The organism is Paenibacillus sp. JJ1722, assembly GCF_048282685.1.
In the GTDB taxonomy this organism is placed as follows: domain Bacteria; phylum Bacillota; class Bacilli; order Paenibacillales; family Paenibacillaceae; genus Paenibacillus; species Paenibacillus polymyxa_B.
The window spans coordinates 3,146,716-3,204,386 of the sequence record NZ_CP182500.1 but is presented as its reverse complement, the minus strand read 5'-3'; the positions used below and the strand labels follow the sequence as shown (position 1 = coordinate 3,204,386).

General features: G+C 44.7%; 56 protein-coding genes and 1 pseudogene (2 of these 57 only partly in view). 35 read left to right on the top strand and 22 right to left on the bottom strand.

Translation table 11 applies throughout. From position 1 onward, the window contains the following. On the bottom strand, positions 1-1,018 hold the 5' portion of the coding sequence (locus ACM1ND_RS14020) for an MFS transporter (protein WP_069080628.1). It extends 200 nt beyond the left edge of the window; 1,018 of the gene's 1,218 nt are visible here — the first part of the coding sequence; it begins with the start codon at positions 1,016-1,018; its stop codon lies beyond the left edge, outside the window. A gap of 387 nt (positions 1,019-1,405) precedes the next feature. Here ACM1ND_RS14020 and ACM1ND_RS14015 point away from each other — a divergent pair, with 387 nt between their 5' ends. Then, entirely contained in the window at positions 1,406-2,509 is a 1,104-nt protein-coding gene (locus tag ACM1ND_RS14015; protein ID WP_028541652.1) for a DUF3900 domain-containing protein, read from the top strand. Positions 2,510-2,627: 118 nt separating this feature from the next. On the opposite strand, the gene ACM1ND_RS14010 is transcribed toward ACM1ND_RS14015, so the two are convergent. Then, the gene (locus tag ACM1ND_RS14010) at positions 2,628-3,557 is read right to left on the bottom strand and encodes an L-lactate dehydrogenase (RefSeq protein ID WP_013310450.1); all 930 of its coding nucleotides are present in this window, start codon (positions 3,555-3,557) and stop codon (positions 2,628-2,630) included. 232 nt (positions 3,558-3,789) lie between these two features. Between ACM1ND_RS14010 and ACM1ND_RS14005 the strand changes: the two genes are divergently transcribed. From ACM1ND_RS14005 to ACM1ND_RS13955, 11 genes are all read left to right on the top strand, one after another. Further along, the gene (locus ACM1ND_RS14005) at positions 3,790-5,181 is read left to right on the top strand and encodes an amino acid permease (protein ID WP_023988889.1); all 1,392 of its coding nucleotides are present in this window, start codon (positions 3,790-3,792) and stop codon (positions 5,179-5,181) included. A gap of 164 nt (positions 5,182-5,345) precedes the next feature. Then, on the top strand, positions 5,346-6,596 hold the full coding sequence (locus ACM1ND_RS14000; RefSeq protein ID WP_418026172.1) for a WD40/YVTN/BNR-like repeat-containing protein: 1,251 nt from the start codon (positions 5,346-5,348) through the stop codon (positions 6,594-6,596). Positions 6,597-6,749: 153 nt separating this feature from the next. After that, on the top strand, positions 6,750-6,932 hold the full coding sequence (locus ACM1ND_RS13995) for a hypothetical protein (protein WP_264453717.1): 183 nt from the start codon (positions 6,750-6,752) through the stop codon (positions 6,930-6,932). 188 nt (positions 6,933-7,120) lie between these two features. Further along, a complete protein-coding gene (locus ACM1ND_RS13990) occupies positions 7,121-7,516 on the top strand; it encodes a DUF2500 domain-containing protein (RefSeq protein ID WP_013371386.1) in 396 nt (131 codons plus the stop codon). A 134-nt stretch (positions 7,517-7,650) separates the two neighbouring features. Further along, entirely contained in the window at positions 7,651-8,400 is a 750-nt protein-coding gene (locus ACM1ND_RS13985; protein WP_023988886.1) for an SDR family NAD(P)-dependent oxidoreductase, read from the top strand. A gap of 120 nt (positions 8,401-8,520) precedes the next feature. Further along, the gene (locus ACM1ND_RS13980; protein ID WP_023988885.1) at positions 8,521-8,943 is read left to right on the top strand and encodes a cell wall hydrolase; all 423 of its coding nucleotides are present in this window, start codon (positions 8,521-8,523) and stop codon (positions 8,941-8,943) included. 56 nt (positions 8,944-8,999) lie between these two features. Next, on the top strand, positions 9,000-9,455 hold the full coding sequence (gene gerQ, locus ACM1ND_RS13975) for a spore coat protein GerQ (RefSeq protein WP_023988884.1): 456 nt from the start codon (positions 9,000-9,002) through the stop codon (positions 9,453-9,455). A 388-nt stretch (positions 9,456-9,843) separates the two neighbouring features. After that, on the top strand, positions 9,844-11,145 hold the full coding sequence (locus ACM1ND_RS13970; RefSeq protein WP_175405309.1) for a hemolysin family protein: 1,302 nt from the start codon (positions 9,844-9,846) through the stop codon (positions 11,143-11,145). A gap of 203 nt (positions 11,146-11,348) precedes the next feature. Next, the gene (bioB, locus tag ACM1ND_RS13965; RefSeq protein ID WP_028541650.1) at positions 11,349-12,356 is read left to right on the top strand and encodes a biotin synthase BioB; all 1,008 of its coding nucleotides are present in this window, start codon (positions 11,349-11,351) and stop codon (positions 12,354-12,356) included. Between the two features lie 36 nt (positions 12,357-12,392). After that, on the top strand, positions 12,393-13,511 hold the full coding sequence (locus ACM1ND_RS13960; RefSeq protein ID WP_418026170.1) for a glycerol dehydrogenase: 1,119 nt from the start codon (positions 12,393-12,395) through the stop codon (positions 13,509-13,511). 154 nt (positions 13,512-13,665) lie between these two features. Then, positions 13,666-14,157: a hypothetical protein gene (locus ACM1ND_RS13955; protein WP_028541648.1), complete on the top strand. Its 492-nt coding sequence runs from the start codon at positions 13,666-13,668 to the stop codon at positions 14,155-14,157. Positions 14,158-14,232: 75 nt separating this feature from the next. Here ACM1ND_RS13955 and ACM1ND_RS13950 read toward each other — a convergent pair whose 3' ends face one another. Beyond that, complete coding sequence (locus ACM1ND_RS13950) at positions 14,233-15,465, bottom strand: aminopeptidase (protein ID WP_025722749.1); 1,233 nt, start codon at positions 15,463-15,465, stop codon at positions 14,233-14,235. Positions 15,466-15,627: 162 nt separating this feature from the next. Here ACM1ND_RS13950 and ACM1ND_RS13945 point away from each other — a divergent pair, with 162 nt between their 5' ends. From ACM1ND_RS13945 to ACM1ND_RS13905, 9 genes are all read left to right on the top strand, one after another. Beyond that, positions 15,628-15,924, top strand: coding sequence for a hypothetical protein (locus ACM1ND_RS13945; protein WP_028541647.1), 297 nt, complete (start codon positions 15,628-15,630; stop codon positions 15,922-15,924). A gap of 126 nt (positions 15,925-16,050) precedes the next feature. Next, complete coding sequence (locus ACM1ND_RS13940; RefSeq protein WP_053325550.1) at positions 16,051-16,854, top strand: MBL fold metallo-hydrolase; 804 nt, start codon at positions 16,051-16,053, stop codon at positions 16,852-16,854. A gap of 137 nt (positions 16,855-16,991) precedes the next feature. Then, positions 16,992-18,011 carry an aldose 1-epimerase gene (locus ACM1ND_RS13935; RefSeq protein ID WP_013310435.1) on the top strand — a complete coding sequence of 340 codons (1,020 nt, stop codon included), beginning with the start codon at positions 16,992-16,994 and terminating at the stop codon, positions 18,009-18,011. 154 nt (positions 18,012-18,165) lie between these two features. Beyond that, positions 18,166-18,867, top strand: coding sequence for a FadR/GntR family transcriptional regulator (locus tag ACM1ND_RS13930; RefSeq protein ID WP_023988876.1), 702 nt, complete (start codon positions 18,166-18,168; stop codon positions 18,865-18,867). A gap of 102 nt (positions 18,868-18,969) precedes the next feature. After that, positions 18,970-20,514, top strand: a complete 1,545-nt coding sequence (locus ACM1ND_RS13925) for a 2-isopropylmalate synthase (protein WP_339200202.1) — start codon at positions 18,970-18,972, stop codon at positions 20,512-20,514. A gap of 165 nt (positions 20,515-20,679) precedes the next feature. After that, on the top strand, positions 20,680-22,068 hold the full coding sequence (fumC, locus tag ACM1ND_RS13920) for a class II fumarate hydratase (protein ID WP_418026169.1): 1,389 nt from the start codon (positions 20,680-20,682) through the stop codon (positions 22,066-22,068). A 199-nt stretch (positions 22,069-22,267) separates the two neighbouring features. Continuing rightward, positions 22,268-23,734 (top strand): potassium/proton antiporter, encoded by a 1,467-nt coding sequence (locus ACM1ND_RS13915; protein WP_023988873.1) that lies wholly within the window; start codon positions 22,268-22,270, stop codon positions 23,732-23,734. Positions 23,735-23,955: 221 nt separating this feature from the next. After that, the gene (locus tag ACM1ND_RS13910; RefSeq protein ID WP_076295096.1) at positions 23,956-25,077 is read left to right on the top strand and encodes a phosphodiester glycosidase family protein; all 1,122 of its coding nucleotides are present in this window, start codon (positions 23,956-23,958) and stop codon (positions 25,075-25,077) included. Positions 25,078-25,270: 193 nt separating this feature from the next. Next, entirely contained in the window at positions 25,271-25,684 is a 414-nt protein-coding gene (locus ACM1ND_RS13905) for a hypothetical protein (protein WP_418026168.1), read from the top strand. A 127-nt stretch (positions 25,685-25,811) separates the two neighbouring features. Here the strand turns inward: ACM1ND_RS13905 and ACM1ND_RS13900 are convergent, their stop codons facing one another. After that, on the bottom strand, positions 25,812-26,351 hold the full coding sequence (locus ACM1ND_RS13900; protein WP_053325544.1) for a helix-turn-helix domain-containing protein: 540 nt from the start codon (positions 26,349-26,351) through the stop codon (positions 25,812-25,814). A 269-nt stretch (positions 26,352-26,620) separates the two neighbouring features. Here ACM1ND_RS13900 and ACM1ND_RS13895 point away from each other — a divergent pair, with 269 nt between their 5' ends. Together ACM1ND_RS13895 and ACM1ND_RS13890 are read left to right on the top strand one after the other, a co-directional pair. Then, positions 26,621-27,034 carry a DoxX family protein gene (locus ACM1ND_RS13895; RefSeq protein WP_028541642.1) on the top strand — a complete coding sequence of 138 codons (414 nt, stop codon included), beginning with the start codon at positions 26,621-26,623 and terminating at the stop codon, positions 27,032-27,034. A 49-nt stretch (positions 27,035-27,083) separates the two neighbouring features. Continuing rightward, a complete protein-coding gene (locus ACM1ND_RS13890; protein ID WP_028541641.1) occupies positions 27,084-27,950 on the top strand; it encodes a VOC family protein in 867 nt (288 codons plus the stop codon). Positions 27,951-28,023: 73 nt separating this feature from the next. Here ACM1ND_RS13890 and glsA read toward each other — a convergent pair whose 3' ends face one another. Continuing rightward, positions 28,024-28,962 (bottom strand): glutaminase A, encoded by a 939-nt coding sequence (gene glsA / locus ACM1ND_RS13885; protein ID WP_254347403.1) that lies wholly within the window; start codon positions 28,960-28,962, stop codon positions 28,024-28,026. A gap of 135 nt (positions 28,963-29,097) precedes the next feature. On the opposite strand from glsA, the gene ACM1ND_RS13880 reads away from it, so the two are divergent. Beyond that, entirely contained in the window at positions 29,098-30,156 is a 1,059-nt protein-coding gene (locus ACM1ND_RS13880; protein WP_254347402.1) for a DUF1835 domain-containing protein, read from the top strand. A gap of 107 nt (positions 30,157-30,263) precedes the next feature. On the opposite strand, the gene ACM1ND_RS13875 is transcribed toward ACM1ND_RS13880, so the two are convergent. Continuing rightward, a complete protein-coding gene (locus ACM1ND_RS13875; protein WP_254347401.1) occupies positions 30,264-30,566 on the bottom strand; it encodes a hypothetical protein in 303 nt (100 codons plus the stop codon). Between the two features lie 292 nt (positions 30,567-30,858). Between ACM1ND_RS13875 and ACM1ND_RS13870 the strand changes: the two genes are divergently transcribed. The 5 genes from ACM1ND_RS13870 (at position 30,859) to katA (ending at position 35,591) form a co-directional block, all read left to right on the top strand. Continuing rightward, a complete protein-coding gene (locus ACM1ND_RS13870; protein ID WP_254347400.1) occupies positions 30,859-31,764 on the top strand; it encodes an NUDIX hydrolase in 906 nt (301 codons plus the stop codon). Between the two features lie 28 nt (positions 31,765-31,792). Beyond that, the gene (locus ACM1ND_RS13865) at positions 31,793-32,275 is read left to right on the top strand and encodes an NADAR family protein (RefSeq protein ID WP_254347399.1); all 483 of its coding nucleotides are present in this window, start codon (positions 31,793-31,795) and stop codon (positions 32,273-32,275) included. Positions 32,276-32,280: 5 nt separating this feature from the next. Further along, entirely contained in the window at positions 32,281-33,180 is a 900-nt protein-coding gene (locus ACM1ND_RS13860; RefSeq protein WP_254347398.1) for a TIGR02452 family protein, read from the top strand. Between the two features lie 60 nt (positions 33,181-33,240). Then, complete coding sequence (gene cysC / locus ACM1ND_RS13855; RefSeq protein ID WP_023988854.1) at positions 33,241-33,843, top strand: adenylyl-sulfate kinase; 603 nt, start codon at positions 33,241-33,243, stop codon at positions 33,841-33,843. Between the two features lie 290 nt (positions 33,844-34,133). Then, positions 34,134-35,591, top strand: a complete 1,458-nt coding sequence (gene katA, locus ACM1ND_RS13850) for a catalase KatA (RefSeq protein WP_418026167.1) — start codon at positions 34,134-34,136, stop codon at positions 35,589-35,591. 119 nt (positions 35,592-35,710) lie between these two features. Here the strand turns inward: katA and ACM1ND_RS13845 are convergent, their stop codons facing one another. The 7 genes and pseudogenes from ACM1ND_RS13845 to ACM1ND_RS13815 form a co-directional block, all read right to left on the bottom strand. After that, positions 35,711-37,021 (bottom strand): MATE family efflux transporter, encoded by a 1,311-nt coding sequence (locus ACM1ND_RS13845; protein ID WP_418026166.1) that lies wholly within the window; start codon positions 37,019-37,021, stop codon positions 35,711-35,713. Further along, positions 36,988-37,830 (bottom strand): ABC transporter ATP-binding protein, encoded by an 843-nt coding sequence (locus ACM1ND_RS13840; protein WP_068938778.1) that lies wholly within the window; start codon positions 37,828-37,830, stop codon positions 36,988-36,990. The genes ACM1ND_RS13845 and ACM1ND_RS13840 overlap by 34 nt, the downstream gene beginning before the upstream one ends. Then, positions 37,823-38,657, bottom strand: a pseudogene (locus ACM1ND_RS13835) (ABC transporter ATP-binding protein). Before ACM1ND_RS13835 ends, ACM1ND_RS13840 begins: the two are co-directional and overlap by 8 nt. Positions 38,658-38,664: 7 nt before the next feature. Further along, positions 38,665-39,519 (bottom strand): nickel transporter permease, encoded by an 855-nt coding sequence (gene nikC / locus ACM1ND_RS13830; protein ID WP_023988850.1) that lies wholly within the window; start codon positions 39,517-39,519, stop codon positions 38,665-38,667. Continuing rightward, on the bottom strand, positions 39,516-40,460 hold the full coding sequence (nikB, locus tag ACM1ND_RS13825; protein WP_418026165.1) for a nickel ABC transporter permease: 945 nt from the start codon (positions 40,458-40,460) through the stop codon (positions 39,516-39,518). Before nikB ends, nikC begins: the two co-directional genes overlap by 4 nt. A gap of 1 nt (position 40,461) precedes the next feature. Beyond that, on the bottom strand, positions 40,462-41,997 hold the full coding sequence (gene nikA / locus ACM1ND_RS13820; RefSeq protein ID WP_418026164.1) for a nickel ABC transporter substrate-binding protein: 1,536 nt from the start codon (positions 41,995-41,997) through the stop codon (positions 40,462-40,464). A 209-nt stretch (positions 41,998-42,206) separates the two neighbouring features. Then, the gene (locus ACM1ND_RS13815) at positions 42,207-43,679 is read right to left on the bottom strand and encodes a DHA2 family efflux MFS transporter permease subunit (protein ID WP_053325537.1); all 1,473 of its coding nucleotides are present in this window, start codon (positions 43,677-43,679) and stop codon (positions 42,207-42,209) included. Positions 43,680-43,806: 127 nt separating this feature from the next. On the opposite strand from ACM1ND_RS13815, the gene ACM1ND_RS13810 reads away from it, so the two are divergent. After that, complete coding sequence (locus tag ACM1ND_RS13810; RefSeq protein WP_023988846.1) at positions 43,807-44,376, top strand: TetR/AcrR family transcriptional regulator; 570 nt, start codon at positions 43,807-43,809, stop codon at positions 44,374-44,376. A 202-nt stretch (positions 44,377-44,578) separates the two neighbouring features. Beyond that, a complete protein-coding gene (locus ACM1ND_RS13805; RefSeq protein ID WP_023988845.1) occupies positions 44,579-44,830 on the top strand; it encodes a YolD-like family protein in 252 nt (83 codons plus the stop codon). A gap of 207 nt (positions 44,831-45,037) precedes the next feature. Here the strand turns inward: ACM1ND_RS13805 and ACM1ND_RS13800 are convergent, their stop codons facing one another. Further along, positions 45,038-45,367 carry a DUF3817 domain-containing protein gene (locus tag ACM1ND_RS13800; RefSeq protein ID WP_023988844.1) on the bottom strand — a complete coding sequence of 110 codons (330 nt, stop codon included), beginning with the start codon at positions 45,365-45,367 and terminating at the stop codon, positions 45,038-45,040. A 626-nt stretch (positions 45,368-45,993) separates the two neighbouring features. Between ACM1ND_RS13800 and ACM1ND_RS13795 the strand changes: the two genes are divergently transcribed. Then, positions 45,994-48,045, top strand: coding sequence for a stalk domain-containing protein (locus tag ACM1ND_RS13795; protein WP_023988843.1), 2,052 nt, complete (start codon positions 45,994-45,996; stop codon positions 48,043-48,045). 87 nt (positions 48,046-48,132) lie between these two features. Here the strand turns inward: ACM1ND_RS13795 and ACM1ND_RS13790 are convergent, their stop codons facing one another. The 7 genes from ACM1ND_RS13790 to ACM1ND_RS13760 all read right to left on the bottom strand — a co-directional run bounded on the left by ACM1ND_RS13790 (position 48,133) and on the right by ACM1ND_RS13760 (position 53,877). Then, positions 48,133-49,095, bottom strand: a complete 963-nt coding sequence (locus ACM1ND_RS13790; RefSeq protein WP_418026163.1) for an aldo/keto reductase — start codon at positions 49,093-49,095, stop codon at positions 48,133-48,135. Between the two features lie 113 nt (positions 49,096-49,208). After that, entirely contained in the window at positions 49,209-49,397 is a 189-nt protein-coding gene (locus ACM1ND_RS13785) for a hypothetical protein (protein WP_418026162.1), read from the bottom strand. 194 nt (positions 49,398-49,591) lie between these two features. Next, complete coding sequence (locus ACM1ND_RS13780; RefSeq protein ID WP_339200188.1) at positions 49,592-50,989, bottom strand: HAMP domain-containing sensor histidine kinase; 1,398 nt, start codon at positions 50,987-50,989, stop codon at positions 49,592-49,594. Beyond that, a complete protein-coding gene (locus ACM1ND_RS13775; RefSeq protein ID WP_068938789.1) occupies positions 50,980-51,639 on the bottom strand; it encodes a response regulator transcription factor in 660 nt (219 codons plus the stop codon). The genes ACM1ND_RS13780 and ACM1ND_RS13775 overlap by 10 nt, the downstream gene beginning before the upstream one ends. Before the next feature lie 37 nt (positions 51,640-51,676). Next, positions 51,677-52,435 carry a lantibiotic immunity ABC transporter MutG family permease subunit gene (locus ACM1ND_RS13770; RefSeq protein ID WP_418026161.1) on the bottom strand — a complete coding sequence of 253 codons (759 nt, stop codon included), beginning with the start codon at positions 52,433-52,435 and terminating at the stop codon, positions 51,677-51,679. Between the two features lies 1 nt (position 52,436). Next, positions 52,437-53,168 carry a lantibiotic immunity ABC transporter MutE/EpiE family permease subunit gene (locus ACM1ND_RS13765; RefSeq protein ID WP_418026160.1) on the bottom strand — a complete coding sequence of 244 codons (732 nt, stop codon included), beginning with the start codon at positions 53,166-53,168 and terminating at the stop codon, positions 52,437-52,439. Position 53,169: 1 nt separating this feature from the next. After that, on the bottom strand, positions 53,170-53,877 hold the full coding sequence (locus tag ACM1ND_RS13760; RefSeq protein ID WP_068938799.1) for a lantibiotic protection ABC transporter ATP-binding protein: 708 nt from the start codon (positions 53,875-53,877) through the stop codon (positions 53,170-53,172). Positions 53,878-54,026: 149 nt separating this feature from the next. Here ACM1ND_RS13760 and ACM1ND_RS13755 point away from each other — a divergent pair, with 149 nt between their 5' ends. Then, positions 54,027-55,154: an NAD(P)/FAD-dependent oxidoreductase gene (locus ACM1ND_RS13755; protein ID WP_418026159.1), complete on the top strand. Its 1,128-nt coding sequence runs from the start codon at positions 54,027-54,029 to the stop codon at positions 55,152-55,154. Positions 55,155-55,232: 78 nt separating this feature from the next. On the opposite strand, the gene ACM1ND_RS13750 is transcribed toward ACM1ND_RS13755, so the two are convergent. After that, positions 55,233-56,099, bottom strand: coding sequence for a MurR/RpiR family transcriptional regulator (locus tag ACM1ND_RS13750; RefSeq protein ID WP_023988835.1), 867 nt, complete (start codon positions 56,097-56,099; stop codon positions 55,233-55,235). 181 nt (positions 56,100-56,280) lie between these two features. Between ACM1ND_RS13750 and ACM1ND_RS13745 the strand changes: the two genes are divergently transcribed. Continuing rightward, complete coding sequence (locus ACM1ND_RS13745; protein WP_279833858.1) at positions 56,281-57,300, top strand: Gfo/Idh/MocA family oxidoreductase; 1,020 nt, start codon at positions 56,281-56,283, stop codon at positions 57,298-57,300. 1 nt (position 57,301) lies between these two features. Then, positions 57,302-57,671, top strand: the 5' end (the start) of a protein-coding gene (locus ACM1ND_RS13740) for a Gfo/Idh/MocA family protein (protein ID WP_418026158.1). 623 nt of this gene lie beyond the right edge of the window; the window shows 370 of its 993 coding nt (coding positions 1-370); its start codon is at positions 57,302-57,304; the stop codon falls past the right edge of the window.

Below are 57,671 nucleotides of genomic sequence, written 5' to 3'. Positions count from 1 at the left end.
CGCGGCCGATAAAAGCAGCTTCGGCGTTTTTCATCATCATTGTGTTGATACCGATATGAATGCAAGGATAAAATAGGCCGCTGAAAACTTGTAGTGCCATTGTCAGCACAATATTGTGTGACCATCCGACACCAAAGGTTGTCAGTGTGCTGACCAAAAGTCCGGCCACCAGCAGCAATTGCGGCTGTGCTTTTTTGGCAACCCCCATAATCAGGCCGCCTCCCACCAGCATAGCCGCTCCGTTCGCCATTAACGGCCATTGCAGGAATTCCTTGTTTTGTCCAAGGTTCTCGATGGCGACAAAAACCATTAATGGTTGAATAAGTCCGACCGCCAGCCCAATTACGGTAAATGTTCCCCCAAGCGTGCGAAGTGTGCGGTTATTCCATACATAACGTATTCCTTCTTTAAGCTCTTGAATGAAATGAGTTGGTTGATCATCTATCTCAAGTGATTGTTCATCTTGTGGAATGCGAGTCAGAACAAGCGCCGAGATGAGAAACAATATTCCGGTTATAGACATTGAAGTGAAAATTCCAAAGTGTTGATAAATAAATGTACCGATAACAGGGCCGATAACCATAAATAATGCCATGAGAGATTGAAAAAGGGCCATCACTCCCTGTAGCTGTTCTGGTGCTACATGCTGCTTAAATATCTTCATCGCAGACGGCTGAGAAAATTGAGATAGAATGGCCGAAAAGAAAGTGGACAGCAAAAGCACCTGCCATGACCCGTACCATAATGCCAACAAGACAATAAAAATAGAGGCCGCGGATAGCAAATCGCAACTAATCATGGTCCGTTTGGGCCGCCAACGGTCCGCGAATGTTCCTCCAATGATAGCGAACAGAAAAATAGGCATGAATTCAGCAACCGAAATGAGCGACACGTATACGGGATCATTATGAGTCAAATCTGTTACATACAACAGTATGGCAAAGTTGCGCACCCAAATGCCCAAATTTAGCAGCGCATTGGAGGCGATAATGGTCCTTATATATGGATTTTTAAACAACAACAAACTCTCCTTTCCTGTTTTCAAGGCGAACCCCTTGGAATATCGTTTTATATAAACAAAATTTATTTTTGTCTATATAATAATAGATAATATAATAAATTAACTATTGTTTAGTCAAATGTTTTTTGAAACCAAGAAGAAAGTAGAGCATGGAAATAAAGAGGCCAATGATCCTTAAGGACGTGAATTAGAATAGTGGTAAAAGTACTCACTTTAAACTTGTGAATTGGGAATGATAACTAAACGAAAAAAAAGATCAACATAATAAGTATTATGTTAACTAAAATGTTTATCTAGTAATAGGGATCTGAATCCGATGTACCTTTTAAAATCATAGTGATATAATTACGCGTACATGCCTGAAAAGGAGCGAATGGAACGTAAATGAACTTTCAAGTAGATTTTTTATCTTTTTTTGTAATTCAGGTAGATGGAAAAGAAGGACAGGGCGGTAAGTCCTATAAGCATTACGCTACAATGGACGACTACGATTATGACGAAAGCGATGTTAAAAAATTTCTGGACGGGGAATTTGCTCGTATTAGCAAGCGTAAGGTTGAAAAAAACCCCAGCACAGAGCAGGCACCGACCAAAATCGGCCGCTTTATCGTCGAACCGGAGCATGAATTGAGCAGTAATCCGAATTTCAATATGTTCGCCCGACTGCGGGCAGCAGAGGATAAGGAAGATTTTAAAAATGCTTGTGACGATCTGGTGCGGATGTATCTGGATACGAGCGCAGTACGCGGCGGAGCGCTAATCATTGTACAGGCTACCTTGAATACACACTCGGATGATCCGTTTATTTTTGTGCTTAAATGTGATTTTGAACCTAAAATTGCCAGAATTACTGAAAGCAGTCTGGTGAGTGAGGTCGAAATGGCTATTTCTGCCCGTAATATGAAATCCATCATGTATCCTTACATGCTTGAGGAAGGGATGAACGATGAGTGGGAGCTTAAAATTCACCAGTCTTCGCATGCCCGGTATTTTGAAGATTTTTTGAAATTCGTGACCTATGAGCAATCCATGCCGGAAATCGTCAATGAGCATGTCATGGGCTTCGTTCAGAACTATGTAGAAACCAAATGGCCGGATGCATCTAATGAGGAAAGACAGCAGGAAGAGCGCGATCTGGAATTGTGGGCGGCTAGCGAAAAACGGGATCTGCAAGGGAAATGGGAACCCCTTCAGGTCGTAGAGGCTGCACAGCATATTGTCGAGCTGAAACCAGAAATTGAAGTTCGTTTCAAACTAGATGATACGGCCGTGCGTGGGCTACTGTCCGACTTTGGCGCCAAACTGCATATCACGAAACTTCATGATAGATATGCACTTATTATTGAAGGTGATGCATTTACGTTTGAAAAGGGATTTTCACCGATTGAGTTACTCCAACCTGAATCGTTTGAAACGGTGGCTGAGCGGCTAAAAGAGAAACGCCAGCATGAAAATGAGGACGTGGATGGCGATACGCCACCTTGGTAATTCGAATGCATAGCAGGACGACAAACTGAACTTTTACATTATAATGACTAAAAAACTGGCCTCTCAACGGATATTACCGCTGTGGAGGCCAGTTTTGTTTAGTATTTATGTTCGCGATCTACATATGAACTTTGCTAATTTGATCCTTCAGCTTGTCCGCAGATTGAAGCAATCTTGCACGTTCCTCGTCATTGAGCGGAAGATCCAAAATTTCACGTACCCCATTGTGATCTACGATACTTGGAACACCTAAATATACGTCAGATACTCCGTTATAATCTTCCAGCAAGGTGGACACATTAAGTACCGACCCCTCGTCCCCGAGAATGGCGGCTACGATTCGGTCGAGAGCCAGCCCGATAGCATAAGAAGTTGCGCCTTTAGCATCTATAATTTCATAGGCAGCATTCTTGGTATTTTCAAAAATTTCATTTTTCGTTTCTTCACCCAGTTCCAGTGGAGTTCCAGCTACGTTGGCTGTGCTCCATACAGGTAACTCGGAGTCACCGTGTTCTCCAATAATATGGGCGTGGATGCTTCGTGGATCGATGCCCTTTTGCTTCCCGATCAAATAACGGAAGCGTGCGCTGTCCAGCAACGTACCTGACCCAATGACTCTGCTTGAAGGCCAACCGCTGCGTTTCCAAGAGATGTAGGAGAGAATGTCCACTGGATTGGTAGCGATCAGCAAAATGCCGTGTGTATTGACCTTAACGATATTATCAATAATACTTTCAAAAATTTCGGCATTACGCTTCAGCAAATCAATGCGCGTTTCTCCCGGCTTTTGTGAAGCACCTGCTGTAACAATAATGATATCTGCATCACGGCAGTCTTCATAATCACCTGCCCACACTTTGACACCACCGAGAAAGGGAAGCCCATGATTCATATCGAGCATTTCCCCCTTCGCCTTTTTGACGTTGACATCAATAAAGACAAGTTCTGACATGCGTTGGCGCAGCAGTAGGGTATAGCCGGTTGTTGTACCAACCGCTCCCATGCCGACAATGGCCACTCTACTTCGTTTGTAAGGTTTTAAGCTCATAAAATCCTCATCTCCTTCTCGGGTTGAATACCTTTTCATTTTGGGGTATTTCTTAAAAATTTATCTTTCCAACTTAGTGTACCGTATATATTTACCCACCGCAAAGAAATATGACATTTTTCCTTGACTTCAAAGACGAGCTCGCTAATAATTAATCGAATGATAAGAACACGCACTAAAGCGTTGCAGCACCGATATTGACGCATGAAATTATGGAAAGAGGATTCGGCATATGGACTTATTTCGAAAAAAAACAGGACTGCTCCCGCATGAGGAAAGCGGATCTACAGGTCACTTAAAGAGAACAATGGGTGCCTTTGATCTCACCATGCTAGGTGTAGGATGTATTATCGGTACTGGGATTTTTGTTATTACTGGCAAGGCAGCAGCAGAAAATGCAGGTCCTGGATTGATGCTCTCCTTTGTTATTGCAGGTATTGCCTGCGTACTAGCAGCCTTGTGTTATGCGGAGCTTTCATCTACAGTTCCCGCAGCTGGGAGCGCTTATGCGTATAGTTATATTGTATTTGGAGAAATTTTGGCCTGGGTACTGGGGTGGGACCTGATTCTGGAATACGGAGTGGCGGCCGCCTCTGTGAGTAGTGGATGGTCTGCTTACTTTCAAGGCTTGCTGGCTGGATTTGATGTACATTTACCGCTGGCTTTAACCGCAGCCTTCGATTCAACTAAGGGAACCATTATTGATCTACCAGCCGTGTGCATCATTATGCTCATTACACTGTTACTGAGTCTCGGAGCCAAGGAGACGGTCCGATTCAATTTAATAATGGTTTGTGTTAAAGTCGGAGTTGTATTGCTATTTATTGGGATCGGTATCTTTTATGTTAAGCCTGACAACTGGACACCATTTTTGCCTTATGGTTTTTCTGGTGTTTTGAGTGCTGCGGCAATCGTATTTTTTGCTTATCTGGGTTTTGATGCCATCTCAACTGCAGCCGAAGAGGTTCGCAATCCGCAGCGGAATATGCCCATCGGCATTATTTCTTCTCTAGCGATCTGCACGGTACTGTATATTGCGGTTTCAGTTGTACTAACTGGAATGGTACCTTATACGCAGTTGGGGGTAAGTGATCCTGTTGCGTTTGCTCTCCGCTTTATTCATCAGGATTTTGTTGCCGGATTGATTTCAGTCGGTGCGATTGCGGGGATGACCACCGTTTTACTGGTGCTGTTGTTTGGTCAAACGCGGTTAATTTTCTCTATGTCACGTGATGGCCTTTTACCCGTTTTTTTATCCAAAATAAATGCCAAAACTCAAACACCGATACGAAGCACTTGGCTGGTGGGCAGCATTATCGCATTGGCTAGTGGATTGTTTCCATTACATGCACTGACCAATTTGACGAGTATTGGAACCCTGTTCGCTTTTGCTGTGGTATCGGTAGGGGTTATCGTGCTGCGCAAGAAACGCCCTGATTTGAAAAGAGGCTTTACCGTGCCGTGGGTGCCGTTGCTCCCGCTTTTAAGTGCTTTGGTTTGCATCGGTCTGATGCTTCAGCTTCATATTAGCACCTGGATTGGATTTATTGTGTGGCTCCTGCTTGGATTGCTGATCTATTTCTTCTATGGATACCACAAAAGTTTGTTGAACCGTAAATCTTAATAAATTCTAGTATAAAAAAAGCCGGCATCCTGCACTTTTGTGAAGGGTCCGGTTTTTTTTGACATTACGCGAAAAGTGTCACATAGAGGCGTTTATGGTATAATTCTGTTTCAGATAAGCTTTTGGCACGTGATTACAGCATGCCATCGAGGGAGGATTTTTATATGAAACTGCGCTGGCGTGCGCTCTTAGGGGGAGTACTGCTACTGACGGGCATTCTACTGACTGCCTGTTCTGCTGAAGCCCCAGAAACGTTAACTAAACCTCCGATTGAGGAACCTGATGACCAGGGTCAGACGATTACTATTAATCCACCAGTGACTCCAAAGGTGGGCGATCCCAACGCCAAATATGTAGTTCAGACGCGAATAGCGGATTTTCATTTAATTGATAACAATAAAGGGTTAGTTTGGGGAGTTACCCATAATGAGCTCCGGCTTTATGATACTCATGATGGCGGAAAGACATGGAATAATATTTCCCCCTCCGAAAATGTCCAATTTCAAGACAAACTTGAATATGGAAAGGACATCAGTTTCACTGATTCTCGTCACGGTTGGGTTGTCCGTCAAAATTTGGACAAAACAGCAACCGTCATTCTGAGAACAGCAGATGGAGGACAGAGCTGGGATGTTTCAGCGCTTCCAAGCGGGGATCATGTGAGCTCGATTCAATATGTAAATCCAACTACTGGCTGGATCATGGCATATGTAAAACTGAATGAGCAGGATCAACAAAAACTGTTGTATCACACCACTGACGGGGGAGCCACGTGGAATAAAGTTGCGCAAAGTTCTGGTACGACATCCAACAAAACAGGCTCAGGTTTACCCGATCGGGGCAGTCTGGCAGGAATGAGCTTTTCTTCCAACAATCAGGGATTTGTAGCGATCAATCTGGATAGCAGTGTTAAGATATACAAGACTTCGAATCAAGGGAAAACCTGGACTCCGGTAGCTAACAGAATACAAGGCTGCCCTCAGGCCAAAGCAGAAGCTCAGCAGTCTCTGAAAGGGAGCAGTTCCTCGTATTGGATTCCGGTTCTTTGCTATGGGGCTAACGGCACAAAATATAATGGACTGTTTACAAATGATACAGGGGCCCAATGGAGCGGTGTGCCTTTGGGTCTGAGTAGCAACATTAATTCTATTATCCCTGGACGTACGTTTCTAAACGAAAAGGAAGGGTGGATCATAACTGAAACCGGAATGAGCCGTACATTGGATGGGGGGAAGACGTGGACAAGTCTCACAGGCAACAAAGTGCTACCTTTGAAGCTAAAAGACTACCCACGATCGGTCAAGCTCCGTTTCGCTTCTTCTTCGGTGGGTTGGCTCCTTTTGGAACGCCTTGATGATAAGAAGTCACTGCTGCTGAAGACGACGGACGGCGGTGCGAACTGGAGAATTTTATAATCGCTATAAAGCTGATTGCCCTGGGGTGTTTTTCCCAGGGCGTTTTATTTTTAAAAAATTTAAATTTTATACGACTATATGTGAAAAAAATCACAAACCAACGAATAAGCCGCTGTTATACTAAACCTGTAAACAACGATAGGAGTGATAATCATGACAGCGAATCAGGATCATATGTTAACCCAATACTACCTTCAATTTTGTTATACTTGCCAGGATGCCTATGGTTGCACGACTGAAGAGGACTGCAAGCAGTGTGCAGAGCGTTACGCTGAAGACGAAGATCATGAAGTTCTGAATGAAACACAACGTTATCTCCAGCTTGTACATGTGTAAATCGATGCATCATTCTGATATCGCCATATCTTGAGCCTCCCGGATTATTCCGTGGGGGCTCTTGGCGTTCTTGAGAGTTGCTATCAAATTTGGGCAGGAACATACATATACTGTTATAGAAAGCTTAGGTCAGGTCAGGATGCCCGGTAGTTTCCCTGTGGAATGCCTGGCGGAGAGGAGTGCGGTGCATGGGATTTGAGTCATTATGGATGTTCGATTGGCTGGGCACGGTACTGCCCGTATTTTTCGTTGTCGTGTTGGGAATTGTCGTGTTGTCTGCAGGCAGGGAAGTCATGGAATGGAGTCGGAATAAAAGACAGCCTGTATTGACGGTCGGTTCCCGAATTACAGCCAGAAGGACACATCTCCAACAGAGGCGGCAGGAGGAACAAGGGACTCGTACCTATACTTTCTATTACGTAACCTTCGAGGTGGAGAGTGGCGACCGGATGGAGTTCAAGGTATCTGGGGAAGAATATGGTCAATGCGCTGAAGGTGATGAGGGACGGCTTACTTTTCAGGGTACAAGGTATATCGGGTTTCAGCGTCTTAATCGCTATAGCTTGGAACAGGTTAAAATGTAGAATTCAGTCTAATGTTCTTGGACTCATTTACAGCCTTCTGCGAGAAATCAGGATAGGGGGCTGTAGATGTTTCTTGTACAGCACATTTTGGTACATATATACTAGAACAGAGTAGTTCAGAGGAGGAATGATTTGTGTCATTTGAGGGACAAGTTGTCATTGTAACAGGAGCGGCGCATGGCATCGGGAAAGAGGTTGCTTTTGCCTACGCTGCTCAGGGTGCCCATGTTGTATTTGCGGACCACAATGAGGAAGAGGGTGCCGCAGCCGCTGCAGCAGCCCGGAACGAAGGCTATCAGGCCATTTTTATTCCTTGTGATGTGCGGAAGGAAGAGGATATTGTAGCGCTAATCCGTGCCACGGAAGAAGAATACGGTACGATTCATACGCTAATTAACAACGCTGGCGTGTCCAAATGGAAATCTCCATATGAGTTAACGATAGCAGAATGGGATGACATTTTGAATACAAACGTACGCAGCTGTTTTATTGCCACTAGGGAAGCGGCTAAGGTAATGAAACGAAACGTAGAAGGTGGCTCTGTGGTCAATATGACCTCTACACGAGCTTTCATGTCAGAGCCGGATACAGAAGCCTACGCGGCATCCAAAGGAGCCATTGCGGCCCTTACACACGCGATGGCTATGTCGCTAGGAAAGGACGGGATTCAGGTCAATTGCATCAGTCCAGGGTGGATTGAAACCGGGGATTATGAGCAACTGCGTGCAGAAGACCATCAACAGCATCCGTCTGGGCGAGTAGGAACCCCTAAAGACATCGCACGGGCCTGTCTGTATTTGACACAACCTGGCAATGATTTTGTAACAGGCACGAATCTGGTAGTAGATGGTGGCATGACGCGCAAAATGATTTATGAGCCATAATAAAAGCCTAAATGAGTAGTCCCAGTCTTGGGGCTATTTTTTTGTTTTTCTGGACTGTCACCCATTGGGCATTTGTACCATACGATAGGGTATGTGATGGAGAAGCGAGGAGGGGACGCGGTGGCTGTAATCAAGACCAACTCAGAGGATGTAAGGACCCTCGCCCGACTGATGCGGGCTGAGGCCGAAGGCGAAGGAGAGCAGGGAATGCTCATGGTCGGTAATGTTGGGGTGAACCGGATTTTATCCAATTGCCTGGATTTCCAGGGCATACGTATGATGAATGACATGGTGTTTCAAAGCCCCGGCGGGTTTGAGGCTACTCAGAAGGGGTATTTTTATCAGAAAGCCCGTGATCGGGACATTCGACTTGCCCAGCGTGTAATCAATGGAGAGAAAATACGTCCGGCATCCAATTCATTATGGTTTTTCAGACCTGCCGGAGACTGCCCAGATACCTGGTATAGCCAGGTCAATACCGGACGTTTTAAAGCCCACTGCTTTTTTAGCCCGACTGTACAGGATTGTCCTAATGTATATTAGACAATTTACAGAATGGCTTGAAGAATTAAATTTAAACCATTTTAGGAGGAATTCACATGATTTCACAGCAAGCTTACCGTCCCGTATCTTATGCTTCCGGCAATGGGTATCCCGAATGGCCAAGAGGGATGACTCCAATCGGAACCATGCAGCCTATGACTGGCTTTCCACCTCAAGTAAGTAGTGGCAGCCCTATGACACCAACGGGTACCGTAGTGCAGGTTCAGACTCCGCAATACGAGCAATCATACATCGAAAATATTTTACGCTTGAACTTAGGAAAAACGGGAACTTTTTATATGACCTATGAAAATAACCGGGAATGGAATGCGAAAATATTCAAAGGCATTCTGGAAGCAGCAGGTCGGGACCACATTATTATTAGTGATCCGGCGACGGGCAAACGGACCATTCTACTAATGCTAAACCTGGACTATGCAACATTTGATGAGCCGTTGTTGTATCAATATCCCGGCGTCATCGGGAACCCGGGTGCATCCCCGGTTCGCTGATGCCTTCATATATATGAGTCTACATCCTCTGCCAGACGGCAGGGGATGTATTTTGTTTATAATCTTTCTCAAATATAGTAGCTTTCTTGATGGTAAGCGGCGAAAACGAGAGCTTTACAACCTAAATGATAGAGGAGCTGTTTTTTCTGACATTGCTTGTGGTTTGACTGTATAGAGTATAGTTATATAATTAAATATAAGCTGATGAATGATCTAATCATTTATGCGGAATATGGCTTTGGAAGCCGGAAGGAGTGAATGTGTTGGGAAGTTGACGCTGCTTATGATGTGTTATCGTTCTGTCTATGATGAAACTATCCGAAGGAGGTGCGCCTGTCTGCCGTAATGACGGCTGATGGGGAGCATATTGAGTGACCCTTTACCGAGTATGTTTAACTTATTTATTGTTTTTGCATTAGTACTATTGAATGGTTTTTTTGTATCTGCGGAATTTGCCATGGTGAAGGTCAGAGGCAGCCGTATTGAAACATTGGTGGAAGCGGGCAATAAAAAGGCCGTGTACGCCGCCAATATGTTACACAACTTGGACGCTTATTTGTCTGCCTGCCAGTTGGGTATTACACTAGCATCGTTGGGACTAGGATGGATCGGAGAGCCGGCCATCGCACATTTGATCGAACCTGTATTTACAGCCGCCGGATTAGGAGCGGTATATGTGCACGGTACTGCCGTGGTTATTGCATTTATTGTCATTACGATTCTGCATATTGTCTTGGGTGAATTGGCGCCCAAAACGATAGCTATTCGTAAATCTGAGACCATTACGCTGTATTCAGCCATGCTGATGACTTGGTTTTACAAGTTGATGTATCCATTCATATGGGCGTTGAATGGAATGGCGAACAGCCTGCTGCGTTTATTCCGTCTGGAGCCGGTATCCGAGAATGACGATTCCGCGCATACCGGAGATGAAATACGCATTCTGATGAAAGAAAGCAATAAGAGCGGACTAATTGATAATACGGAATTGGCGCTTGTTGATAATATATTTGATTTTACCGACACGACCGCCAGGGAAATCATGATTCCGCGAACTGAGATGATCTGCTTATACAGTAATGAGTCCACAGAAGAAAATCTCGCGATTGCGACGGAAAGCATGAGAACCCGTTATCCAATCTGCGCCGAAGATAAGGACCATATTATCGGCTTTATCCATATTAAGGACCTTCTACGGGCGAACACACTGGATACCCGTACGATGATTCGACCGATTCTTGCTGTCCCTGAATCTACGCAAATTAGTGATCTGCTCAAACGTATGCAGCGTAGCAAGACGCAAATCGCAATTTTGATTGATGAATATGGCGGTACATCGGGTATGGTAACACTGGAAGATATTATGGAAGAAATCGTTGGTGAAATTCAGGATGAGTTCGATCAGGAACGTCCGAGTTGTGAGCAGATTAATGACGAGGAATTTTCCATTGACGGCATGTTATTAATTGATGAAGTGAACGATCGCTTTGGACTGGATCTTGATCATGAGGATTATGATACGGTAGGGGGCTGGCTATACTCACATGTCGAGGTTATTCCCCCACTGCCTGGCCAGTCTGTAGTGTTTGAGGGATGTATGTTCACGGTAGAAGAAGTTGAAAACAAGCGGATTTCACGTATTCGGCTGATAAAACAGCCTATCATCGTGGAAGAAGCAGGAGTCTCATAACGGAATAAATCTAGAGAGCGACCTTGAACGATGTGGGGTCGCTTTTTATTTTGTCTTCTTTACAGAATGGACATGAATTGATATGATGTTCGTGTGATTGTCAACCTAATTATAATTATTTAGGTTGACAATAAAAAAAGAACTTCTCTACGCTGAAAATCTTATCCATTTACATGATCATTAAATTTTGGGAGGCAAGAAGTATGAATTTACTAAACAAGGTTATAGAATGGGACTCGTTGGCTGAAAAAGCAATACACGGCAGTTGTGTATCGCTGGAAGAAGGCATAGCGGTACTGGAAGCCGACGATGAAGAATTATTACCGATTATGCAAGCTTCATTTCGGGTGCGGCATCATTTTTATGAAAAAAAAGTAAAGCTCAACATGATCATTAATGCCAAAAGTGGCCTATGCCCGGAGGATTGCGGTTATTGCTCACAATCTATCGTATCCACGGCGCCTGTGAGCAAGTACAGTATGTTGGACAAGGAATCACTGTTGGCTGGAGCTAGGGAAGCAGTAGCGCGGAGAGCAGGGACCTATTGCATCGTAGCTTCCGGCAAAGGTCCAACAGATCGAGAACTGGATCAGGTGATTGAGGCAGTACAAGAAATTAATCGCACGATGCCGCTCAAAATTTGCGCCTGCTTAGGGATTCTCAAGGGAGATCAGGCACGGCGGTTGGCAGAGGCTGGGGTACATCGATACAATCATAATTTAAATACAAGTAAGGCCAACTATCCCTCGATTACAACCACACATACATACGATCAACGCGTCGAAACTGTGAAAATGGCTCAATCTCACGGAATGTCTCCATGCTCTGGCGTTATTATCGGGATGGGGGAAACGAATGAGGAAATCGTTCAAATGGCTTATGCCTTACGGGAGTTAGATGCTGACTCTATTCCGGTTAACTTCTTGAATCCAGTCCCTGGAACCCCGTTGGAGGGAGCAAAGCGAATATCACCTATCCAAGCTTTGAAGGTGCTGGCACTGTTCCGCTTCATCTGTCCATCCAAAGAAATACGCGTTGCAGGTGGACGAGAGTTGAATTTACGCTCGTTACAACCGCTATGCCTGTATGCAGCGAATTCAATTTTTGTAGGAGATTATTTAACGACAGAAGGCCAAGAGGTCACATTTGATCATCAAATGATTGAAGATCTTGGTTTCGAAATTGAGATGTGTGCTCTTTCAGCCGTATAATAGAAATTGTACAAACTTGGAAGGGAGAGTTAAACGATGAGCGAAAAAGTATTTATTAGTCCAGGTAAATATGTGCAAGGGAAAAATGTGATTGATAAAGCTGGTGAGTATGTTAAGCCATTTGGTCATACTGCCTTGGTTATTGCGGACAAGCTGGTTTGGGAGATTGCAGCCGACCGCGTGGTAAAAAGTCTGGAACAGACTGATATTACGGCGGTTAAAATTGAGTTTCAAGGGGAAGCATCCAAAAATGAAGTCAACCGTATTGCGGATCAGGGACGAAGCGCCCAGGTCGACATTGTCATTGGTGTAGGTGGTGGTAAAACGCTGGATACTGCCAAAGCCGTTAATGAACTACTCGGTTCCTCGGTTGTGATTATTCCAACAACCGCTTCTACAGATGCACCCACCAGTGCACTATCCGTTTTGTACACCGATGAGGGTGCATTTGATACGTATTCCTTTTTCAGTAAAAATCCGAGCTTGATTCTGGTGGACACGAAAGTCATTTCTCAAGCACCGCCTTTGTTCCTCTCCTCAGGCATTGCGGATGCTATGGCGACGTGGATTGAAGCCCGTGCGGTCATTGAAGCTCGCGCAACGACAATGGCTGGTGGTTTGCCAACCTTGGCGGCAGAAGCCATTGCGTCCAAGTGTGAGGAAGTTCTTTTCGATTACGGACTGCAGGCTTACGAATCCGTAAAACGCAAAGTCGTCACACCTGCGCTTGAAGCGGTAGTGGAAGCCAATACGTTGCTAAGCGGTTTGGGCTTTGAAAGCGGCGGTTTGGCAGGCGCACATGCGATTCACAATGGTTTTACCGTTCTGGAAGGAGACATTCATCACCTGACACATGGTCAGAAGGTAGCTTTTGGCACCTTAGTCCAGCTTGCCTTGGAAAAAAGACCTTTGTCCGAGGTGGAGCGGTATATTGACTTTTATCTAAAACTCGATCTGCCTGTCACGCTGGAAGACATTAAGCTCCAGGAAGCTTCCCGAGAGGATTTGTACCGGGTAGCTCAGGCTGCTACCAAAGAAGGCGAAACTGCTCACAATCTACCATTTGCTGTCACAGCGGATGATGTGCTTGATGCGATTTTAGCGGCTGACCAGTATTCACTTGCCTACAAGGCTAAGATTGGACATAGAAACTAACCCCATACGAAATAAAGTAGAATCAAAGGTCGCTGATCAGCGGCCTTTTTCCCATTATTTAACTTGCAGCTTATGTTATGATTTTTATGGTACATAATCAGGAAATGCCGGGAGTATATTTATGGCTCCCCTAAAATTTGAGAGGAGTTTAGCGATGGCAAAATGGAATGTAGAAGATCAAGGTACTCAATATAGTATTGAATACAAGCGTAGCTTAACTGGCGGAAAAATTATTGTAAATGGAAGCGAGCAGAAGGTTAAAAGCCAGAACGCATTTTTGAACTTGATTGATTTTCCAATTAGATTGAAAGAAAAAGCTGTAAATGTTGTTGTCATTGGCAACAAAGCAGATTTAGCCGTGGACGGTGTGTATCTTGGGTCCAATCAACCTTATGTTCCTGTGAGTAAAGTTCCCGGCTGGAGTTGGGCTTTTGTCGTGGTCAGTTTGGTTATAGGATGGCTATTTGCTGGCATCTTTGGTCTGTGTTTGGGGATATTAGGCAGTATGTTTTATGTGAAATCATCTTTATCCATGCATCAAACCACCAATCGAAGAGTTGTAAATTGTCTTATTGTCTTTTTTATCATCAGCGTGGTACAAATTGTTTTTGGAATTGCAGCGAATTCTTGGATTAACACGTTGTAAAATAGATCTAACATAGCCTATAGGATGAAGCAAGAAGGCTCTCACGCATGAAGCGGTGAGAGCCTTTTTGCCGTGTTAGATCGCCCAATTTCCTTTACGGAAGATAGGTTCCTCAGTACCGTCCTCGGTAACGCCGTTGATGTCCATTTCACCTGAACCGATCATAAAGTCGACGTGTGTCAGGCTGGAATTCAGGCCGTTGGCAGCCAACTGCTCTTGAGTCATATCCTTGCCGCCTTTAAGGTTAAATGCATAGGCATTACCGATGGCCAAATGGTTAGAGGCATTTTCGTCAAACAACGTATTATAAAATAAAATATTTTTATCAGAGATAGGTGACTTATGAGGTACGAGAGCAACCTCGCCCAGATAGTGTGAACCTTCATCCATTTCTACGAGATGCTGAAGAGTTTCCAAACCGGTCTCTGCCTGTACATCGACAATACGTCCATTTTCAAAAGTCAGTGAAAAGTTGTCGATGATATTTCCGCTGTAGCTAAGTGGCTTGGTGCTGCTGACCTTACCGTTCACTCCCGTTTTGAGCGGAGCTGTAAACACTTCCTCAGTAGGCATATTGGCTACAAAAGTATGTCCCTGTTGGTTGACGCTTTCGGCTGCTACCCACAGATGATCTTTTGCCAATTCGATGGTGAGGTCTGTGCCTGGAGCCAGATAATGCAGCTTTTTATAGCGTTTGGCATTTAAAATATCAGATTTGCTGGAAAGGGTTTTCAAATGCTCTTTCCACGCCTCCACGGGGTTATCCAGATCCACACGCACGGTGCTGAAAATGGCATCCCACAGTTTATCCATTTGCTCTGAAGCTGGCAGATCAGGGAATACTTTGGCAGCCCACTCTGCTGAAGGATAAGCAATCAGAGACCAACTGAATTTGTCGGCCATTTGATATTCGCGGTATTGACGTAATTCATGTGACCGCACGCGCTGGGCAGCAGTAATTCGGCTGGACGGAATCCCTTTAAGCAAATCCGGATTTTCTGCAATGACATGCAGTACAGCTGCGCCATTTTCGACCTCTTCAGTCATTTCGGCTGCGTACCATTTGGGAGCAATATTAAAAGTTTCATCAGGAGCTAGTTCATACTGTAATCGAGTAATGGTCTCATCACTCCATTTTACTGTAACCAGCTTGGCTCCGGCAGTATACGCTGATTTGACGATAAGTCTCACGAGTTCGGCGGACAAGATTGGCGCATGAACGATGAGTGTCTGCCCAGGATGTACATTGGCGCCGACCCGAACGGCTAACTCGGCATATTTTTGCAATTTTTGTTGAAAATCTGACATGTAACTTTCCTCCATTTCACGAAAAGCCTTAAACAAGGCTTGGGTAACTTGCACAGTTTTTTTGCAAATTCCACACATAGCTTATATATTGTACAATGTAACGAAAAGGTTCACAAATCAGTTTTGGTACTATTTAGTGAAAATGAAAGGGCGGATAGATGAATGACAGAGCAAAATTCACCTCAGGAAGTGAAAGAAGTACATATTCAACAGGCACAAATGACAAAAGATGAGAATGGTGCTTATCTGGGCCAAGTGGTATTTGGAGTAGACGGACAGAGTTCTGTATATGAAATCACATTCCACAGTAAAAGGGGAAAGGAATGGGATTACAGTCTCCATTTTGCAGGAGAGCCACGGGTGGAGGAAGAGATGCTGCAAATGGATAGCTGGATTGAAGAGAACGATGATTTGTTCGATTATTTACTAGATACGGCATGGAGCAAATTACCCGAGTAATGTAAACATGGTCTATTTTCGTGACAAGCGGATTATATTTAGCAGTGTCCGCATAATCTGCTGACATGGGGGAAGCCTAAAGGTCGATATTAACAGGAAATTCCATGTGAATAGGAGGGTGAAGCTTTGGCAAATCATCTGTTCACCGAAGGAATGACGGCAAATGAAGAGGCTGCTCCCGATCTCCTGAGCTTACGGACGCTGTTTGTAAATATGTGTTTTATTGGAGAGCCGGGAAGCCGCTCCTGGGTGCTGGTGGATACGGGGATGACAGGATTTACAGACTCGATTATACGCCTGGCAGAGGAACGGTTCGCTGGCCCTCCGATCGCTATTGTGCTTACACATGGTCATTTTGATCATGTAGGTTCGGTTATTGAGTTGGTACAGCATTGGGGTACACCTGTTTATGCACATCCTTTGGAATTACCTTATTTGACGGGAATGAAGGATTATCAAAAACCTGACCCTAGTGTAGGGGGAGGTTTAATGTCGGGCATTTCCTTCTTATACCCCAATGATGCTATAGATCTCGATGATCGCATCACATCCCTGCCCCAAGATGGCAGTGTCCCCGGTGCCCCTGGTTGGAAGTGGCTGCATACGCCAGGACATACACCTGGTCATGTATCGCTTTTTCATGAGCGAAGAAGGTTAATGGTGGCCGGTGACGCTTTTATTACGGTGAAACAGGAATCGGCACTGGCCGTTATTTTACAGGAAAAAGAAATACATGGACCTCCTGCGTATTTTACAACAGATTGGCAAGCTGCGCAGCGTTCGGTGGAAATGCTGGCCAAGTTAAAGCCTGAGATTGCAGTCACAGGACATGGTCATTACATGCGTGGTGCTGAGCTGACAGATCAGCTGGAGCGACTGGCGGGAGATTTTGAGCACATGGCTGTACCCAAACAGGGACGTTATGTGTAGTGATGTGTGAAGGACGATGCCTTGCGGGGCATCGTTTTTTGTGTGGACGTGGAATTTTTTTGCTCAGCATGGTATAGTCAAGCCAAAAGCTAAACGCTTTCATTAAACATCGTCATTTCATCAAGGAGGATTTTTTGATGACACAACAACATGCTGCAATTGGTGATCTTTATTATGGAATACCGGCGATTCGTCTTAAATTTGGACGATATGAAGCGGTTGCCCTGCCGGGAAACGGCGCAAATCTGATTTCTTTTCGTGACAATGAAACGGGATATTCTTTTCTGCGTGAGCCAGATGCTGAGAGCATAGAGGCTTTTAAGCAAAGCCCGTCCGTTTACGGAATTCCTTTCCTGTTCCCTCCGAATCGGTATGAGGATGGAAAATTCCTGTGGAATGGTGTTACATATGAGCTGCCGATAAATGAAGAGGCGACCCACAACCATCTGCACGGCTTTTTACACACTGTTCGGTGGGAGGTTGAGGACTACGGTTCCGGGGAGCAAGGTAGCTATGTGGTAATGAATCAGCATGTAAGGGAAGGACATCCCATGTTCCGTTATTTACCCTTCACCTTTACCATGAAGTTAACGTACAGCCTGGACGAATTTGGCCTGCATCAGCGTTATGTGATCCATAACGAGGGCGATCAACCGATCCCCAACTTATTTGCCTTTCACACAGCGATTCGCGTTCCGTTCGTACCCGATAGCTCGCCTGAGGATTACAAGATTAAGGTCACAATCGGTGAGCGTCGTGAGCTGACGGAACGGTTGTTGGCCACAGGTCAGTTCCAGCCTTTATCTCCGGAAGAGGAACTGCTGAAGACGACGGGAGTTAGTCCTTATTTTGCTTCTATGGATAATCATTACACGGCAGCTCCGCAAAATGGACGCAACTACATGGAACTGACACACAGTAAGACAGGGGCTACCCTCGTATACGATGTAGGTACAGCTTATAAGCATTGGATGATCTGGAATAACAAAGCGAACAAGGAATTCATCTGTCCTGAACCGCAAATGAACATGATCAATGCACCAAATCGTCCGGACCTACCAGCTGAGGAGATCGGATTGATTGCACTGGCTCCAGGCCATATTTTTGAGGCAACCAGCCGTTTGTATTGTATAACACCTAATAAATCGAAATCCTAGCATTTAATTTATCCTTATAAGCCTGTATCGTGTCCAACGGTGCAGGCTTTATTTGGGTATGTAAAGCACAGGTAAGGGACAATGGGGAAGGAGGACGAAAAAGGTTGCAGAATGCCAAGCAGTCATAGTATGATACGAAACAGGAGATGATCAGATGAATTTTCCTTTTCAAGCCGTCAAACGCAAGCAAATCGCCGATGAAGTAGCTGAACAGCTGCAACGAAAAATTGCTGCTGGTGAATGGAATGTGGGCACAAAGATTCCAACCGAGCCTGAGCTCATGAAGCTATTCGGAGTCGGGCGGTCTACAGTGCGTGAAGCGGTTAGCGTTCTGGTACATGCCGGTCTATTAGAGAAAAAGCAAGGACACGGAACTTTTGTCTGCCAACCGACGACTTCTCAAGAGCCATTGGATTACCGTCTAAGCCGTGCTGAAATTATTGAAGTTTATGAAGTACGGAGTGTATTGGAACTAGAGATTGCCAGATTGGCTGCATTACGTCGTAATGACGAGGATTTACACTTAATGCGTGCGGCGCTGGACCGTCGTGCTGCAACTTTGGCCGCTGGAGATTTGTCTGGGTACTTAGATGCGGATATCACTTTTCACTTGGCTGTTGCCGGAGCTACACGCAACAAGGTGCTTACAGACGTATATGGCAGCTTTGTAGAGGCCATTCGCAAGGCATTGAACAATCTCATTACCGATCCAGCGATGCAAAATCATTTTACTTTGCAGCATGAAAAAATATATGAAGCAATCCGGGATCAGGATGGCAAGGCTGCCGAGCTGTATAGCATTCAACATTTGGACGGCACCAAGCTGGAGCTGCAAAAGCATATGGGAAGTTCATAAATTTTTTTACTCTTAAACATCAGATGATCAGATGAATGATAAAACGAATTTTCAGCCTTCTACTCGAACATCTCCTAAAATCAATCAAAAGGTGGTATCTGTATGCGTAAAATATGGGTGTTGGATACAACGTTAAGAGATGGAGAGCAATCACCAGGAGTTAGCTTAACCAGCACAGAAAAGGTGGAAATTGCTCTTCAGCTGCAAAAGTTAGGCGTAGATCGGATTGAGACTGGCTTTCCAGCAACCTCGCCTGGTGAGATTATCAGCATGCAGGAGATTGCCAAACAGGTTACCCAAGCAACACTGGTTGGTTTTGCACGCTCGAAGGAACAGGATATTGATGCAGTCAGAGAGGCGCTACAAGGAGCTGAGGATGCCTGTCTTCATTTGTTCCTGGCTACCTCACCCATTCACCGCCAACATAAGCTGCGAATGGATAAAGCGAAAGTATTAGAGACCGCTGCTGCTGCCATTCGTTATGGACGCAAGTATTTCAGCAAGGTAGAATTTTCAGCAGAGGACGCCAGTCGTACCGAGCTGGACTTTATTTGTGAGGTCGTGGATATGGCGATTCGTGCTGGTGCGACAGTCGTCAATTTACCGGATACGGTGGGATATGCCTCGCCGGATCAGTTCGGTGAAATGTTTAGAATTGTAAAACAACAAGTGCCCGGTATCGAAAAAATACAACTTAGCACACATTGTCATGATGATCTTGGTATGGCAACAGCTAACACGCTGGCGGCTATCCGTAATGGTGTAGACCAATTTGAAGGTACCATCAATGGCATCGGTGAGCGAGCCGGAAATACACCTATCGAGGAAGTTGCACTGGCCCTTGACACTAGAACCGAGCTCTATGGTGCACAAACGAGTCTGGTTTTGGAGGAGCTGTATGCCACCAGTCGCCTGGTGAGCAAACGTACGGGGATGTCGGTACCGGGAAACAAGGCCATTGTTGGAGCCAATGCGTTTGCGCACGAGTCTGGTATACATCAGGACGGAATGCTTAAAGAGCGTACAACGTATGAGATCGTGTCCCCTGAGCGTATTGGTCTGAAGACAAGTAAACTTGTATTGGGCAAGCACTCGGGTAGACATGCATTTAAAGAAAAACTGGCGGACATGGGGTTTGAAGCTTTGACGGAGGAACAGCTGCAAGAGGCGTTCCGCAAATTCAAGGCCTTGACGGATAAGAAAAAACAGGTGTTGGATGAAGATTTGCTCGTCCTGATGGATGAAAGCCGCAATGCCTCGCCTCAAATGTACACACTGGATTCCATTCAGGTGTCCTATGGCAATCAGTCGGTTCCAGTCGCATCCATTCGGTTGAGTAAACAAGATGGGACAGCAATTGATGAAGTAGCAATGGGTAACGGTTCTGTAGATGCGATTTTCCATGCTATAGACAAGGCCAGTGGTGAAGAGGTGGAGTTGGAGGATTATTCGATCCAATCTGTAACATATGGCAAAGATGCGTTGGGGGAAGTACACGCCATTTTGAGGCAAGGTGAGTACACAGCACTGGGAAGAGGCACAAGTACTGATATTTTGGAAGCTAGCGCCAAAGCTTACATCGATGCGCTGAACAAGCTACTGAGCAGAAAAGAAGTCCATGGCAAAAGAAATATCACCATTAGCTGAACTTAGTGACCCAGGATAGTAGCCGAAATCTCCTTTTGCCTCCTCTGGCCTCATCGTAAAAAAGCGCTTGCAAAATAAATGATAACATTTGAAATTTAATGTATAATAGGCAAGAGAGATCACCATATTTTGTCTGAATTACATAGGCCAAGAGGAGGAAATGAGTTGAACTACCGCATCGAAAAGGATACGTTGGGCGAAATCAAAGTACCGGCAGACCGTCTGTGGGGAGCGCAAACACAGCGCAGTAAGGAAAATTTCCCGATTGGTTCGGAGAAAATGCCATTAGAGGTCATACAGGCGTTCGCGGTGCTTAAAAAGAGCGCGGCGATCAGTAACTATAAGCTGGGTAAGCTATCACAGGAGAAGCAGGATGCCATTATTTATGCAGCAGACGAAATTCTCGCAGGGCGAGTTGATGACCATTTCCCATTGGTTGTATGGCAGACAGGGAGCGGTACGCAGTCCAATATGAATGTGAATGAAGTGATTGCTCATCTGGGAAGCCAATGGTTACAAGAGCAGGGAAAAGATACGAAGCTGCATCCCAATGACGATGTGAACATGTCGCAAAGCTCAAACGATACGTTTCCTACAGCGCTTCATGTAGCGGGTGTCATTGCAGTGGAGGATCGTTTGTTGCCTGCCATCGATAAGCTGAAAGAGACTTTTCAACAGAAGTCAGAGCAATTCAAGGATATTATAAAAATTGGACGAACCCATTTACAAGATGCGACACCGCTTACGCTGGGCCAGGAAATAAGCGGCTGGTATGCCATGCTGGACAAGAGCAAGCGAATTATCATCGACACGGTTCAATACATGAAGGAGCTGGCGATTGGCGGTACAGCGGTGGGGACAGGAATTAATGCTCATCCAGAGTTTGGCTCCCGAACCTCTGCGGAAATTTCCAGTATCACTGGCAAAACGTTCACTTCCGCACCCAATAAATTTCATGCATTGACCAGCCACGATGAAGTGGTGGCCGTACATGGAGCAGTCAAAGCGCTCGCTGCCGATTTGATGAAAATCGCCAATGATGTTCGCTGGCTGGCAAGTGGTCCGCGTAGCGGTTTGGGGGAAATTACGATCCCTGCTAACGAGCCAGGTAGCTCTATCATGCCCGGTAAGGTGAATCCGACCCAGAGCGAAGCACTGACGATGGTCGTTACTCAAGTAATGGGTAATGATGCAGCTATCGGCTTTGCTGCGAGTCAGGGTAATTTTGAACTGAACGTGTTTAAGCCAGTAATCATCTACAATTTTTTGCAGTCTGTTCATCTGCTGGCCGATTCCATGATTGCTTTTAATGACAACTGTGCGATCGGCATTGAGCCTGATCTCGTTAAAATTGAGCACAATTTGAATAATTCGCTGATGCTGGTGACGGCATTGAATCCACATATCGGATATGAAAATGCCGCTAAAATCGCCAAACTTGCACATGCAGAAGGACTGTCTTTAAAAGAAGCGGCACTCCGCAGCGGACTGTTGACTGAAGAACAGTTCGATCAATATGTTGTACCTGCGCATATGATTCATCCTAAAGCCTAAAGCACGACGATTCTCTCTGCTTAAGCCTTATAAAAAATATACAAACCAGCTCATCGAGTGCGATTTAGCACAGACCATGAGCTGGATTTTTTGGTTTTCTTATATATTTTTTTACTTAAGATTAGTATTCTGTGTGATTTGAGGGTATATAGATAGAAGGCGAAAAATTGAACATCCATTTTCAAGATAGGAGAAGCGTATGGAACAGACAACCCTTATAAATTTGATTGTGCTTTTGCTTTCCAGCTTGCTGCTGGTCGGTGTGCTGACTACCAAATTTTCCAGCCGTTTCGGTATGCCTGCGCTTGTTTTGTTTATTGCCGTAGGTATGGTGCTTAGTCAGTTTATTTATTTTGATAATGCCTTTATCACACAGCTGGTGGGCATTCTCGCGCTCATTGTAATCTTGTTTGAAGGCGGGATGCAGACAAAGTTTGCAGACGTTAAGCCAGTTATTCGACCTGCGTTATCATTATCAACGTTAGGGGTCATCATTACGACCGTAGTCATTGGCGTATGCGCCAAGTTTATTTTAGGCGTAAGCTGGATGGAATCCATGCTGTTTGGCGCTATTGTCGGATCGACGGATGCGGCAGCCGTGTTTTCCGTTCTAGGAGGTAAAAACATCAAAAAACGAATTACCTCGACGCTCGAAGCGGAATCCGGCAGTAATGACCCGATGGCTGTATTTCTCACGGTAACATTGATTGAGCTGATACATCACCCTGAGCAATCCATTTGGATACATATCTTGTTGTTTTTATGGGAAATGGGTTTTGGTTTAGTCGTTGGTTTTGTACTTGGACGTATAGGTGTATATGCGATTAATAAAATGAATTTTGATTCATCCGGTTTGTATCCTGTAATGGCGCTGGCATTTGCAGTCTTGACGTATGCGGCGGCATCGTTACTGGAGGCAAGCGGATTGCTGGCGGTTTATGTCATGGCCATTGTCTTGGGAAATTCCGACTTGACCTACAAGCGATCCATTATTCATTTTAACAATGGTTTCGCCTGGATGGTGCAGATTATGATGTTTGTCCTGCTCGGCCTATTGGTCTTTCCTGATCAATTGCTGGGCATTGCGTGGCAAAGCTTGGCGCTCTCCTTCATCCTCATGCTCGTGGCTCGTCCAATAGGCGTGTTCCTAAGCTTGCTTTTTTCCAGGTACTCTGTGCGCGAGAAGACACTGTTATCCTGGGCAGGACTGCGGGGGGCGGTACCTATTGTACTAGCAACCTATCCTTTACTGGATGAGATGGATGTAGGACCCTTGTTTTTTAATGTTGTATTTTTCGTCGTGCTCACCTCTGCGATTATTCAAGGTACCACTATTTCGTGGCTAGCGGTGAAGCTTGGCTTGATGGACCCTAACGAGACGTCATCTCCTTCACTGCTGGAATTAGTTTCTCTGGGAAAAACCACTTCGGAAATCAACCACATTCAGGTACAAAAAGGGATGTCGATAGCGGGCAAAGCGATTCAGGATATACAGCTACCTGAAGATATTTTATTCACAGCCATAATTCGGAACGAGCAAATTATTGCCCCGAGAGGCACGACGGTGATTGAACCTGGCGATACATTGTATGTGCTTAGTCCCAAACTCAAGCGTCAGCAGATGAAAGAACTGTTCATGCTACTCGAACCAGAGGCTGCTCCGTAAAAAGCGTAGGGTACTCTTAATTACAGTCCTTCACATTCATGTGGAGGACTTTTTCCTGTATTTTTTTCAGAGTGGATGAATCTGTTAAAAAATTGACACTATCATTCTACAAAATTAGTTTATGATATTGTCGTTAGATGTCGCTGCCTATCGTTACGGATCATTTGATGGGCAATAGTGATGAATAAAATAGAAGTCACCAATAACAGGAGAGATGATGAATGAAACCGGAAGTCTTGCCACAGCGTGCAGCAGCTCGCAGGCAGAAAAATAGAAAAAAGAAACGAAAAGGAAAATTCGGTCGCTTTATACTGCGACTTTTTATTGTATTCCTGTTAGCAGGAATAGGGGGTGGTGCGTGGTTGTTCCTAACGTCATCTGGCAAGGACATGCGCTATTTGGCTGCGGATACGCTGATCACGACCCAACATCGTCACTGGGCGAAGTACTTTATCGGTGAAGCAGAGGCAAAAAAACGTGTGGCTGAATATTCGGCCCGTTTTGAAGCGATGGGTGAGGAGAAGGACAGACATACAATCAATCTGCCTGATCTGATACCGACCAAAGTACAACAAACGCCGCTGGTTGAGGTGGAAGAGGTATCGGGCCGTAACTATCATGGCTATGTTATGACGGTTCATGATCCCACTAAAATTCGGCTCGGGGTTCCTTCCAAGGTCGGCCGGGGAGAAAGGGTATCTAGTATGGTCGAGCGTTTAGGGGCTGTTGCTGGCGTAAATGGCGGTGGCTTTGCCGATCCCAACTGGAATGGGAATGGTTTTAAACCGATTGGCGTTGTCATTTCCCAGGGCGAGATATACTACAATGATATGGGCAAAAATGCCTCTGTTCAAATCGTAGGTATTGATAAACAGGGAAAAATGATAGCCGGTCACTATTCGTTGTCTGAGTTGTCCAAAATGAATGTGCAAGAAGCGGTTACTTTTCAACCACGCCTAATCGTGAATGGGAAAGGTCTGATTCGCAATGCAAGCGAGGGGTGGGGAATTGCTCCCCGTACCGCAATGGGACAAAGAGCAGACGGGGCCATTATATTCGTGACCATCGACGGTCGTCAGCCTGGGTACAGTATTGGTGCCAACTTGTATGATATGCAAAATATTTTGCTTAAACATGGAGCAGTTATCGGTGCTAATCTGGATGGAGGTTCTTCAACGGTGCTCGTCAAGGATAATACCATTGTGAACAAGCCTTCTTCTGAATACGGAGAGCGGTATTTGCCGACTGCGTTTCTCGTATTTGAGCATCCAGAGACTGTTAGTATCCCGAACATATGGGAAGGTCTGAATCCTGGAGACATTGACGCAGCCAAAAAGAGATAGATTAGGAATGAATAAGTTCATTAAGTGAACGGAGACTGATGACCAGCCAGAGATTCATGGTAAATTAAAAGAAGAAATATACGAGGGAGATCTGGCGACAGCACGCGAAGCGCTAATCCGTTTAGACAGCAGCACTGTCCATCCTTATATAGAAGCACATAATCCTAACACTGAGCTTCTATCCAGTGTCTATATGTTCCCTCAAGGCGAAGCATTACGGTATTTTACAGTGAACGGGGATGTGCTGAGTCTGGTTGAAGTGAAGGACGGTTTTCCGATTGTCACCTATCAAGGGTATGTGGGAGCTCCCTTTGATAAAGAATTTACAATGGAATACGACCCGCTGGGGCGTTTTTTGGAGAATAAAGCCAAAAATCAGTGGGGTACTTATCCGAAAATAAATAAGTTGCTGATCTACGAGTTCACTACAGGATGGGGAGACAGCAGTACCACTTTCTATGGGCGTATTACTACGGATAAAAAAGAAGAACTGCTGGGTACTACGGGTGATCCGATAACTGGACTCCCGGCTAATACCAAACAAATTATGAAAACCTTCAAGTTGCCGTGGGAATCGCGTACCGATGCCCAGCAGGCGATGAAATAAGTTAAGAGCAGCAATAGCAAATGAAAATATAAGAAGCGCGTATCGTTGAAGTAAAGTTGACTTCCCGGTACGCGCTTTTTTTGATGGGATTTGTACTTTTGTTGCTTCGTGCTTGCGTAAATATCTATTAAGCGTCATTATCTGCTTCGAGAAACACGGAGATCAGAATTCGGGCGTTGTTTTCTCCCACATTTTTGACAAAGTGGGGGATGGCTGCTCTCCAGCTAAAGGAATCTCCTGCTTCCAGAGTAGCTGAATCCTCGCCTTGCTCCACGTATACCGTGCCCTCCAAGATAAAATGAATCTCATCCCCCGCATGAGCATGCTCCTCTTCTGTAGATGAGCCTGGCGGCATGTCCACCAGCATCATTTTAACGTTTCCTTGCCCCCCCAAATGATCAACCTGGAGGTTGTTTTTACCATATAACGTTTTACGACGCTCGTCCTTGCGAATCACTTGCATCCGTTCCTCTTCTTTAAGAAGCAGAAAAGCAAGGGGAACCTTAAGCGCATTAGCGATGCTGTCCAATGTTGCGATGGAAGGGGAGGTTTTATTATTTTCTACTTGACTCATAAACCCTTGCGATAGTCCGGTTCGTTCACATATTTGCTGGATGGATAAATTTTTACGTTTACGAGCGGCGCGTATGTTGCATCCTATACCCATAGAGCGTTCCTCCTTTAAGGGAATATAATGTATACTAATTTATTATTTATCATACCAAATAATTTGTTGACAGACTACAGTTTCTTATGATAAATTCACACTACAAAATAATTATTTCTATTACTAATAATTCGAGTTTGATTCACACTAATGTGGTGCGGCAGAGATTCAGACAGTATTATTTTTTTAACCAAATTATTAGTAATATAAATTAATTATTCATATGCACTTGTATGAGTGTAATAAACAAACAGAATGGAGAGATAAACATGAGTTCAGCAAGCAAAAACATTTCTACAATTATGCGGATGGCGCTGGGAATTTTGTTTTTGGCACACGGAATTGCTAAATTCCAAATGGGGTTGGGTAATGTAGCAGGCTGGTTTTCCAGCATTGGCGTTCCAGGATTTTTAGGTTATGTCGTTGCGGTGATTGAGTTGGTCGGTGGGATTGCATTGATTCTTGGATTGCTCACTCGCTATGTATCTGGGCTTTTGGTTATTGTTTTGATCGGCGCCATTTTTACAGCAAAATTGTCCGGCGGGTTGATGGGGAATGGTCAAGGCGCTGGCTATGAGCTGGATATTGCTTTTATTCTGGTAGCTCTTCATCTGGTATTTGCTCCAACGACTCGATTGTCTCTGGATTCTTTGTTCAGCCGTCGTGAGTCAACCAAACAATAATTTTTGATTAGCTTTAGTCCTCCAATCCATATAGAAAGAGGGAAATCTCATGACAGCACATATTCATGACAACACCAAAATCGGGCAGGTTTCATTAAAGGTTAGTAACTTGGAGCGTTCTATTCAATTTTATACAGAGGTCGTTGGTTTTCAGTTGCTGCGTCAAACGGCGGATACCGCTGAATTGACTGTCGATGGGAAGCATGCGCTACTGATCCTTAACTATATTGAAAATGCAGTTATTCTGCCGCGTCAATCTGCTGCCGGGTTATATCACTTTGCTATTCTTCTCCCAAACCGTGTAGCTCTGGGCCTGTCTTTACGTAATCTGCTGGCTCATGAGATTGAAATCGGACAGGGAGACCATGATGTAAGTGAAGCTCTATATATCCATGACCCTGATAATAACGGAATCGAAATCTATGCAGATCGTCCCCGTGATCAGTGGAAAAAGGATGCAAATGGATTTTACATGATGGGAACAGATCCCGTGGATGCAGAAGACTTGGTTGCGATTTCCGAAAATCTACCTTGGCAGGGACTACCGCAGGGAACGGTAATCGGGCACGTCCACTTCCATGTGTCTAATTTGCTCAAAGCACAGCAATTTTATTGCGATGTGCTTGGCTTTGACATTACGTGCCGGTATGGCTCTTCAGCCTTGTTCGTTTCCGCAGGTGGTTACCACCACCATATGGGCTTGAATATATGGGCAGGTGAAGGAGCACCACCAGCTCCTGAGCACGCTGCAGGATTGGATTATTTTGAATTGATCGTACCGGATCAGAATGAATTGGATGCCATTGTAGCTCGTTTAGAGGCAGCAGGCTATGGAATGCAAGAACGCGATGGCGCCAAGTATGTAGCTGATCCGTTCCGCATTCAAATTAAACTGATTAACGGTCAAATCTCGTAACATAGAAGACACGCAACAAAAAAGGGTATTCCTATGAGCCGTAAAGGCTGGGAATACCCTTTTTTTCGTATACTTAGAACAAGCTCCAGTCCAAATCCCGAGACATCTTCTCCAGCAAGTGTACACCGGCTGTACTGTTGCCCATACGGTTCAGAGAAGGTCCAACCAGTCCAATGCCATATCGTCCGGGTACCATCGTCATAATACTGCCTGATACGCCGCTTTTGGCAGGTAGTCCGACTTGAATGGCGAATTCCCCTGAAGCGTCATACATGCCGCATGTCGTCATAAATGTTTTGGCGATCTGTACATAGCGGCGGGGAATCAGCGGTATACCTGTCACTGGATCTCGACCATTGTAAGCTAATACAAGTCCCATACGAGCTAAATCAGTACAGTTCAATTTGACAGCACAATGTCTGAAATAAACTTCAAGCACATCCTCCACATGACCTCTTAAAATTCCTTTTTCCATTAGAAAATAAGCAAGGGAACGGTTCAAATGGCCTGTAGCTGATTCTGAATCGTAGACATCCTGATCATATTCCAATGTGTCATTGTGGGTAAGCAGGCGGAAAAATTGGAGAACACGGGCAAATCTCTCTTCTGGACTGTTCCCGCGAATCAGAGAGGAGACTGCGATTGCTCCGGCGTTAATCAGTGGGTTAAACGGAATGCCCGGCTCAACTAGTTCTAGCTTTAGCATGGAATTAAAACGGTCTCCGGTAGGCTCCATACCCACCTTAGAGAAGACAACGTTTTCTCCATTATCCATCAAGGCCAGAATGAGCGTAAATACCTTTGAGATACTTTGCATCGTAAATTGGATTTCCGTATCCCCGGCTACCACGGTCTCGCCCGCACCGTTCATTACAACAATACCCAGCGCGTCGGCTGGTGCTTTGGACAGCTCGGGAATATATGCTGCTACCTTGCCATGAATATACTCATGACGGCTTTGTTCTACCCATTCCGGCAGTTTGGTCTGTAATCTCTGCCACTCCGATGTCATTTATTTTCCTCCAGTCGAGTAACCAATCTGTGGTATTTTATTGTAGAGTAAGAAGTGATAGCTATACGCCTATTCTAAAGATATTTCTGGTCGAAAGACAAGTTTGAATTGAATTTGATAAGAGGAGGTAGTGATTTGTTGTTATCTCATAATGAACCGAATTTTGATGAAGACTATGATGAGGTTTTTAAGGGTCGAAGACTTAGAGGTTTTGTACGTAGTGTACTGGAGCAGGCTGCAGCCTTATCAGACAAAAATCCTGAATGGGCTAACCCCATATTGAAACAGTGGGCAAATGATGTGGAAACGAGCCGAAATGAGCGTCTGGAGCATGAACGCTCCCGGGAGAGGCATGTGCATCTATTGTTTTCTCAGTCTGCCGCAGGCTCGATGAAGGTAGGACTTTCCGGTGCAGGATTGCGGCTTGAGAGTATCGTTCTGTCTTTTAATGATCAGTTTTCCATAGGACCATTGTGGAGGTTGGAAACATCAGAAGGACAAGAAAACCGTCACAGCTGGTTGGCTGAACGGATGATGCATTATGAGTTTTTCCATTACGCCAATTGGGAGCAGCGTATTGAACAGATGATGGTTACCCTTAGTGAAATTCCGGATGATAAGTCGATCACGATCTGGTGTGGCTCTAATGCTGACGAGCAGGTTGGATTACGCTTTGCATTATATCTCTTGCGCAACAGAGCTACACCTATTCGAGTCATTAATGTCACGGATACCTTGGAGCGGGAACCGGATGATTATTTATATAATGAGAGTCCATTCCCTTTATCCATGGGCGTGGTGCATTCGAAAGAAATCGAACGGTTCATTAAGCGAAGTAAAGATGAACTTTATGTGGTGTGTATGGAAGACCGACGTCGATACGAACGGGAGTGGTTGGAGCTTAGCGAGCAAGATAGTGTCCTGAGATTATGGGACAATGACCGTATTGTTCATGTGCCGGAGGATTATTTGGATAAGGCCATGCTTGATATGATTAGCCAGATACAGTTAGCTGATAATCTGGAATTTGTGAACACCGGAAAAATAATAGGTCAAGCTTTAACGCAGTGGTCGCAGCCAAGAAGCGATACTTTTTTGGAATACCGGATTCAACAGTTGATCGCTTATGGCAAACTTGATTTTCAGGGGATGCCGGGAATGATGAATCGTTATGCTGTGAAAATAAAAGAGTAAAGCGAAAAGAAATCAAATAAAACTGCCGACGAGATCGGCAGTTTAGTTTAAAGATCTTCTGATGATCAGGCTATTCATCGGAAGGTTATTTTGCTATGTAATTAGAATCAATAGTAGCTGCTTGAATTCAATGAACTTATGATGGCAGGCAACAGAGCAACAGCCATAATGATATAGATCACAATTACAATAGCTGCCCAAAGAAGGCCTGCTTTAGCATAGTTAGCTTTGCTCGGATTAGTCGAGCCGCTAAATGCCCACACAAATAGCATAATAAGTCCAACTACCGGTATAGCCATCAGAAGTAAACTGATCATCCACTCCTTGAATGATACAGGAGGCGGGTAAACAGGGGCTGGTCTGGATGGTGCTCCTTGCTGATTGAATTGCGGATTAAACTGGTTAGACAATTAGATCTTCTCCCTACGTGATTAGTATGTTGTGTTTCCTATATTGACCAAAACATCATACATGATATGACAATAAGCAACAAGTGAAATTCAGTAAACAGTCTAATAGTACTATCAAATGATTAAAAATAGGACTATACACCCTATTGACGAAGCAGTTTTTATATATTACTGTATTGATATTAACATTTTGTTTTTATCAATTGATTCAAATTAAAAGTTACATAGAGCATTCGTCACTTTTGAATTAAAAGCGACAAATGACCCATATATGAACAGGTAGGTGACGCAAGTGACAGATGGATCGAAACATAATCACAGTGGCTTGACGGAAGAGGAGTTCTTGGCCCTGTATGATGCGAATGTATATGAGCGCCCATCCGTAACGGTAGATATGCTGCTATTTACGGTAATGGATCAGCTCCAACAAAATTACCGGAAGCTGCCGGAGAAGACCCTCCAGCTTCTTTTGATCCAAAGAGGGGAGCATCCCTATATAGGGCAATGGGCGTTGCCGGGTGGTTTTGTAGGCATAGATGAAAGTCTGGAAGAGGCTGCACGACGCGAGCTTAAAACGGAAACGAATGTGGATCAGATTTATATGGAGCAGCTATATACTTGGGGAGATGTGGCACGTGATCCGCGTATGCGGGTAATTAGCTGCGCTTACATGGCATTGGTGGACCACGATTCCTTGGAGTTAGAGGCGGGGGATGATGCCGCTGATGCCCAATGGTTTGAGCTAGATTACAGCGTAGCTCAGGAGACGCGGACGAATCAGCCGGAAGGTTACACATGGGAACAAGACATTGACATCACATTGAAGCATGGGGACATCCATCTATCAGCCAAAGTAAAAATAACTGAAATTCTTAAGGGAAGAACCATTGAAATCAAGCGAGAGGTGCTGGAGTCACAAGGAATTGCTTTTGATCATGCCAAAATTATTGCGTACGGTATAGAGCGTCTGCGCAGCAAAATAGAATACACAGATATCGCGTTTCACCTGATGCCAGCTCTATTTACACTGAGTGAGCTTCAGCAGGTGTATGAAATTATTCTAGGTAAGGAGCTGTTGGCCGCAGCTTTTCGTCGCAAAATAGCTGATCTCGTGGAAGAAACCAATGAGTATAGAAAGGCGGCTGGACATCGTCCGTCCAAGTTATACCGATTTAAGCCTCGGTCGCGTTTTATGTAGCATAAGGAATATGAAATGAGGAATCTTCATGGAAAAGTTTACATTTTTTTATCGCAGTCATTCGCCATTTTCGCAATGGTATCCTTCTGATTTTGTCGTGGATGGATTGGAGTTTAACTGTGCCGAGCAATATATGATGTTGAAAAAAGCACAGCTTTTTGGGGATGAAGAGGCGGCCTTGAAAATTATGCAAGCCTCTACCCCAAGGGAGCAAAAAGCCCGGGGCCGCAGTGTGCGCGGATTTGACCAATCCTTGTGGGAGGCCAATTGCCGGCAATTTGTATATGACGGTAATTACGCCAAGTTTACACAAAATCCGAATTTGCTCAAGCACCTGCTTAAAACGAAAGGAACCACTCTGGTTGAGGCTAGTCCGACCGACACCATTTGGGGTGTAGGCTTAGCTGAGAGCGATGCTCGTATACGGAACCGCAAGCTATGGCGTGGCACGAACTGGCTAGGAGAAATATTGACGAATTTACGTGAGGATGTATTGCAAAAGGAGGAATAGTCATCATGAAAAATACAATGAATTCCCGGAGCAACCGGGATGCCCGATCGCATATGGCGAAGGAAACACTATCCATTTTGGAACATGGGAATTATACGAATATCAAACTGGTTCAAGTAAATATGACAAAAGAGATAGGAAATGCGGTCACAGGCTCGAAGTTATATACACCTTCTCAGCTGGTAGCTGTAAAACAAGAGGCAGAGCAAAGAATAAAAAGTATATTGGGGCCTTCTTCCCGTATAGACGAACAGACGATCATTGCAAAATTGGAAATTACGGGAGAAAGCACGTTACAGGCGGCATACAGACTCCAGGTAGAGGAGAAGCTGGCCCACGTGGCGTGTTTGAATTTTGCATCAGCCAAAAATCCGGGAGGTGGATTTCTCGGAGGCAGCCAGGCTCAAGAAGAAAGCTTGGCTCGTTCGTCAGCATTGTATCCTTGCATTTCACAAATGGAAGAGATGTATGGACATAATCGGAAGCTGCGGAGCTGTTTTTATTCAGATTATATGATTTATTCGCCTGAAGTTCCGGTATTTCGGGATGATCAGGGGACATTGTTGGAGAAGCCGTATCAAGTCGATTTCCTGACAGCACCTGCTGTAAATGCTGGAGTTGTGCGAGAACGGGAACCAGAGCAGGTGAATCGGATTGGTGAAGTGATGCTGGAGCGGATTCGTTACATTCTTGGAATGGCTAAGCAAAACGGCGTAGAACATCTTGTGCTTGGAGCCTATGGTTGCGGAGTATTCCGCAATAAGCCGGAAGAGGTTGCCCTCTGGTTCAAGCAAGTACTTGTAGATGAAGGATATGGCTTGTTGTTTGACCGGATTGTTTTTGCAGTGTTGGATCATAAAGCAGAGCAGCGTACTTTAAACAGCTTTAAAAATGCTCTATCCTGAAGCTTGAGCTGTGCATAAAAACTGTTTACTATAATATCTCATGAAAAAGGAAGGTGCTGAATGAATCCATCTTCGAATATAACCTGGCATGTGTCCGATGTTGATAAGCAAGCGCGTCAGCTTTTGAATGGACATAAAAGTCCGGTGCTTTGGTTTACGGGGCTGTCTGGTTCGGGGAAATCAACGGTATCCTCCACACTTGAAAAAGCGTTATACGCACAAGGCATACACACGTTTATTTTAGATGGGGATAATGTTCGGCACGGTTTAAATCGGAATCTAGGTTTCCTGCCCGCTGACCGCAAAGAAAATATCCGCCGTATTGCTGAAGTTGCAAAGCTAATGGCACATGCGGGTGTTCTAACGATTTGCGCCACCATTTCCCCTTATCGTGAAGATCGTGAAATGGTAAAGGACATTTTACAGCAGGAAGGTTGCTATGAGATTTATATACAGTGCAGCCTGGAGGAATGTGAGCGACGCGATCCAAAAGGAATGTACAAGAAAGCACGTGCCGGAGAAATTCATCATTTTACGGGGATTGATGCTCCCTATGAAGCACCGCTGGAACCGGATCTAATCGTATCGACTGAAGGTCGGGAGGTAATCCAGTCGGTTCAGGATATCTTGGATTTTCTCGATAGGAAGCTGCTTCTTTTATGATTTTATGATGAATTCTACATGAATATTGTCTGAAAGCCTCCATGCCAAGACTTCGAGAAGTGATCAAAGTAATCATTACAGAACGTGAAAATTGAAGCATACCTATTAGTAAATAAATACAATACTGCATATACGGCAAGCCTTATAGGGCTTGCTTTTTTGTTTATGATTTTAAACTAATTCTAAATCCTAAATTGTAATAATTATAAAAAAGTATTGATTTTTGTTTGTGCACAATTTATAGTGAAAGGCACATAGTCAACCAATTCATTCAAGAGGTGATGTCAATCATGAGTAACCAACCAACGAACCTGACTACAAGCTGGGGCGCTCCTGTTGGAGATAATCAAAATTCGATCACAGCAGGCTCACGGGGTCCCGCACTAATTCAGGATGTGCATCTGCTGGAGAAATTGGCGCATTTTAACCGGGAGCGTGTGCCGGAACGTGTCGTTCATGCAAAAGGTGCAGGGGCGCACGGATATTTTGAAGTCACTAATGATTTGTCTGCATTTACAAAAGCAAGCTTCTTGTCTGAGGTGGGCAAGCGTACACCGATGTTTATTCGCTTTTCGACTGTGGCGGGTGAGCTGGGCTCGTCCGATACTGTACGCGACCCGCGTGGTTTTGCGGTGAAGTTTTATACAGAAGAAGGCAACTATGATCTCGTGGGCAATAATACACCTGTGTTTTTTATTCGGGATGCCATTAAATTTCCTGACTTTATTCATACGCAAAAACGTCATCCCCAAACTCATCTGAAAAACCCGAATGCGGTCTGGGATTTCTGGTCCTTATCTCCTGAATCGCTGCATCAGGTAAGTATCCTTATGTCTGACCGCGGTATTCCAGCTACACTTAGACATATGCATGGTTTCGGTAGTCACACGTTCAAGTGGGTCAACGCCGAAGGACAGGCAGTATGGGTGAAATATCATTTTAAAACGGAGCAAGGTGTGCAAAATCTTGATGTGGATTTGGCTGCGAAAATTGCCGGTGAAAATCCGGATTATCATACAGAAGACTTGTTTAATGCCATCAAAAAAGGTGATTTTCCTGCATGGAAACTTCATGTGCAGATTATGCCGGTAGAAGATGCAGATACGTACCGCTTTGATCCATTTGATGTGACAAAAGTATGGTCTCAAAAGGATTATCCGCTGATTGAGGTTGGGCGCATGGTGCTGAATCGCAATCCTGAGAACTACTTTGCTGAGGTAGAGCAGGCGACATTCTCTCCGGGTTCATTTGTTCCTGGAATTGAAGCATCCCCGGATAAAATGCTGCAAGGACGCCTGTTTGCCTACGGCGACGCACATCGCTACCGTGTAGGTGCAAATCATAATTCGTTGCCGATCAACCGTCCGCATGCAGAAGTACACAACTACCAACGCGATGGTGCATTACGCAGTGACAGCAATGGCGGAGGATCTGTTTATTACGAGCCTAATAGTCTCGGTGGACCCAAAGAATCACCTGCGCACAAAATTGCTCCTTTTGAAGTGTCTGGCGAAGTTCAAAGTGTAGCCTACGATCATCATGATCACTACACACAGCCAGGCGACCTGTACCGCTTGCTCAGTGAAGAAGAGCGTGCACGTCTGGTCCGAAACATCGTAAATGCGATGAAGCCCGTAGAAAGTGATGAAATCAAACTGCGTCAGATCGGTCATTTTTATAAAGCTGATCCTGAATATGGACGTCGTGTAGCCGAAGGTTTGGGCTTGACCGTTCCTCAAGGCGAGTAGAGGTATCTGCAAACTCTAACCTGAAAGCCGTATGAATATATAATAAAAGGATGTCCCAACACCACGTACATGGTGGATGGGACATCCTTTGTTTTGAGAGCGATGTAAATCAGGTGCTGCTATATCCTCTGCAAGCGAGGTAAATAGATTACAAGAAACAGCGACCGTCCTAGGGCAAATACAATAAAGGACAGCCAAAGTCCGTGATTCCCATAATGGGGAACGCACCAGAAGAGAGCGATCAAAAAGCAGAGCAATGAGATCAGCATCGAATTACGGATCGGATACGTTACCGTCATCCCCGTAAACACACCGTAGAATACCAGTCCCAGTCCGGCTGCCAGCGGAAAGACCACAAGCCATCCATTATAAGGGCCTGTAAGGCTAATCACTGTAGCATTATCCGTAAATAGCGAGATAAGCGGCTCTTTCAGTGCGAAATACAATCCTCCCGTCACTACGCTGGTCACCAGTGTCCAGAACCAGGACAAGTGAATAACCCTTTGCAGCATTTTACGTTCCCCAGCACCCCTAGCCTGACCCGTCATAATGCTACTGGCGTTGGCGAACCCATCAAAAAAGTAAGCCATAATATAATGGATCTGCAACAAAATAGCGTTCGCCGCCAACTGATCGGTTCCAAAGCTCGCACTGCGTGCCGTAAACAGATTAAACATTGTCAGCAGACAGGCTGTGCGAATCATGAGATCAAGGTTTGTCGCCATGACATTTTTCAACTCTGAAGCTCCAAACCAACCTCGCCAATTCATCTGTCCGCTTTGCTTCCATTCCCTCCAAATCGATGAGCGGAACACCAGCGCCAGACCCAATACACATGCAAGAATTTCCGCAATCAGAGTAGCGCTTGCCACACCCGTGACATTCCAATGCATCATCTGTGTAAATACAATAGCTAATACCATATTGATTACGTTCATTGAAATTTGCAAAAACAATGTAGCCTTCACACGGGACAATCCCATCAGCCAGCCGAGCAGCACATAGTTCACCAATGTTAGAGGGGCTCCCCAAATACGAATGTTAAAATAAATCGCTGCCTGCGCCGCCACATCCTGCGCCGGATGGATTAGCTGAAGAGAAGCCAGCAGAATTGGCTTTTGCAACACAATGAATACCGCACCAATGAGTAAAGCAATGGCCAGTGGGCGCATGAGAGCAGCTATGCCCTGGTCGTTATTTTGTGCCCCTGCGGCTTGTGCCGTGAAAGCTGATGTGCTGACTCGCAGAAAGCCAAACAACCAATATAAAGTATTAAAAATAAGAGTGCCCACCGCTACACCGCCTAAATACGCGGAATGGCTTAAATGACCGATTACAGCTGTATCCACCGCACCGAGCAGCGGGGTTGTAATCGTCGAAATAATTAAAGGGATAGCTAAAGCAAGATAGGCTCGGTGGGAAGGCAACATGTTGAAAAAACCTCCAGTAATGATTGTGTATAGGGATGGCGATCCGAATGAAATAATGCTTCTTTGGGAAAATGCTCAAGCACACTGCCTTCTTTCATGACCATGATTCGATCACTCATAAAGTGCACAGCCGCCAGATCATGTGAGATAAACAGATAAGCCAGTCCTAGCTCATCCTGCAAATCTTTGAGCAGATTCAAAATGGTGGCTTGTGTGGTCACATCCAGACTTGCTGTTGGCTCGTCCAATACGATAAAATCCGGCTCTGTGCTGATGGCACGTGCGATGGTTACACGCTGCTTTTCCCCACCGCTGAGCTGATGTGGAAACTTGTCCAGATAGCTGGCTGGAAGCTTTACCATCTCAAGCAAATGTTCTGCTGTATCCCGACGTTCTGAGGACTTACCCGCCATAAAGGAAGGAACATAGTACTTAAGCTGGTCCAGTGGCTCCAGCAGGGATTGCAGGATGGTTAGTCTGGGATTCAAAGCCGCGGATGGATGTTGAAATACTGCACCCAGCCTGCTGCGAATCCGTTTTAATTCGCTCCGCTTTAGCCCTCGAATAGACTGTCCATCCAGTCTAAGCTCACCCTGATCAAACGGGTCCAATGTCAAAATACAGCGAGCGAGTGTGCTTTTCCCACTGCCGCTTTCCCCGACGATACCCAGACATTCTCGGGGGGAGATCGACAGAGCAACATCTTGCAGCACCGTTTTACCTCCAGCGTAAGCCTTCGTCAAACCGGAGACGGTCACGACAGCATTAGACGTGTCTTGCTGCTGAGCGTAGGCGGCTTGATTATTCATGTAAAGCGCTCCTTTCCAATGCGTTCTGTTTCAGTGCTGTTGTAAGGCAAACGTGCTGGAGCGCCCGGAGACAGCGGTGGAATAGCCGCCAGTAGACGACGAGTATACGGGTGGGCCGGATGGTTCAGCACCGCTTGCGTTTCACCAGTTTCAACCAGTGAACCTTCGCGCATCACTGCGATTCGATCTGCATACTTGCGTACATGACGCAGGTCATGAGTGATCCACAAGACGGAAATACCCGTCTCCGTCCGGATTTGGTCAATGAGCTGAAGCACCCGATGAGCTGTGAGCGTATCCAGCGCAGTTGTAGGCTCGTCAGCAATAAGCAACTTCGGCTCCAGTAGTAGTGCAGCCGCAATAGCTGCCCGTTGCAATTGACCGCCGCTGAGCTGAAACGGATAGCTGCGGTACACGCGCTCGGCGGGAAGCTGTACGCGCTTCAGCACCTCGATACAGCGTTGCTTACGTGCCTTGCGATCTTGTTTGCCGTGGGCGCGCATCAGCTCGTTCAGTTGGCTGCCCACACGCAGAAAGGGGGTGAAAGCCCCGTGGTAGTCTTGAAAAATGTAAGATATTTCACTACCAAGCAAAGAACGTCTTTGTTTAGCGGATAGATCCAGCAAATTATTGTCCTTCCAAGCAATAATTCCTTCCGCTGTAACAGAAGAGGGGAGAAGGCCGCTGATAGCAAATGCCGTCATGCTTTTGCCACTACCGCTTTCGCCGGCTAGAGCACACCATTCCCCCGGACGAACGGCAAGCTTCAGTTGCTCTACAATCGTTTTTACATTTGTCCGAATCGTTAAGCCTTCAATAGTCAGCATGTACAGCTCACTCCTCTGTCCGGGTTTTAACATCATAACGGTCGCGCAGTTTGTCTCCCAATACGTTCGCCAGTAGCACTGTTAGCACGACAGCTATCCCTGGAACCAGCATCAGGTGGGGAGCCATTTGAAAATACGCTCGTCCTTCATTCAACATCGTACCCCATTCGGGAATTGGCGGCTGTGGACCTAAGCCCAAAAAAGATAGGGAGGCAATCATTAAAATGATTTTGCCGATATCCAGCGTAGCCAGCACAAGAACATTCCCAATTGCATGGGGGAGAATATGCCGCATGACAATCCGCAGGGAGGAGGTACCCGCCAGTATGGATAACGAAATGTAATCCTTTTGCTTTTCAGCCAGAACGGTACTACGCACCAGGCGTGCATAACCAACCCATTTTACCGCAGTCACCGCGAAAATAAGATTTACTAAGCCTGGTCCGAGCAAACCGCTCAGTACAATGGCAAAAATATAATCAGGTAATGTCATGAAGGCATCTACCACCCGTTTGAATACACGATCCATCCAGCCACCAATAAATCCTGACAGCAGACCGAGAGGGACCCCGACAACCAGCGAAACGGCCAAAATCAATAAACTGGTTCCGACAGTCGTCCGAAGTCCAGCTATCACTCTCGATAGTACATCTCTGCCCAAATGATCTGTTCCCAGCCAGTGTGTAGCGCTGATCGATTGTAGTCGATTCCCCATCTGGATACGATACGGATCTTGCGGAGCAAGAAACGGAACGACTGTAATTGCTGCAAGAATGAGCAGGATGGAGAGCGACACGATCCATGTATTGGACAATCGCGTTCTAGTGAGCTGCCTGTTTTCCGCATGTACGGATTTTATCATGATAAACGTTTCTCCTTCAAAGCGATTTCAGGATTGACCCAACGGTAGGACAGCTCTACCAAAATATTGATACATACAATGAATGCAGCCATAAATACGGTATAGCCCTGAATAATGGGGTAATCCCTTGCAGCAATGGCATCCACAATCCATTTGCCCAGCCCTGGATAGGCGAATAGCACTTCAATCACGACTGTGCCTCCCAGTAGGCTGCCTATACTCTCACTGAATACCGTAATGAGTGGAACAAGACTGTGACGGAGCATATGTCTGAAAAAAATGCGGATGGGGCTGATTCCACGCGCTTGCGCCGCTTTGATAAAGTCTTGCCCCGAGCTTTCAATCAGACTTGCGCGGATCATTCGTACATAAACGGCCGCCATTGCCAATCCCAAGGTAAGAGAAGGGAGTACCAAATGAAAAGCGGTTCCTTCACCCATAGACGGCAAAATACGTAATTTAACTGCAAACCATTCGATAAACAAAAGCCCCAGCCAAAAGCTGGGAATCGAGGAGCCGATTAAGGCAAACACACGACTGGCTCTGTCAATCCAGCGGGTACGGTAGAGCGCCGCCATCGTTCCCAACGGGAGAGCTATCAGCAGCATAATGAACAGAGACCCTCCGGTAAGCAGCAGTGTATAAGGCAGTTTTTCCATAAACTCTGTGAATACTGGACGATGGGTTAAATAAGATTGTCCAAAATCAAACTGAAGCAACTGAACCAACCACTTACCATATTGCACAGGTAATGGTTGATCCAGCCCCAGTTGGCTGCGCATATTCATAATTTGCTGATTGGACACAGCTACATCGTCGACTCGGAGAATGCTCCGGACGGGATCGCCCGGAACAAGCTTAAGCAGACAGAAGCTCACAAAGGAAAGAATAAGAAAGAACAAGACCAGTTCAAGAAACTTTTTTGCGATGGATTTAAACATGCTAGTTCACATCCAGGTCCTGGGTCAGCAAGTAGTATTCACTTTGGCTAGTTACCCAGTTATGTACGTAATCGCGATAGGCCACTACGTTGTTTGGATGGACCAGAAAGGATTGCAGATTTTCTTGGTCAATCAGCGTGACAGCCTTCAGCGCCAGCTTGTTGCGTTCTTCCTCATTCACGGTGGTGTTCAGCTGTGAAATCATACCAGTGAGTTCCGGTACATGCACACGCCCATAATTCAGTGCTCCTTCAGGCATGTAAGCCGCATTCAGAAAATAGCTTGCATCGCCGCGCGGGGCTGTAATGCTACTATAAGTCGCTAAATCCCAATCCTGATGAGCGGCAAGATATTCGTCAATATTATCAACCTGACGGATATCAATCGTAATGCCAAGTTCTTTAGCGTTAGCCTGAATAAGCTGAGAGATGAGTGGAAGCTCCGCTCTCGACTGGTAAGTTAGCAATGTAAGATGAAGCGGCTTGCCGTCGGGGTTCGCAACTTTACCGTTCTGTACTGTATATCCAGCTTGCTTGAAGCCTTCTCGGGCAGCATTCAAATCAAACTGTTTCGTAATATATTCCGGTGAAAAAGGAAAGTCGGACAAGAACGGGCCTTGAGCAGGGGTTCCCTGACCAGACATGATACCACGGGCGATCTCATCCCGGTTAATCAGGTTATCAAATGCTTTACGTACAGCCGTCTTTTTCAGATCGTTATTGTTCATATTGTAAATAAGCTGATGCGTTCGCAAACTAGGAAGCGAGTCAACCTTTACGGTAGAATCAGCTTTCAATAGCTCCAGACTTTCAATTGGCGGGCGATACACAATATCAGCAGTTTTGGCTTGAAAAGCAAGCTGACGTGCATTGGCGTCTTCGTTAAACATGAATTTAGCATGTTTCAACTTTACTTCACCGTTCCAATATTGTTCATTGCGATCTAAATTCAGTTCACTTCCAGCACGGAAGCTGGCAACCTTGAACGGTCCCGTCCCTGATGGGAAGTCATCTGTAGCTGTGGTGTCTATAATAGCGGTATTCGGATGAACCAGCTCGGACACAAATTCCGGGAAAGGTTTGTCTGTCGTAATGGTCAAAATCTGTCCATCCGCATGAATATCACGGATATGTAGCGCATTTTTGACCGATGGATTGAGCTTTAGCGCTCTTTCCAAGGAGGCTTTGACAGCAGCGGCATTGACGGCTTTAGCGCTGTGGAAGTTCACACCTGGTCGGATGTTGAAGGTCCAGTGCTGTCCGTCCTTGCTGTCCCATTTCTCTGCAAGCCAAGCTTCCAGCTTAAGATCCTTGTTCACTTTGATCAGTGTTTCACTTACTCCAGCACGAACAGCTGTGTAATTTACATCTGCATGAGGATCTATAGAAGGGCTTTGCACATTGAATAATAAGGTGACACTTTTATCTTGTGGTGCAGCAGATGGAGAGAGTGAAGCTGACGGAGATGAAGCGCAGGCTGCCATCATCACCGCAATCACCGCAGGTATAAATAGTTTAAAATACGAACGCTTAAACAACAGGGAATCCTCCTTAATAGTAATCGTAATTTTTACGCTTTAATTCATAAATCATATCGTAACCAAATGAAGGAGCTTTGTAAATATGTAATTGATGAATGTGTATGTAAATTCATATGAAAAAAGGCTGCATAACCAATAGTGAGATGGTTAGCAGCCTTTAAGTATATTTAGATATTTTTAATTTGGGATGGAAAAAAATTTATGAATTAATGCATGGGTGCTTTGGCAGTGCCATGTTCAACATGAACTCTGCGGATGAAAAACGCAAGGATCAAACCGACCACACTGATGATCATCGCAAAGAAAAATGAATTTTGTGATCCGATTGCCATGGCATTAGCCATTTCATTTACGGATTCAGGCATACTGGATTGGCTCAAATAGCTGTCCATGCCTTTCGAGAGAATGCTTACCGCTACGGCTGTACCGATAGCACCAGCAACTTGTTGGAGCGTGCTCATAATGGCCGTTCCGTCTGGGTATAGATCCATAGGGAGCTGGTTTAGGCCGTTTGTCTGAGCTGGCATCATAATCATGGAAATGCCGATCATCAAGCAACTATGAAGCACAATAATGAGTACGAGAGTTGAAGTTGTTGTAATGCCGGACAGGAAAAACAAAACAGCGGCCACAATCACAAGGCCTGGAATAACAAGCCATTTGGGACCAAATTTATCGAATAGGGAGCCCATAATGGGAGACAAGAGACCGTTGATAATCCCACCAGGCAGAAGTACCAAACCTGCTGCTAGAGCAGACAGAGCCAGCCCTTTTTGCAAAAAGAGTGGAAGAATCAGCATCGTAGAAAGGATCGTCATCATACATAGGAACACCATAATAACGCCGATAACGAACATTGGATATTTAAACACACGCAAATTCAACATTGGCTGCTTCATTTTCAATTGACGTACAGAGAACAGTATCAACGATACCAGACCGACGATCACAGGAAGCAGAACCATCGGGCTAGCCCAACCTTCGCCACCTTCTCCGGATTTACTGAAACCAAACACGACACCGCCGAAGCCAATGGAAGACAGGAGGATAGATAAAAGATCAATTTTGGGCTTGGTCGTTTTTGAAACGTTTTGCATAAATAAAATACCGCAAATTAGCGAGAGAACCAAAAACGGAAGAGAAATCCAGAAGATCCAGTGCCAAGACAGATTTTGCAGTACCAGTCCTGCAATGGTAGGTCCCACCGCAGGTGCAAACATAATTACCAATCCGATGATCCCCATAGCCGCGCCTCTCTTTTCAGCCGGGAAAATGATCAAGATGGTGTTAAACATCAACGGCAATAACAGCGCTGTACCTATGGCCTGAAGAATACGAGCGATCAATAGCACTGAAAAAGTAGGTGAAAGTGCAGCAACGAGGCAACCAGCTATTGAGAACAGCAACGATGTAACAAACAACTGTCTTGTCGTAAAGGTTTGAATCAGCAATCCCGATACAGGTACTAAAATACCGAGTGTCAGCAGATAAGCGGTCGTCAGCCATTGGGCTGTTGCAGTTGTAATATGCAAAATCTGCATCAAATCATTCAGTGCAATGTTAAGTGCCGTTTCACTGAACATTCCAATAAAGCCACTAAGGAGCAGGGCAATCATAATAGGTAGCACCTTGAATGTTTTGGGTTCAGAGGGTGAACTCGTTTGACTCTTTGTACTCATGTTGTTTTTGTTCCTCCAATAAATTAATGGGTATTGAATTATAACGATCGGTCTATATATAATAAACATGTTGTTATTTTTTTGTCAAAGTAAATTATAAATAATATATTAATGAAGGATGCTGTATATGGCTGCTAAACCCGAATCATACGAGAATATCGTACAAACCGCATCGAAGCTCTTTTTTCATCAGGGGTATCACGCGACCGGACTGAATCAGATTCTTGCGGAGAGTGGATCACCGAAGGGCTCACTTTATTATTATTTTCCGCGTGGTAAAGAAGAATTAGCTTTGGAGTGCATAAGAAGAGGGAATGAATTTATTAAGCAAAAATTAAAACAGACACTGGACGAAAACGATAATCCTGTACTAGCCATTCAGAATTTTATTCGTAATACAGCTGAGGAGGCAGACCGTACCGGCTTTAACGACTTCATGCCGATTGGCTTCTGGGCTGCTGCGGAAACTTCCTGTATTAGCGAATCGCTACGTCATGCTTGTGTGAATACATTTGCAGATTGGCAGCGCATTTATATGGAGCGTCTTCAGAAATCGGGCTGGACAGAGGAAAAGGCACACAGTCTGGCGGTACTTATCATTTCGATGCTCGAAGGTGCATTAATTTTGGCTGTTACGCAACAGAGCAGTGCTCCTATTTATAATATCGTGGATTACATTCCACAGTTGGTCAAATAATCCTGTCTCTTCGATTTTCAATCGCTCCTAATGAGCTCCAACAAGCAACTTTAAAAAGCCGATGTTCTCGTTTTTGAGAACTTGGCTTTTTAGTGGTTCTGAGACGTAATTTTACTCACATTACCAGCACCAAATGATGAAAAGTATGGTAAAATGGAATGAATTTGATTTTGATTTTGCACGAAAGGAAGGGTGATAGCAAATGGCAAAAGCGAAGGTAGCCAAACGGCCTACTCGGGATGAATTTGTACTGGAGGAAATCGGGAATCAGCTTGTAGAAGCACAACGTGAGCAATCCGAAATCGTATTGACCGTATGGGGACGCCAAGAAACAACCCGCGGACAGATCGTTAAAATGGACCCGAGAACGGGAAAGGTTCATGTGGAGAGTAATGGAGAAACAGAAAAAGTTCCTTTTATGGATATTATGAGTGTAAATTACCCGAGAGATTAGTTGTTGTGATTACATAAATATAGCAGAAAGGGACGAAAAGAATGACAAAGTTAGGGTCTCCCTTACTGCTGTGGGAAAGTAACAATTTACAATTCGCGTATACAAAAACAACCGAGTGGTTTAGAGCCATCGGTTGTTTTTGTATACTGCTGCATGAGTGGGAAGAGAAAGCCGCGTTATTGTGTTGGCACTTTCCCTTGTACATGCTTATGTAGCTTTTATCGGGCTGGTATGACTGGCACGTGCTTCGGCTTTCTTAAGCACCTTACGATCAAAAATGAAGGGGCCAAACGGCAACAGCGATGCAATCAAGGCTGCAAGACTTTGCAGTAGCGTTATTTTCCGCAGAATCAGCATGACCACAGTAGCTATGACATAAGCCACGAACAGTACCCCATGGATCATACCCACCCAGCTTACCATTTGCGGCATTCCAGCTGCGTATTTAAGCGGCATAGCGATACACACAAGCAGTAGATATGAAATCGCTTCAATATTACCAATGACACCAAACATCTTAAAGGCATTTTTGAACATAATACACCTCCTTCTCCTATTGCTTAAAATTTAATATATCCTATAATGCAATGTTATTAAACGGTAGAAAGTTACGATATATCGAATATTTACAGCTGAACCCCAAGGTTATGTCAGAGCTTTCACATGACTGAAGTATCTCACATCAATGCTTCATTTCGCTGATTCCAACGTACCACAGCTTAGCGTGCCCGGAAACGATGATCGTAATTTCGTTTATCTTGTCAAAATATGTATCTATATTCACTGGTTGCATGATCTAATCTATTAAAGCAAAAATATAAAATATAAAGTCACTCTGATATTAACACGCTATCGAGAAGCCGAGCAAAAAGTGATGAAATTGAAACAAACAATAGGGCTTAAAAAGATGGCTTGAAGTAAGAAAAAACACTAAGCTGATCAAGTTCGAAGGCTTAGCACAAGTTGTTTGCGCGACCCTATCAGTAAAAATGCTAGTGTGAAGCCTAAACATTTTGTATGCAAATTCCGATAACAGTTAAATGAACGTGTGTACATTATAGTGTGAATTTTAAAAGCTGGATGGCAGCAGAAGGGTTTATAAGCTTAACTTATTAGTTTTGACAAATAAAATTTCCATACTGGTATCAAGGAGAGCATAGATCATGAATAAAAAACGTTTGCGTCAATGGATGGCTCCGTTCGCAACGGCTACACTGATTTTAAATACGGGATATGGCATTTTGGCCCCCGATGCAGTGGCTAGCGCGTTGCCGACTGAGAGGCATAACTCAAATCTGACAGGACTGAATACAGCACAGTTACATACCAAATTAGCAACCGCTCAAGGTCGTAATGTGCCGGTTACTTCAGGCACGAAAGTGACTACGTTAACAAAAGGTTATGGTCAGAACACCTATCTCAACCAAATGCTAAAAGTAATGTCGAGCCAAATGGTTACTGCGAATATCGCGCCGGCAGAGGTAAGCAATCTGACAGCGGTTCCTACAGAAACAACAAAAGTAAATTTGTCCTGGACCAATCCGTCGGACCTTAATTTCGACCATGTAAAAGTGGTTGGTGTCACTAACGATGTGTATGTAGATAATATTAGAAGTAACTCTTATATGTTGAGCGGTTTACAGCCGAATACGACCTATACCTTTCGAGTGAAGACGGTGAATAAGAGCGGAGATGAATCACAAGGTACGACAGTACAGGCCAAAACGGCTTCCATTGATGTCCCTGTAGATAAGACACCTCCAGGAGAGGTAAGCGGGCTGACAGCGACGAATGTCGGATATAACGCTTTTACCGTAAATTACATATTGCCTAAGGATGCTGACCTGAGCCAAGCGATCATCTATTTAAATGGTAAGGAAGTGCAGCGAACTACAGGGACGTCCTATACGTTCAGTGGATTGATTGCCTCCACAAATTATACAGTTCTGGTCAAGACTATTGACAAATCCGGCAACATCTCTGGAGGAATCAGTATTCCGGTTACGACCTCAGCGCTCAGCGTTGATACCGTGCCCGAAGTGACAGGAGCTTCAGTGACATCAGTTAATAACTATAGCGTCACTGTTTCCTGGACGAGACCCAGCGGAATTAGTACAGTCAGTCTGTATAAGGACGGGCAACTGGTAACCGATTCATCAGGAACATCCTATACATTCAACAATCTTTCTTCAGGGCAGGCCTATTCGTTCACGATTAGGTCCAAGCGAAGCACAGGTGCATTGTCCTCCGGTGTGAGACTGACTGCCACAACGGACAGTACGTCCTCCAATTCGTCAGAAGTGTCCAATCTTGAAGTAGATAGCAAAAGTGACACCTGGATCAAAATCACCTACGATATGCCGAGTAAAGCCGACAAGGTGAAGATATATGTTGATGGAGATTATGAGGGAACTACAAGCTCTGAGTCCTATAAAATCACGGATTTGCGAGAAGGACGCTGGTATGAGATTAAGGTCGTAACTGTCAATAGTAATGGAAGAGAATCTAGCGGTGTAAAGATATCAGAACGCACGAATTCGGATGGTTACTATTCTTCTTCGTCATCTAGTTCATCGAATTATGAGAAAGCGAGAGATTTGATGCGAATTGCAGAAAACAGTCTGAATGCCTCGGACTGGCGTTCTGCCAGAGATGCAATCAGTGATCTGCCGAGCGGAACCCGTAAAAGCGATTTGCTGGATCGGTTAGAAGCTATTCGCAATAGAGCGATCGGTACCAGTAGTTCATCATCCGGGACGAGTTCTACAACAACAACTTCTGGTACAACGTCCTCATACCCTAACAATGCGGTTTCCTCATATTCAACTTCGTTCACCCTGACACCAGGAGCTAAATCAGCTTATGTCGATGGTCGTGCTACGACGATGGCTCAGGCTCCGCGAATCATAAATGGGGCGACGATGGTCCCGCTGCGCTTTATCAGTGAACGGATAGGTTACGAGGTAAATTATGAAAAGGCGACCAAAAAGATCATTCTGACTCGACCTACAGATGGCAAACAAGTAGTGCTTCAAGTCAAGAATTCGACCCTTGCCGTGTATGAGTTAAACAACTCCCGGAGTTATTCGACGAACATCACAGCTCCGGTTATTGTTAACGGCTACACGCTGGTTCCACTACGAGTGATTAGCGAGCTTTCGGGGTATCAGGTGAACTATAATACTGCATCCAAACAAATTACGATTACAAAATAAATGCTTCTGCAAAAAAAGGGTTCTAGAGTTTTCACTTTAGAACCCTTTTTGTGTATTAGGAAGTGTATGTAGAACAATGACAAACTGTTACTCTGTAAACAAGTTATCTTGATTGAAAAGAATATCGAGTTGCTTAAGCTCGTCACTTGTTAGTCGAACACCCAGAGTTTGAAGATTGGACTCGATTTGATCAGGCTTGGTTGCACCTGGAATAATTAGATCAACGGCTGGACGCGTTAATAGCCAAGCTAGCGCAATCTGTGCAGGATCTGCACCCTTGTCTTTCGCGAATGCTTTGAAGCGATCCACGCGTTCCAAATTTGCGAGAAATGCTTCTTTTTGAAATAAAGGATTATTCATTCGTGAAGTGTCATTAAAAACATCATCCTTCTTATATTTACCGGCCAACAGACCTGATGCGAGCGGGAAAAAAGGAATCAGTGAAATTTCGTGCTCTAGACAATAAGGAATAACGTCGGCTTCTGCATGACGAACCAATAGTGAGTATTCAGCTTGAAGAACATCCAAGTGCTTATTAGCATTAAAAGCCTGAAGCTGCTCAAAGCTTAAATTTGAAGCGCCAATGGCTTTGATTTTCCCTGACTTCTTCAGCTCTGCAAGTGTGTCAGCAGCTTCAGCCAGCGGGGTACGGCTATCGGGAAAATGAAGAAAGAAAATGTCAACATAGTCTGTCTGTAATCTCATCAGGCTGTCATCCACAGCCTTACGTAATGCAGCTGGACTGTTGTCGACTTCCAGATGGCCTTGATTAAATTGGGTATTAGAAGAAGATTTAGTAGATATTACAAGATGTTCACGGCCACCATAATCCCGGATGGCTTCACCGATTAACTCCTCAGAGTGGCCCATTCCATACAGAAATGCGGTATCAATGAAATTGATCCCTTTTTCAAGGGCAGTCCTAATTAATTGTCGGCTTAGAGTATCATCGACTTTTGGATACATCATTGAATTACCTACCACACCTGCTCCAAAACCAAGTTTAAATGCTTTTAATCCTGTTTTTCCTATTGCTATTGTATTGTTCATGTTTATAAGCTCCTCTTTTGTATGATGTGGAATCCTAGGAAGGACTCTAATGCACATCTTACAACCTGGTGTAAACACTAGGTCAAGCAGAGCGATCAGGTATCGAAAACAGATTAAGTTTGGTTTTCAAGTGGCAAAAAGTTATGGCCAAATTTTTGCCCGGTTTGCAATTTCAATTCAATCATATCCTTAATTTCCTGAAGTTCTTTCAGTTGCTGATCTATCTTTTTTTGGTAATCGTAAAGCCTATCGTACCATTCAATATTTGATATGTTGCTCTCATCTAATTGAAGCTGGATCATAGGTTTTAACTCCTTCAGCCGACATTGGTTGTGTCAGGAGTGTCTTCATTCCGATGCAAAATGATAAAACGCTACTGATATATAAATGTCAGTAGCGTTTTATATCGTTTAAGCATAGAACAAGGAAGAGGCGTATGCCTGATGAAATTGAACTAACCTAGATAGTAGATGATCTTTTTTTAAAAATTTGACGATCATATCGGTAATGACCTGAGTGGAATTTTAATACTTACCTGTCCGCCGCCTGTCTGGGTGGAGTTGGCAATAATCAGCTTTCCGCCATGTAGGTTGACAATGGATTTTGTTATATACAGGCCCATCCCGTAATGCCCGCTTAATCTTCTGGACGAGTCACCCATATAAAACTGCTCGGCGGCCTGTTTGAGACCTTCTGTAGAGAAGCCCGAGCCTTCGTCTAAGATGCTGAACTGAATGCCGTCTTCCACAGATTCTACGATCACCTGGATCTCGCTATACTCAGGTGCCTGATCTACCGCATTAGAAGCAACATTCATAATGGCGCGCTCAAGTAGAACTGGGTCTGCATACAGCGTCTTAGGGAGGTTACATGCAGCGAATGCTACAGATATTTTTTTGACAGCAGCCAAGGCTATTATTTGATCTTTCACTTTCGTTAAATAGAAGTCAGAATCCATCGTTTCCGCCCGCAGGGTGACAAGCGTTTCCGCTTTTGAAATTTCAATAAGAGTCTTAATATACTGCTCCATCTGCCTGGTGCTTTCCGATATATAATCCGTATAGTTCTTTTGCTCTTCGGACTGATCGGTCTCGGACAGCAGCTCTACGTTTCCACGAACGATAGTGAGTGGTGTTTTGACATCGTGTGCCAGGGCGGATATTTGCTCGCGACGTGATCTTTCCAGATTCCACTGTTTGTGAAGCGAAGTCTTTAAAGTTTCTTTCATTTTATCCATGGAATGCAGCACCTGATCGATCTCCATCACGCCACTGAATTCGATTGAGAAGTCCAGATCCTGTGCTTGAATTTGTTTGGTGGCCTGCTGCAACCCACTCATCTTACGTGCCAGCTTTCGTCCGAAGGAGGAAGCCAGCAAGGCACCTCCCCCCAGAAAGGCGATACAGAACACGGCAAAAAAGGACAATTCCGCGTTCGGCAGGTATTGACGCAGGATAGGAAGTTCAAACTGAGCCGAGACAGAATAGCGCATCACAGTAACTTTATCATGATGTGAGACTTTTACATAGTTATAGGGAAATTGATAAGCAGTATCGTTCTGCTGCGTAACACTCCAAGCAGTTTGAGCCTGCTTTTCAGAAAGGTTTCCCTCATTGAGGCGGCCTTCCGAAGTGAATGATGCGTATTTATACAGTTTCTGCCGAGAATCCGGCTGTAGGGTCTTGCCAGCTTCAATGATTGTCTTGTCCGCCCGCACCTGATTCTCAGCATAGTTCGCGGGGAGAATGGTCCCACAAGACATCAGGACATAGAAGATGAGAACCAGGAACAGAGCGAGCGCAATCGTCCCGATACAGAACATAACTAAATAACCCAGAAAAATGGTTCGTAGTTTGGTTGTCTTGCATGCTTGCTGTACTTTGGTTACTTCCATCGGTACCCGATTCCCCAAACCGTCTCCACTGGCGAAACCTCTACTTTGCCAAGCTTGGCTCGGATATTTTTAATATGCTCCACGATGGTGGCGGAATCGCTGTCCCCATCCAAGCCGAAGACAGCTTCGTAAATCTGCTCTTTAGGGAACACCTGTCCCCAGTTCAGGGCTAGAAACTTACATATCTCATATTCGCTTTTGGTAAACGGGACTACAACATTCTGAACGGTGATTTCCTTGCCGGACAGATTGAAATGAACTTCCCCGATGCAGAATACATTACGCCGTTCACGATTCTCCCGTCTGAGATGGGCGTTGATTCTTGCGCGCAACTCTCCAGCACCAAACGGCTTGACAATATAATCGTCCGCCCCTTCCCCAAGCCCTAACATCACATCGTTCTCCATGGATTTTGCGGTGAGGAACAGGATCGGGCAGTCTATTTTGCTGCGAATTTCCCGACAGAGTGTGAACCCGTCCATGGTAGGCATCATCACGTCAAGCAGGATGAGGTCAAAGGCTCCAAGCTGCATAGTGAGAACCTGTGGGGAGTCGGAGACCACCGTGACAACATGGCCATCTTTCTGCAAAATATTTTGAAGGAGTGCCAAAACGGCGGGTTCATCATCAACGGCCAACAAGTTTGCCATGCTTAATTCACTTCCCTTGCTTTCTTTACTCTAGTCTTTATTCCGACGAATTGTGTCCTTCCCAACGACAAATCCATAATCCTAATAATACCATGATGACTACGGTCCCTACTACGCAATATCTGACTCCCGAATCAAGCCGTATAGATTCAGGAATAGATACTGCTGAGTTTATACCGTATTGCACCCAGATCGTGATGAACCGGGCAGTCCAAGCAGAGGGGATGAATATCCAATTATGATCACCCAGCCCTGTAAGAAGCAAAGCGGACAATAGACTCTCCATAATGCCTAGACCGATGGAAGCTCCCTTGCCGAACCGCAAACTAATGAAAAAATGCAGAAAATAGAGGAATACACTGGACATAAACAGAATGCAGGCAGCCAACACATAAAACTTCAAGCCATACGGTGACTCTCTCATAAGATATATATAGCCAGCCCCAAAGCCACCGGAGGCAAGCAGCACACTGCCAAATCCCAAGATCAGGAGCAGGCTGAGCTTGCTCAGGAAAGGTAGCAGCTTCACTGGCGAGATCAATAGCTGCTGGAAATTGCCAGCGACTGCCTCCTGCTCAACAGCAATGGAGCAGACAATACCAATCATGGTAGGAAGAACCACGGCCAAGACCTGCAAATAGCCGTCCACCTTTGAAATCGGTGAATACGGAGTAAAGGAATAATAGGCTAGAAAGATTGCTATGCCTAAAAGCGGCACAAACAGCTGCACAAGCAGTAAGGGCTGCCTTCTAAGTTTAAGCACATCGGATTTCAGATAGCGGAAAAAAGAAATCATCTTATTTAGCCTCCCGCTTGCGGAAGGACATCGCCGTCAGTATCGACAGAATTATAAACAGGCAGATTGTGATCACTAGGCCGGGCACAATCACGCCTTTATCCAAAAGCGGATCTCCTGAAGGAACGGCAAGCCCATTAGGTAGCACTTTAATGACGGCGCACATTAATCGGGCTGGAATAGCATAAGGGACCGCCCACCACACAGAGGACGTAGCGAACAAAATGGTGCAGGATACGTTGCCCAGCATATTAATAATTAGAGTGGCAAACATGCCTATTCGGTCCGTCAGGAACAGGCAAAGTGGAACTTGCCACAAAAAGGTGATGAAGAGGATTAGAGTTACAGCAACGCTTCCTGCTAGTGTCACAGAAGTTGAGAATACGAATCCGCCAAGAGTTATCCCTATAAATAGGACAATAAAGGAAACCATTAAGAGTCTTACGCAAACCCCGATTTTACCGTACCATACCTGAGCCAAATCTACAGCCATGCCGAGGACAGCACGGTATTTCAGCTTCTTGCAATCCTTTTGGATCACTCCTGAGCACATTAAGGTGAGGGCACCTGGCAGCAGCATGAAATACCACCAATTGTAGCTGGCGCTTTGGAGCATACGTCCCCCCATGAGTACGGTACACAGAAGAAGAGTAGCGATGGGGGCAAGCCAGACCAACTTTTTTGTGAAGGTACGCTTTAATTTTAGATGTTCGGCGGCTATATATTGCTGCATCCTACTCATCCCCTTTTCGGTATTCCTGTGCAATCTGCATGAACAACGATTCCAGGCTTTGTCCTGGAGTGACCGCCTCTTGATAAGCTAATACGCCGCCGGCAATGATACCGACATGGTCAACGATTTGTTCGACTTCGGATAAAATATGGCTGGAAAGAATTACGGTAATTCCTTGCTTCGGGAAGGAGCGAATCAACTCGCGTTGCTCCTGAATACCAATGGGGTCTAGTCCGTTGGTTGGCTCATCTAAGATCAATAGCTTGGGATGATTGAGGAGAGCAATGGCAATGCCCAGCCGCTGTTTCATACCCATCGAGAACTGGCCCGAGCGCTTTTTCCCGGTATGGGTCAAATCAACAATGTTCAGCACTTCATCAATCTGCGAATCAGGCAATCCCAGCAACGTTGTACGAACTTTGAGGTTCTCTCTAGCTGTCAAATTTTCATAGAGTGGAGGGGATTCGATCAGTGCGCCGATCTGAGCAAGATCTTTTCGGGACCAGGGTTTTCCTTGAAATAAAATCTCACCGGATGTCGGGCGTAGCATACCGGTTAACATTTTCAAGGTGGTTGATTTTCCAGCCCCATTTGGGCCAAGTAGTCCATAGACGGAATTCTCCTGAATAGACAGTGTAACGTTGTTCACCGCCTGTTGTCGTCCGAAGGTTTTGCAGAGATTTTTAGTCTGTAAAATAATGTTATCCATATCAGTTCATCCTTTTCATTTGTTCTGACAACTACTTTAAAGATCAATTCTAAGAACTTTATAAGGATTTAAAATATTAATTTCAAACTTTATGCATTCATGCACTATTCGCTATAATGGATACAGTGATTTAGGAAAGGGATGTAATCATGAAGAAGGTCATCGTAATCGGATCAGGAATTCTGGGGGCATCGACAGCATACCATCTAGCAAAAATGGGTGCTAATGTCATTATTGTAGATCGTAAAGATAAAGGACAGGCTACTGATGCCGCTGCTGGCATTATCTGTCCCTGGCTATCACAGCGACGCAATCAGGCTTGGTACCAACTAGCCAAAGCGGGAGCGCGTTTTTACCCTGGGTTGATTGAAGAACTCAAAAGCGAGGGAGAAACAGAAACTGGCTATGCTCAAGTGGGGGCTCTCAGTATTCATGATGATTTGGAGAAAATCAAAAAAATGGAGGAGCGGGCACACTTACGACAAGCGGATGCACCGGAAATCGGTGAAATTACCCGGCTAAATGAAAAAGAAACCCATGAACGGTTTCCTTTGTTAGTAGAAGGTTATCATTCTGTTCATATTAGCGGTGCCGCCCGAATAGATGGGCGTGCGCTGCGGGATGCGTTGGTCCGATCAGCACAAAAAAACGGGGCGGTCCTTATACAAGGAAATGCTACGCTTCAATATGAGTCCGACCATGTAACGGGAGTAGTGGTCGGTGCACAAAGCTTCTCGTCTGACAAGGTCATTGTTTGTGCAGGTGCATGGGCAAATCAACTACTGTTGCCTTTGGGCATTCATTTTAAGGTTAGTTATCAAAAAGCACAAATTATGCATTTGCAGGTTTCTAATAGGCAAGACACAGGCACTTGGCCTGTAGTCATACCGCCTTCTGATCAATATCTGCTGGCTTTTGATAAACAGAAGATCGTAATAGGGGCGACTCACGAAAATGAAATCGAAGGTTACGATACGAGAGTAACAGCAGGTGGGATGCAGGAAATTCTGGATAAAGGTTTAGAGTTGGCCCCTGATTTAGCAAACAGCACTTTTCAGGAGGTAAGAGTTGGTTTCCGTCCTTTTACACCCGGTTTTCTACCGGTGATCGGAGCTGTTCCAGGCTGGGATGGTCTTATAGCGGCAAATGGGCTTGGAGCATCCGGGTTGACCATGGGCCCCTTTATTGGAAATCAGCTGGCAAAGTTGGCACTTGGAATGGATTTAGATATCGATATCAATGATTATGATATTCGAAAAGCAATAGATGAAAGTTGATCCTTGACCGGAGACAACAATATATATGCTTATGAAGTCGCCATACTGGCGACTTTTTGTTTTAGTGCTATATTCATTCTATACGTCATTCATCATGTCATTGAGATGCGAATTTTTTAACGATTGTGTTGTGGTTTGCATGTTTTTCAAGTAGTCGATTTTATAGATACAGGAATAGATCACATTTAATACATAGTCAAAGGCAATCTGCGATGAAAATGTACCAATCTTGGCATGTTTTACTTCGTCATTAGGCACCTGGATACAGATATTACTGAGTTTGGCCAATTCGCTTTGATTGGTTGCTGTAATTGTGATAAAAGGGATATTTTCATGTGCGAAATGCCGTGCTGCTTTTAAAAAAATCGGCGACTTTCCGTGGTAAGTTAAAAAAACAGCGCAATCCTGTGTCGTAAGATTAGCCGTATGGTAAGCCCACTCAGACAGCTCCGTGGCTATAAACACATACTTGTTTATTTTTACCAATTTATTTTGGAAACTTTTCGCACGGATTTGTGAATCACCTAACGCATATATAAAGATTCTTTTCGCTTGATCCAGCAGTAGGGCTGTTTGCGACAATAAATCATCATCCATGAATGTAAAGTTTTTTTCAATCGTTTCTTTCATTAATTCTGCAATTTCTTTCGCTACTTGAAGTGGGGATTCATCAAAACCGAAAGGATAGTTGGGGTCTACATTGGAAATGTTCTGGGTATTCTGCTGAAATTCCCGAGCAAGTTTGATTATGAACTCCTTGAAACCAGATAGCCCAAGTTTATGTGTTAATCGATTAATCGCGGAATGCGAAGTATATGTTGCCTTTGCAAGCTCCTGAATATTTAAGTGCAGGATACTTTCCTTATGAAGCAAAATATAGGATGCAATGCTTTTTTCGTTTGGTGTAAAGTTTTGCATTTCGGATAATTGCATCAGTATTTTCAACAGGTTCACTCCGGTTCAATTGAAATAACGTTTGATAAAGGATATAAAATAAACATTTTGTTTAAAAACAACCCGCCATGTTGACAAATAATCGGTTGAATGTACCATTTTGGCGGCAAATCCTTTACGATCAACATTCTTCTTCTATAATAAATGAAAAAGAGCCTAAGGGGGAAATAATATGCTTACCATCGGTTATATTGGAAATGGGAAAAGCACGAACCGTTATCATCTTCCTTTTTCATTGAACAGAGCTGATTTGAAAGTGAAGACGATATACACACGTAATCCAGATAAAGGGGAGTGGAAAAAAGTCCCTGACGTGCAGTATACAGATAATATTGAATCTCTAATGAACGATAAGGAGATTCAGTTGATTGTTATCTGTACACCTGTAGAATCCCACTACGACTATGCGAAAATGGCGCTTGACCACGGGAAAAATGTACTTGTTGAGAAACCTTTTACGTTAACCAAAGAAGAAGCCATGTCGATCTTCCAATATGCTAAAGAGAAAAATCTGGTTGTACAATGCTATCAGAATAGACGTTACGACTCGGATTTCCTCACTACCCAGAAGATTATTGAATCAGGAAAACTTGGAGATTTGCTGGAAGTGGAGATGCATTACGATTATTATCGCCCTGAGATCCCGAACTCCACTTCTCATTTTTCCAAGTATAACAGTTACCTATATGGACATGGCGTTCATACCATTGACCAGGTTCTTTCCTATTTTGGGAAGCCGGACACAATCCGTTACGATGTTCGTCAATTGCTGGGTTCTGGGAGAATGAATGATTACTTTGATCTGGATTTTTATTATCCCTCGCTCAAGGTATCCATCAAATCCAGCTTTTTTCGCTTAAAAGAGCGGCCGAGTTTTGTTGTATACGGCAAAAAAGGCGTTTTTATAAAGCAAACGAAGGATCGTCAGGAGGAGCATCTGAAATTATACTATCTGCCTAAGGGACACGCCGATTTCGGCATCGACCTGCCCGAGCATTACGGCATCTTAACATATTTGGATGATAAAGGCGAGTATCATGAAGAAAAAGTCGTTTCTGAAAAGGGAGACTATGCCCGAGTGTATGACGATATTTATCAGTCGATCGTATTTGGTAAAGAAAAAGTGATTAAAGACGAAGAAACGATAATTTGTATGGAAATACTTGAAAAAGGTATAGAGGAGTGCAACTAAAATGAAGTTGGGAATTGTCGGAGCAGGGATGATCGTAGGGGATCTATTGAGCTTTATTCAGGAAATCCCGACCATTTTATTAAAGGGCATTTGTTCTAGACCTAGCCACCAGGAGAAATTACTGGATTTGAAAAATAAATATGGAATATCTCAGATTTATTCGGATTACAGCGAGATGCTGATGAACCGTGATGTGGATACAGTTTATATCGGGTTGCCTAATCATCTTCATTATTCATATGCCAAAGAAGCATTATTGAGTGGTAAACATGTCATTTGTGAGAAGCCGTTTACTTCCAATTTGCAAGAATTTCTAGAGCTAAAAGAAATTGCTCAGCAAAGAAAACTGGTATTGGTGGAAGCCATAACGA

Excerpts from the sequence above, each read along its gene's own strand:
- ACM1ND_RS14015 (WP_028541652.1), top strand. The coding sequence starts at position 1,406 with ATGAACTTTCAAGTAGATTTTTTATCTTTTTTTGTAATTCAGGTAGAT.
- ACM1ND_RS14010 (WP_013310450.1), bottom strand. The coding sequence starts at position 3,557 with ATGAGCTTAAAACCTTACAAACGAAGTAGAGTGGCCATTGTCGGCATG.
- ACM1ND_RS14005 (WP_023988889.1), top strand. The coding sequence starts at position 3,790 with ATGGACTTATTTCGAAAAAAAACAGGACTGCTCCCGCATGAGGAAAGC.
- ACM1ND_RS14000 (WP_418026172.1), top strand. The coding sequence starts at position 5,346 with ATGAAACTGCGCTGGCGTGCGCTCTTAGGGGGAGTACTGCTACTGACG.
- ACM1ND_RS13995 (WP_264453717.1), top strand. The coding sequence starts at position 6,750 with ATGACAGCGAATCAGGATCATATGTTAACCCAATACTACCTTCAATTT.
- ACM1ND_RS13990 (WP_013371386.1), top strand. The coding sequence starts at position 7,121 with ATGGGATTTGAGTCATTATGGATGTTCGATTGGCTGGGCACGGTACTG.
- gerQ (WP_023988884.1), top strand. The coding sequence starts at position 9,000 with ATGATTTCACAGCAAGCTTACCGTCCCGTATCTTATGCTTCCGGCAAT.
- ACM1ND_RS13970 (WP_175405309.1), top strand. The coding sequence starts at position 9,844 with ATGTTTAACTTATTTATTGTTTTTGCATTAGTACTATTGAATGGTTTT.
- bioB (WP_028541650.1), top strand. The coding sequence starts at position 11,349 with ATGAATTTACTAAACAAGGTTATAGAATGGGACTCGTTGGCTGAAAAA.
- ACM1ND_RS13960 (WP_418026170.1), top strand. The coding sequence starts at position 12,393 with ATGAGCGAAAAAGTATTTATTAGTCCAGGTAAATATGTGCAAGGGAAA.
- ACM1ND_RS13955 (WP_028541648.1), top strand. The coding sequence starts at position 13,666 with ATGGCAAAATGGAATGTAGAAGATCAAGGTACTCAATATAGTATTGAA.
- ACM1ND_RS13950 (WP_025722749.1), bottom strand. The coding sequence starts at position 15,465 with ATGTCAGATTTTCAACAAAAATTGCAAAAATATGCCGAGTTAGCCGTT.
- ACM1ND_RS13945 (WP_028541647.1), top strand. The coding sequence starts at position 15,628 with ATGACAGAGCAAAATTCACCTCAGGAAGTGAAAGAAGTACATATTCAA.
- ACM1ND_RS13935 (WP_013310435.1), top strand. The coding sequence starts at position 16,992 with ATGACACAACAACATGCTGCAATTGGTGATCTTTATTATGGAATACCG.
- ACM1ND_RS13930 (WP_023988876.1), top strand. The coding sequence starts at position 18,166 with ATGAATTTTCCTTTTCAAGCCGTCAAACGCAAGCAAATCGCCGATGAA.
- ACM1ND_RS13925 (WP_339200202.1), top strand. The coding sequence starts at position 18,970 with ATGCGTAAAATATGGGTGTTGGATACAACGTTAAGAGATGGAGAGCAA.
- ACM1ND_RS13915 (WP_023988873.1), top strand. The coding sequence starts at position 22,268 with ATGGAACAGACAACCCTTATAAATTTGATTGTGCTTTTGCTTTCCAGC.
- ACM1ND_RS13910 (WP_076295096.1), top strand. The coding sequence starts at position 23,956 with ATGAAACCGGAAGTCTTGCCACAGCGTGCAGCAGCTCGCAGGCAGAAA.
- ACM1ND_RS13905 (WP_418026168.1), top strand. The coding sequence starts at position 25,271 with ATGTTCCCTCAAGGCGAAGCATTACGGTATTTTACAGTGAACGGGGAT.
- ACM1ND_RS13900 (WP_053325544.1), bottom strand. The coding sequence starts at position 26,351 with ATGGGTATAGGATGCAACATACGCGCCGCTCGTAAACGTAAAAATTTA.
- ACM1ND_RS13895 (WP_028541642.1), top strand. The coding sequence starts at position 26,621 with ATGAGTTCAGCAAGCAAAAACATTTCTACAATTATGCGGATGGCGCTG.
- ACM1ND_RS13890 (WP_028541641.1), top strand. The coding sequence starts at position 27,084 with ATGACAGCACATATTCATGACAACACCAAAATCGGGCAGGTTTCATTA.
- glsA (WP_254347403.1), bottom strand. The coding sequence starts at position 28,962 with ATGACATCGGAGTGGCAGAGATTACAGACCAAACTGCCGGAATGGGTA.
- ACM1ND_RS13865 (WP_254347399.1), top strand. The coding sequence starts at position 31,793 with ATGGAAAAGTTTACATTTTTTTATCGCAGTCATTCGCCATTTTCGCAA.
- ACM1ND_RS13860 (WP_254347398.1), top strand. The coding sequence starts at position 32,281 with ATGAAAAATACAATGAATTCCCGGAGCAACCGGGATGCCCGATCGCAT.
- cysC (WP_023988854.1), top strand. The coding sequence starts at position 33,241 with ATGAATCCATCTTCGAATATAACCTGGCATGTGTCCGATGTTGATAAG.
- katA (WP_418026167.1), top strand. The coding sequence starts at position 34,134 with ATGAGTAACCAACCAACGAACCTGACTACAAGCTGGGGCGCTCCTGTT.
- ACM1ND_RS13845 (WP_418026166.1), bottom strand. The coding sequence starts at position 37,021 with ATGTTGCCTTCCCACCGAGCCTATCTTGCTTTAGCTATCCCTTTAATT.
- ACM1ND_RS13840 (WP_068938778.1), bottom strand. The coding sequence starts at position 37,830 with ATGAATAATCAAGCCGCCTACGCTCAGCAGCAAGACACGTCTAATGCT.
- nikC (WP_023988850.1), bottom strand. The coding sequence starts at position 39,519 with ATGATAAAATCCGTACATGCGGAAAACAGGCAGCTCACTAGAACGCGA.
- nikB (WP_418026165.1), bottom strand. The coding sequence starts at position 40,460 with ATGTTTAAATCCATCGCAAAAAAGTTTCTTGAACTGGTCTTGTTCTTT.
- ACM1ND_RS13815 (WP_053325537.1), bottom strand. The coding sequence starts at position 43,679 with ATGAGTACAAAGAGTCAAACGAGTTCACCCTCTGAACCCAAAACATTC.
- ACM1ND_RS13810 (WP_023988846.1), top strand. The coding sequence starts at position 43,807 with ATGGCTGCTAAACCCGAATCATACGAGAATATCGTACAAACCGCATCG.
- ACM1ND_RS13805 (WP_023988845.1), top strand. The coding sequence starts at position 44,579 with ATGGCAAAAGCGAAGGTAGCCAAACGGCCTACTCGGGATGAATTTGTA.
- ACM1ND_RS13800 (WP_023988844.1), bottom strand. The coding sequence starts at position 45,367 with ATGTTCAAAAATGCCTTTAAGATGTTTGGTGTCATTGGTAATATTGAA.
- ACM1ND_RS13795 (WP_023988843.1), top strand. The coding sequence starts at position 45,994 with ATGAATAAAAAACGTTTGCGTCAATGGATGGCTCCGTTCGCAACGGCT.
- ACM1ND_RS13790 (WP_418026163.1), bottom strand. The coding sequence starts at position 49,095 with ATGAACAATACAATAGCAATAGGAAAAACAGGATTAAAAGCATTTAAA.
- ACM1ND_RS13785 (WP_418026162.1), bottom strand. The coding sequence starts at position 49,397 with ATGATCCAGCTTCAATTAGATGAGAGCAACATATCAAATATTGAATGG.
- ACM1ND_RS13780 (WP_339200188.1), bottom strand. The coding sequence starts at position 50,989 with ATGGAAGTAACCAAAGTACAGCAAGCATGCAAGACAACCAAACTACGA.
- ACM1ND_RS13775 (WP_068938789.1), bottom strand. The coding sequence starts at position 51,639 with ATGGCAAACTTGTTGGCCGTTGATGATGAACCCGCCGTTTTGGCACTC.
- ACM1ND_RS13770 (WP_418026161.1), bottom strand. The coding sequence starts at position 52,435 with ATGATTTCTTTTTTCCGCTATCTGAAATCCGATGTGCTTAAACTTAGA.
- ACM1ND_RS13765 (WP_418026160.1), bottom strand. The coding sequence starts at position 53,168 with ATGCAGCAATATATAGCCGCCGAACATCTAAAATTAAAGCGTACCTTC.
- ACM1ND_RS13760 (WP_068938799.1), bottom strand. The coding sequence starts at position 53,877 with ATGGATAACATTATTTTACAGACTAAAAATCTCTGCAAAACCTTCGGA.
- ACM1ND_RS13755 (WP_418026159.1), top strand. The coding sequence starts at position 54,027 with ATGAAGAAGGTCATCGTAATCGGATCAGGAATTCTGGGGGCATCGACA.
- ACM1ND_RS13745 (WP_279833858.1), top strand. The coding sequence starts at position 56,281 with ATGCTTACCATCGGTTATATTGGAAATGGGAAAAGCACGAACCGTTAT.